At 61.8% G+C, this 53,210-nt stretch carries 48 protein-coding genes and 1 pseudogene; 25 read left to right on the top strand and 24 right to left on the bottom strand.

Annotated elements, in window-relative coordinates:
* Positions 1-154 precede the first annotated feature (154 nt).
* Positions 155-364: a hypothetical protein gene (locus tag GFD18_RS05915; protein WP_163228263.1), complete on the top strand. Its 210-nt coding sequence runs from the start codon at positions 155-157 to the stop codon at positions 362-364.
* A gap of 287 nt (positions 365-651) precedes the next feature.
* Here the strand turns inward: GFD18_RS05915 and GFD18_RS05910 are convergent, their stop codons facing one another.
* Complete coding sequence (locus GFD18_RS05910; protein WP_163200361.1) at positions 652-849, bottom strand: helix-turn-helix transcriptional regulator; 198 nt, start codon at positions 847-849, stop codon at positions 652-654.
* A 104-nt stretch (positions 850-953) separates the two neighbouring features.
* The gene (locus tag GFD18_RS05905) at positions 954-1,481 is read right to left on the bottom strand and encodes a DUF1304 domain-containing protein (protein WP_225432917.1); all 528 of its coding nucleotides are present in this window, start codon (positions 1,479-1,481) and stop codon (positions 954-956) included.
* Positions 1,482-1,573: 92 nt separating this feature from the next.
* On the opposite strand from GFD18_RS05905, the gene nhaA reads away from it, so the two are divergent.
* The 8 genes from nhaA (at position 1,574) to GFD18_RS05865 (ending at position 12,010) form a co-directional block, all read left to right on the top strand.
* Positions 1,574-2,944 carry a Na+/H+ antiporter NhaA gene (gene nhaA, locus GFD18_RS05900; RefSeq protein WP_204314005.1) on the top strand — a complete coding sequence of 457 codons (1,371 nt, stop codon included), beginning with the start codon at positions 1,574-1,576 and terminating at the stop codon, positions 2,942-2,944.
* Between the two features lie 287 nt (positions 2,945-3,231).
* The gene (locus GFD18_RS05895) at positions 3,232-4,686 is read left to right on the top strand and encodes a UTP--glucose-1-phosphate uridylyltransferase (RefSeq protein ID WP_163200364.1); all 1,455 of its coding nucleotides are present in this window, start codon (positions 3,232-3,234) and stop codon (positions 4,684-4,686) included.
* Positions 4,687-4,831: 145 nt separating this feature from the next.
* Positions 4,832-6,742, top strand: a complete 1,911-nt coding sequence (locus GFD18_RS11435; protein WP_163200365.1) for a helix-turn-helix transcriptional regulator — start codon at positions 4,832-4,834, stop codon at positions 6,740-6,742.
* 33 nt (positions 6,743-6,775) lie between these two features.
* A complete protein-coding gene (locus GFD18_RS05885) occupies positions 6,776-7,090 on the top strand; it encodes a hypothetical protein (RefSeq protein WP_163200366.1) in 315 nt (104 codons plus the stop codon).
* Positions 7,083-8,120, top strand: coding sequence for a diacylglycerol/lipid kinase family protein (locus GFD18_RS05880; RefSeq protein ID WP_163200367.1), 1,038 nt, complete (start codon positions 7,083-7,085; stop codon positions 8,118-8,120). The genes GFD18_RS05885 and GFD18_RS05880 overlap by 8 nt, the downstream gene beginning before the upstream one ends.
* A gap of 2 nt (positions 8,121-8,122) precedes the next feature.
* Entirely contained in the window at positions 8,123-10,768 is a 2,646-nt protein-coding gene (locus GFD18_RS05875; protein WP_163200368.1) for a DEAD/DEAH box helicase, read from the top strand.
* Positions 10,769-10,857: 89 nt separating this feature from the next.
* Positions 10,858-11,205, top strand: a complete 348-nt coding sequence (locus GFD18_RS05870; protein WP_163200369.1) for an RNA polymerase-binding protein RbpA — start codon at positions 10,858-10,860, stop codon at positions 11,203-11,205.
* A gap of 88 nt (positions 11,206-11,293) precedes the next feature.
* Entirely contained in the window at positions 11,294-12,010 is a 717-nt protein-coding gene (locus GFD18_RS05865) for an HAD hydrolase-like protein (RefSeq protein WP_163200370.1), read from the top strand.
* A gap of 317 nt (positions 12,011-12,327) precedes the next feature.
* Here GFD18_RS05865 and GFD18_RS05860 read toward each other — a convergent pair whose 3' ends face one another.
* From GFD18_RS05860 to hrcA, 4 genes are all read right to left on the bottom strand, one after another.
* Positions 12,328-12,990, bottom strand: coding sequence for a MerR family transcriptional regulator (locus GFD18_RS05860; protein ID WP_163200371.1), 663 nt, complete (start codon positions 12,988-12,990; stop codon positions 12,328-12,330).
* Between the two features lie 64 nt (positions 12,991-13,054).
* Positions 13,055-13,495 carry an FHA domain-containing protein gene (locus GFD18_RS05855; RefSeq protein ID WP_163200372.1) on the bottom strand — a complete coding sequence of 147 codons (441 nt, stop codon included), beginning with the start codon at positions 13,493-13,495 and terminating at the stop codon, positions 13,055-13,057.
* Positions 13,496-13,668: 173 nt separating this feature from the next.
* A complete protein-coding gene (gene dnaJ / locus GFD18_RS05850) occupies positions 13,669-14,820 on the bottom strand; it encodes a molecular chaperone DnaJ (protein ID WP_163200373.1) in 1,152 nt (383 codons plus the stop codon).
* A 56-nt stretch (positions 14,821-14,876) separates the two neighbouring features.
* Positions 14,877-15,980, bottom strand: a complete 1,104-nt coding sequence (hrcA, locus tag GFD18_RS05845) for a heat-inducible transcriptional repressor HrcA (protein ID WP_163200374.1) — start codon at positions 15,978-15,980, stop codon at positions 14,877-14,879.
* Positions 15,981-16,289: 309 nt separating this feature from the next.
* On the opposite strand from hrcA, the gene tkt reads away from it, so the two are divergent.
* Positions 16,290-18,395 (top strand): transketolase, encoded by a 2,106-nt coding sequence (tkt, locus tag GFD18_RS05840; RefSeq protein WP_163200375.1) that lies wholly within the window; start codon positions 16,290-16,292, stop codon positions 18,393-18,395.
* A 172-nt stretch (positions 18,396-18,567) separates the two neighbouring features.
* Positions 18,568-19,671, top strand: a complete 1,104-nt coding sequence (gene tal, locus GFD18_RS05835; RefSeq protein WP_100510986.1) for a transaldolase — start codon at positions 18,568-18,570, stop codon at positions 19,669-19,671.
* 141 nt (positions 19,672-19,812) lie between these two features.
* Here the strand turns inward: tal and GFD18_RS05830 are convergent, their stop codons facing one another.
* The 11 genes from GFD18_RS05830 to uvrA all read right to left on the bottom strand — a co-directional run bounded on the left by GFD18_RS05830 (position 19,813) and on the right by uvrA (position 34,772).
* Positions 19,813-20,976: a pyridoxal phosphate-dependent aminotransferase gene (locus tag GFD18_RS05830; protein WP_163200376.1), complete on the bottom strand. Its 1,164-nt coding sequence runs from the start codon at positions 20,974-20,976 to the stop codon at positions 19,813-19,815.
* Positions 20,977-21,129: 153 nt separating this feature from the next.
* Positions 21,130-22,647, bottom strand: a complete 1,518-nt coding sequence (locus GFD18_RS05825) for an aminotransferase class I/II-fold pyridoxal phosphate-dependent enzyme (protein WP_404801615.1) — start codon at positions 22,645-22,647, stop codon at positions 21,130-21,132.
* A 275-nt stretch (positions 22,648-22,922) separates the two neighbouring features.
* Entirely contained in the window at positions 22,923-23,762 is an 840-nt protein-coding gene (locus GFD18_RS05820; RefSeq protein WP_163200378.1) for an HAD family hydrolase, read from the bottom strand.
* 89 nt (positions 23,763-23,851) lie between these two features.
* Positions 23,852-24,100, bottom strand: coding sequence for a preprotein translocase subunit SecG (secG, locus tag GFD18_RS05815; protein WP_100510990.1), 249 nt, complete (start codon positions 24,098-24,100; stop codon positions 23,852-23,854).
* Positions 24,101-24,196: 96 nt separating this feature from the next.
* Positions 24,197-24,997 (bottom strand): triose-phosphate isomerase, encoded by an 801-nt coding sequence (gene tpiA, locus GFD18_RS05810; RefSeq protein ID WP_163200379.1) that lies wholly within the window; start codon positions 24,995-24,997, stop codon positions 24,197-24,199.
* Between the two features lie 77 nt (positions 24,998-25,074).
* Positions 25,075-26,283, bottom strand: coding sequence for a phosphoglycerate kinase (locus GFD18_RS05805; protein ID WP_163200380.1), 1,209 nt, complete (start codon positions 26,281-26,283; stop codon positions 25,075-25,077).
* A 144-nt stretch (positions 26,284-26,427) separates the two neighbouring features.
* Positions 26,428-27,384: a DNA-binding protein WhiA gene (whiA, locus tag GFD18_RS05800; protein WP_163200381.1), complete on the bottom strand. Its 957-nt coding sequence runs from the start codon at positions 27,382-27,384 to the stop codon at positions 26,428-26,430.
* A 198-nt stretch (positions 27,385-27,582) separates the two neighbouring features.
* A complete protein-coding gene (rapZ, locus tag GFD18_RS05795) occupies positions 27,583-28,506 on the bottom strand; it encodes an RNase adapter RapZ (RefSeq protein ID WP_163200382.1) in 924 nt (307 codons plus the stop codon).
* Positions 28,506-29,399: a shikimate dehydrogenase family protein gene (locus GFD18_RS05790; RefSeq protein WP_318644323.1), complete on the bottom strand. Its 894-nt coding sequence runs from the start codon at positions 29,397-29,399 to the stop codon at positions 28,506-28,508. Before GFD18_RS05790 ends, rapZ begins: the two co-directional genes overlap by 1 nt.
* 76 nt (positions 29,400-29,475) lie before the next feature.
* A complete protein-coding gene (gene uvrC / locus GFD18_RS05785) occupies positions 29,476-31,815 on the bottom strand; it encodes an excinuclease ABC subunit UvrC (protein WP_225432916.1) in 2,340 nt (779 codons plus the stop codon).
* 8 nt (positions 31,816-31,823) lie between these two features.
* A complete protein-coding gene (uvrA, locus tag GFD18_RS05780) occupies positions 31,824-34,772 on the bottom strand; it encodes an excinuclease ABC subunit UvrA (RefSeq protein WP_163200384.1) in 2,949 nt (982 codons plus the stop codon).
* A 239-nt stretch (positions 34,773-35,011) separates the two neighbouring features.
* On the opposite strand from uvrA, the gene GFD18_RS05775 reads away from it, so the two are divergent.
* Both GFD18_RS05775 and GFD18_RS05770 read left to right on the top strand, forming a co-directional pair.
* Positions 35,012-37,417: a carbon starvation CstA family protein gene (locus GFD18_RS05775; RefSeq protein WP_163200385.1), complete on the top strand. Its 2,406-nt coding sequence runs from the start codon at positions 35,012-35,014 to the stop codon at positions 37,415-37,417.
* A gap of 118 nt (positions 37,418-37,535) precedes the next feature.
* Positions 37,536-37,739, top strand: coding sequence for a YbdD/YjiX family protein (locus GFD18_RS05770; protein ID WP_163200386.1), 204 nt, complete (start codon positions 37,536-37,538; stop codon positions 37,737-37,739).
* Between the two features lie 25 nt (positions 37,740-37,764).
* On the opposite strand, the gene GFD18_RS05765 is transcribed toward GFD18_RS05770, so the two are convergent.
* Together GFD18_RS05765 and GFD18_RS05760 are read right to left on the bottom strand one after the other, a co-directional pair.
* On the bottom strand, positions 37,765-38,052 hold the full coding sequence (locus GFD18_RS05765; protein ID WP_163200387.1) for an acylphosphatase: 288 nt from the start codon (positions 38,050-38,052) through the stop codon (positions 37,765-37,767).
* 37 nt (positions 38,053-38,089) lie between these two features.
* A complete protein-coding gene (locus tag GFD18_RS05760; protein ID WP_163200388.1) occupies positions 38,090-38,458 on the bottom strand; it encodes a metallopeptidase family protein in 369 nt (122 codons plus the stop codon).
* Between the two features lie 187 nt (positions 38,459-38,645).
* On the opposite strand from GFD18_RS05760, the gene GFD18_RS05755 reads away from it, so the two are divergent.
* The 5 genes from GFD18_RS05755 to GFD18_RS05735 all read left to right on the top strand — a co-directional run bounded on the left by GFD18_RS05755 (position 38,646) and on the right by GFD18_RS05735 (position 43,458).
* Positions 38,646-40,127, top strand: a complete 1,482-nt coding sequence (locus GFD18_RS05755) for an MATE family efflux transporter (RefSeq protein WP_163200389.1) — start codon at positions 38,646-38,648, stop codon at positions 40,125-40,127.
* Positions 40,124-40,600 (top strand): KdsC family phosphatase, encoded by a 477-nt coding sequence (locus GFD18_RS05750; RefSeq protein ID WP_163200390.1) that lies wholly within the window; start codon positions 40,124-40,126, stop codon positions 40,598-40,600. Before GFD18_RS05755 ends, GFD18_RS05750 begins: the two co-directional genes overlap by 4 nt.
* Before the next feature lie 94 nt (positions 40,601-40,694).
* On the top strand, positions 40,695-41,375 hold the full coding sequence (locus GFD18_RS05745) for a DNA-binding response regulator (RefSeq protein WP_225432922.1): 681 nt from the start codon (positions 40,695-40,697) through the stop codon (positions 41,373-41,375).
* A complete protein-coding gene (locus GFD18_RS05740) occupies positions 41,372-42,814 on the top strand; it encodes a sensor histidine kinase (RefSeq protein ID WP_163200392.1) in 1,443 nt (480 codons plus the stop codon). Before GFD18_RS05745 ends, GFD18_RS05740 begins: the two co-directional genes overlap by 4 nt.
* Before the next feature lie 101 nt (positions 42,815-42,915).
* The gene (locus GFD18_RS05735) at positions 42,916-43,458 is read left to right on the top strand and encodes an NAD(P)H-dependent oxidoreductase (RefSeq protein ID WP_163200393.1); all 543 of its coding nucleotides are present in this window, start codon (positions 42,916-42,918) and stop codon (positions 43,456-43,458) included.
* A 283-nt stretch (positions 43,459-43,741) separates the two neighbouring features.
* On the opposite strand, the gene GFD18_RS05730 is transcribed toward GFD18_RS05735, so the two are convergent.
* The 3 genes from GFD18_RS05730 to GFD18_RS05720 all read right to left on the bottom strand — a co-directional run bounded on the left by GFD18_RS05730 (position 43,742) and on the right by GFD18_RS05720 (position 44,871).
* On the bottom strand, positions 43,742-43,915 hold the full coding sequence (locus GFD18_RS05730; RefSeq protein WP_163200394.1) for a hypothetical protein: 174 nt from the start codon (positions 43,913-43,915) through the stop codon (positions 43,742-43,744).
* 161 nt (positions 43,916-44,076) lie between these two features.
* Positions 44,077-44,475 carry a cupin domain-containing protein gene (locus GFD18_RS05725; protein WP_163200395.1) on the bottom strand — a complete coding sequence of 133 codons (399 nt, stop codon included), beginning with the start codon at positions 44,473-44,475 and terminating at the stop codon, positions 44,077-44,079.
* A gap of 237 nt (positions 44,476-44,712) precedes the next feature.
* Complete coding sequence (locus tag GFD18_RS05720) at positions 44,713-44,871, bottom strand: hypothetical protein (protein ID WP_163200396.1); 159 nt, start codon at positions 44,869-44,871, stop codon at positions 44,713-44,715.
* A 324-nt stretch (positions 44,872-45,195) separates the two neighbouring features.
* Here GFD18_RS05720 and GFD18_RS05715 point away from each other — a divergent pair.
* The 3 genes and pseudogenes from GFD18_RS05715 to GFD18_RS05705 form a co-directional block, all read left to right on the top strand.
* Positions 45,196-45,624: pseudogene (locus GFD18_RS05715) on the top strand (FAD:protein FMN transferase); the annotation flags it as partial.
* Between the two features lie 143 nt (positions 45,625-45,767).
* Positions 45,768-46,235 carry a GNAT family N-acetyltransferase gene (locus GFD18_RS05710; protein WP_204314006.1) on the top strand — a complete coding sequence of 156 codons (468 nt, stop codon included), beginning with the start codon at positions 45,768-45,770 and terminating at the stop codon, positions 46,233-46,235.
* 152 nt (positions 46,236-46,387) lie between these two features.
* Positions 46,388-47,464: an aldo/keto reductase gene (locus GFD18_RS05705; RefSeq protein WP_204314007.1), complete on the top strand. Its 1,077-nt coding sequence runs from the start codon at positions 46,388-46,390 to the stop codon at positions 47,462-47,464.
* Between the two features lie 117 nt (positions 47,465-47,581).
* On the opposite strand, the gene GFD18_RS05700 is transcribed toward GFD18_RS05705, so the two are convergent.
* On the bottom strand, positions 47,582-48,061 hold the full coding sequence (locus GFD18_RS05700) for a flavodoxin (RefSeq protein WP_163200398.1): 480 nt from the start codon (positions 48,059-48,061) through the stop codon (positions 47,582-47,584).
* Positions 48,062-48,194: 133 nt separating this feature from the next.
* On the opposite strand from GFD18_RS05700, the gene GFD18_RS05695 reads away from it, so the two are divergent.
* From GFD18_RS05695 to GFD18_RS05685, 3 genes are all read left to right on the top strand, one after another.
* Positions 48,195-49,058: a LysR family transcriptional regulator gene (locus tag GFD18_RS05695; protein ID WP_163200399.1), complete on the top strand. Its 864-nt coding sequence runs from the start codon at positions 48,195-48,197 to the stop codon at positions 49,056-49,058.
* Between the two features lie 163 nt (positions 49,059-49,221).
* Positions 49,222-49,848: a sugar O-acetyltransferase gene (locus GFD18_RS05690; RefSeq protein WP_163200400.1), complete on the top strand. Its 627-nt coding sequence runs from the start codon at positions 49,222-49,224 to the stop codon at positions 49,846-49,848.
* A gap of 14 nt (positions 49,849-49,862) precedes the next feature.
* On the top strand, positions 49,863-50,729 hold the full coding sequence (locus GFD18_RS05685; RefSeq protein WP_163200468.1) for a DUF3737 family protein: 867 nt from the start codon (positions 49,863-49,865) through the stop codon (positions 50,727-50,729).
* Positions 50,730-50,751: 22 nt separating this feature from the next.
* Here GFD18_RS05685 and mscL read toward each other — a convergent pair whose 3' ends face one another.
* Complete coding sequence (gene mscL / locus GFD18_RS05680; RefSeq protein WP_163228262.1) at positions 50,752-51,309, bottom strand: large conductance mechanosensitive channel protein MscL; 558 nt, start codon at positions 51,307-51,309, stop codon at positions 50,752-50,754.
* 164 nt (positions 51,310-51,473) lie between these two features.
* Here mscL and GFD18_RS05675 point away from each other — a divergent pair, with 164 nt between their 5' ends.
* Positions 51,474-53,075, top strand: coding sequence for an ABC-F family ATP-binding cassette domain-containing protein (locus GFD18_RS05675; RefSeq protein WP_163200402.1), 1,602 nt, complete (start codon positions 51,474-51,476; stop codon positions 53,073-53,075).
* The last annotated feature ends 135 nt before the right edge of the window (positions 53,076-53,210 follow it).

Below are 53,210 nucleotides of genomic sequence, written 5' to 3'. Positions count from 1 at the left end.
TCTTGGATGGCCGCTCCGACCACTGAGGCGAATTCGCTGAACGTCATGGCCTGATCGAGATCGATGCCGGCCGCGGCATACGTGCGGATCATCTCAGGATCGACTCCCGACTCGAACATTCTCTTGGCGACGCTCATGGATACCCCTCTCATCGGTGGATGTGGCCGCGGCCGGCATCGATCTCGATCAGGCCATGACGTTCAGCGAATTCGCCTCAGTGGTCGGAGCGGCCATCCAAGAGGAGCTGGAACGGTATGATGACGGCTCCGACGGCGAGGCGTACGTGCTGCGTGGGGTCCACGTCGGCCATTTCAAGGACGCCGTGAAGAACAACGTCATGCATCGTGTGCTAGAACGCTGGTAGGTCCGGTTGGCTGATGCTATCAGCGCCTGTTCGTCGCTGAGTTTGGAGCAGTCTCCCGATTGCGGTTTCCCCATGGGGTGATGTCAGAATCCCCCAATGCCTGATAGGCAATTCATTCATGATGGGGCTACATAGATGCGGGTTTTCCATTACTGGTCCGCTACGTTGCTGTGGATAGGCCTACGGGCGCAACAAACACATAGCGCAGTATTGTGGACTGGAGGGCGACATGTAATGACAGACGGCAGAGAGCACATCCAGTAACGCCATACGACACGAGCAAACCGTTAATCGCGATCCTTGCGAGGACGGCCTCCTCCGACGCCTTGGCCCGGGCGGTTCGCTAGCCATGCGTCGATGGTCTCTGGCTTCCAGCCCTTCGTTCTGCCGACAAGCACATCGGGTTCGGGCAGACCAGCTGATGCGGCGTTTTTCAGGCCAAGCCGTTCCCCGACCTCCTTGGTACTGAGATAACGTTCAGTCATCGCACATCCTTTGCGAAATAAGACGAATTATCGTGCATTGCGATTGTATGCACCTCCATGCGCAAAAACTGGCCGTTCACATCCCGCACCAAGCAGGCGGAAAATCAGAAAACGGCAAAAGCCAACAACAGTAGTAGTGAGACATTGGGGAACAACGCCTGCTTGACGGCAGCGCCACGCTTATCGGGACTGCCGGTGAACAACACCAGGGCGGCGAGCGCCATGGACGCGGTGCCCGCAACCATCAACGTCACGCCGACAACACGCCATCCGGCGAAAACAAGCACCACACCCGCCAAGGCCATGACGCCAAGAAACAGATTATAGAAGCCCTGATTATAAGCCATCTCCCTTGTCGCCTCAGCCTCCCGCAACGACGCAACGGAGAACGTCCTCATCGTCCTCGGATCAGTCCAACGAAACGACTCCAAAACAAAAATCAGGACATGAAGCAAACCGGCAAGAACCGCGAACACACACGACGCCACCAACATCAAATACTCCTTTCCCATACGGAATAAAAACGCCAATAGGCTAGCAGGCGCCGCATAGGAAACCACCGATGACATCGAAAGGCGCACGTTGCCGAACTCCTTTTTCACGCACGGCGATAGGGGAGCAGACACCATCATGTAACCTAGAAAGGTTGAATCCTCGCGGTCGCAAACCAAACAACACACAACGACCGACTCCATTCACACAAGCAGTTGTTAGGAGCAAACACATGACATCAAGCCCCCAGATCCACGAGGGCATACTCGAACCCGGCGTCATCAACATCCACAAAGGCAAACGACGCCTCATCGAATTCACCCACTCATCCACCAAAGCCACCATACTCATGGTGTTCGCCGCGCTCGCCGCCTTCGCCATCGAAAACACGCCGGCACTGCCATACTTCAACGAATTCTGGCAATCCGTGCACCTGACGTTCTCCATCGGTGCATTCCACGCGAACATCAGCCTCGAACACTTCATCAACGACTTCCTCATGGCCCTGTTCTTCCTCATGGTCGGCCTCGAAATCAAACATGAGATACGCGCCGGAGAACTCACCGAACCACGCAAGGCCATACTGCCCATCATCGCCGCCGCAGGAGGCGCCATACTCCCCGCCATCATCTACCTGATCGTGAACGTCGGCGGTCAATACGCGGGCGGATGGGGAGTGCCCATGGCCAACGACATCGCCTTCTGCCTCGGCCTGCTCGCCCTACTCGGCCGACGCATACCATCGGGACTGCGCGCCTATCTATCCACACTCACCATCGCCGACGACATGATCGCCATCGCCGTCATCGCGCTCTTCTACACCACCAAACTCAGCCTGCCCTGGCTCATCGCCGCACTCGCCGCATACGCCCTGCTCATCGCATTCAACCGCTGCCACATCTACGACCTGCCACCATACCTCATCATCGGATTCATCCTATGGGTGTGCATGCTCTTCTCCGGAATCCACGCCACCCTCGCCGGCGTCATGCTGGCGCTCGCGATTCCGGCCCGTTCCGAGATCAGGCTCGACCGGGTGGGCGGCTGGTTCGCGCATCGTGTGCGCAAGGCCGAGGACCGTTACGATCCCGACGAGCCGGATGTGGCGCAGCGGGAATACCTGCGTGAGGTGTATTCGATCCGCCGCGTATCGCACGCCACGATTCCGCCGACGATTCGTCTGGAGAAGCGCCTGCACACGTTCGTGTACTTCTTCGTGCTGCCGTTGTTCGCGTTCTCGAACGCCGGCGTGATACTCGCCGGCATGTCGTTCACTCAGGTCGTGACCAGTCCGGTGGCGATAGGCGTGTTCCTGGGGCTGCTTGTCGGCAAACCGCTCGGCATCTTCATCGCCACATGGGCCACGGTGAAACTGGGCGTCTCACAGCTACCCAAAGGCGTGAAATGGGGTCATATCGCCGGCGTATCGGCACTCGGCGGCGTGGGATTCACCATGGCGATCTTCGTGACGAACCTGTCGTTCACGGATCCGCAGGTCGCGGCGGTCGCCAAGACCGCCATCCTCGCCGCATCCATCATTGCCGGCGCCCTCGGCTTCCTGATTCTGCGTCATGAGGCGTTGAACGCCGAACGGGAATCCTGACTCGGTGCGGTGGGTCGGGCGGCCGGCAAGTTGGGCAATCCGGCCCACCGCATATGCGTATGAATGCGCAAGAACGGTGGCTGCTTGGGGACCGGCCATCACCTCGATGGTGGTTCTCGGCGTCATTATCGTCTCCGTTGCCGGCGCATTTCTTGTATGGGCATCCGGCGGTGGCGAAAAATAGATTTGTCGACATCCGACTTTTGGAGGCCACCTCCCATGTTTCTCCCCGAAACTTGCCCAAAAGCATCAGGAAGAGGCAAGCCGTCATCCTATACAATGTGGTGATGTGTCCAAAGAAAGGGAAACCTGTGTCCAACGATCCGTTTGAACTGTCCGCGGCGAAGATGCGCGAACATGGCATGAGTGAAATCGCTATTTCTCAATTCGAACGCCTGTACCGCACCTGGCAGCAGGACGACCATTCCGAATGGATTCGCGAATCCGATGTCGAGCCGCTCACCGATATTCCCGCCGTCCGCGATATCCATCACACCATCGACCATGACAAGGCGTTGGAGGCGTTCAAGAAGACGGCCTTCCTCAAGCTCAACGGCGGTCTCGGCACGTCGATGGGACTGGCCGGCCCCAAGTCGCTGCTGCCCGTGCGCCGTCATAAGGCGAAGCGCATGCGCTTCCTTGATATCATCCTCGGTCAGGTCGTCACGGCTCGCACCCGTGAAGACGTGCAGTTGCCGCTCACGCTGATGAACTCCTTCCGCACGTCGAAGGAGTCGATGTCCGTGCTGCATCACAACCGTCGTTTCCACCAGACGGACATCCCCATGGAGATCATCCAGCATGTGGAGCCGAAAATCGATCTCGCCACCGGCGCCCCCGTTGATTTCCCCGAGAACCCCGAGCTGGAATGGTGCCCTCCGGGCCATGGCGACGTATTCGCCACGCTCTGGGAGTCCGGACTTCTCGACAATCTTCTTGAGCACGGCATCGAATACCTGTTCATCTCAAATTCCGACAATCTCGGCGCGCGTCCTTCCACCACGCTCGCCGGTGCCTTCGCGCAGTCCGATGCGCCGTTCATGGTTGAAGTCGCGCACAAGACCGCAGCCGACCGCAAGGGAGGCCACATCGTTCGCGACCGCAAGACCGGGCGTCTCTCGCTGCGTGAGATGAGCCAGGTGCATCCGGACGACAAGGCCGCCGCCACCGACATCGCCAAGCATCCGTATTTCAACACGAACAACATCTGGGTGCGCGTGCGCGATCTGCGCGACAAGCTGGCGCAGACCGGGGGAGTGCTGGACCTTCCGGTGATCCGCAACCGCAAGACTGTCGATCCGACCGATTCCTCCACCACCAAGGTGCTGCAGCTGGAAACGGCCATGGGAGCCGCCATCTCGCTGTTCGACGGCGCGGCGTGCATCGAGGTCGACCGGCCGAGGTTCCTCCCGGTGAAGACCACGAACGACCTGTTCATCATGCGTTCCGACAGGTTCCATCTGACGGACACCTATGAGATGGAGGACGGCAACTACATCTTCCCCGTGGTGGACCTTGACCCACGTTATTACAAGAACATCGCCGACTTCGACGAACGCTTCCCCTATGGCGTGCCTTCGTTGGCCGCGGCGAACTCCTTCACCGTCAAAGGTGACTGGACGTTCGGCCAGAATGTGAAATGCTTCGCCGATGCCAGGCTCGAGGACAACGGAGATCCCTCATATGTGCCGAACGGGGAATTCGTTGGTCCGCAGGGCATCGAACCGGATGATTGGCTGTAATCGATTGTTATCCTTATGGGCAAAAATCGTCCATAAGGATAATTTTTGATGAAAAAGCGGGTTTTACGGAAAATTACCCGTAAAATGTCTAAAGGCGCGAAAACGCCAACAATCAAATAACAACGTTAACGAGACGTGAGGACAGATGGCTGAGGGAGCTTCGAACGGAAGGCGCCGTTTTTCCGACAAATGGGGCAAGCACGAACTGGATGTGTTGGCGGTGCTTTCGTCGGCGTTCCCCCAATGGCTTACGTCCCGCCAGATCGCGCAGCGGGTGAAGGCATACGCCGACTCCTATGGCGAGCTTGCGGATCAGGCCGCCAAGGCGGCGTTTGCCAAGCAGTTCCAACGTGATCGCGCCAAGCTGGCGGCCATGGGCATCGCCATCGAGTCGCGACAGCCCGAATACTCGTCGAAATCCGAGGGGCAGGACTTCGCGTCCTATCGTCTGCAGCTGGGCGACGAGCCGCGTATCCGCATGCGATTCGAGCAGGAGGATCTCCCGGTCCTGGCTGCGGCGAATTATCTTGCCCAGTCGATTTCCCTTTCCTCGGCTTCGCAGCGTATGGAATCGCGGGAGAGCACCAAGCTGTCGCGCACCGCACCGCGTGTACCGCAAATGCCCGTCCCCGGTCTGGGGCTGGATTCGATCGCCCCGGGTCTTGGCACGCAGACCATCCCCGATGTGCTGGTCAAAGTCGTCGATTCGCGTCGTTTCGCGGCGACGGTGGATGTGGACGGCGAACACATCAATGTCGCCTACACCGATTCCGACGACCTGGCCATGTTCGTACTTGAACACCCCGGCTCCTCGATCATCAGTCCGCAGGAGGCCGTGGACGCGTTCAACCGCCGTCTTAACGCCGCAACGCAGTTCGGTTCCGCAGACCGTCCCGAAGAGGCGTTCGCGGCGCGCCGCGATGTCTCCACCCCGGCGGACCATGCCTCCGATGTGGAGGACGGCAAGGGCAAGTCGAAGGGACGCAAGTCGCTGAGCGCATCCTTCCAGACGGGCTCCGAAGTGGATCGTCGTCTGCGCCTCATGCTGTTCCTCTCCGCGCATATCGGTGAGGAGTTCCCGATGACCGACTTGGCGGAGCGCTTCATCGGACACGCCCGCAGCGAGGACGAACTGAAAAAGTCGGTGGCGGTCATCCGCAAGGATATCGGCACGCTTACCACCGTCTCCGACGATGGCGAGATGGCCGGCAGCCAGTTCTTCGACATCGACTGGTCCCTGCTGGAGGCGGAGGGCATCATCAGCGCCACCAACTCCCTGGGCCTCGAACGTCTGGCCGGCATCTCTCCGCAGTATCTCAGCATGCTGTCCGCATCGGTGAGCTATCTGGCGCATTCGCCGTTGCTGCCTGCCGAGTCGCGCAGGCAGGCCGCATCGCTGTATACGCGACTGCGCGAGCATACCGAACCGGGGGAGACCCCATGGCTGAGTCTTACCGGATACGAGCTTGAGCCTCCGTGCTTCCAGGCCGTGGACAGCGCCATCCATTCGCGTTCGCTGTTGCGCATCGAATACACCGACGGTGCAGGACGTACGCGCGAGAAGCTGGTGGCTCCCGCCAAGATTTTCGTGGACGAGGGCGTGTACTATGCCGCGTTCTGGAACGGCATCGACAAGTCCCCCAGTGACTCGAAGCACAGGCACAGTGATTGGCAGGTGCTACGCCTCGCTCGCATCGGTCGGGCCGAAATCGTGGCCCCGCAGGACTCGATAACGATTCCGGACGTGCCCGTTTCGGAACTTCGTCAGTGGAGCCTTGACAACGGCACGCCGTCCTCCTTCGTCACCGACAAGCCGGGGCTGCCGTTCATCGACTCGCTTCAGGACGCCAAGGTGGAACCGTGCGGTACCGGCGAGCTGGTGCATCTGACCGTCTCCTCGGATTCCTGGTTCGTCGCCTTCTGCATCGCCCATGCGCGGCACATCGTCGCGGTTTCGCCTGGTACCCTGCGTACCATGATTGTGGCCCGTGCGAAGCGGGAGCTCAGCGTCGGGGACGAATCGCATAAGGCGTCCGCCGCATCCGCCGAAAGGTGAGAATCGGGCACATCGTTTACCTGAGGAGGTTCCATGCCGGCCTGGATATGGATCGTGTTGGTACTGTTCTTCATCGTCATGGTGGTCGCCGGACTGGTGTATGCGGGCAAACGGGCCATCGCTGCAATGCATGTCATAGGGGAGACCTCGGCTAAGACTTTCGGGGTATTGGACCGGCTGGGGCAGCAGGCGGCCCCCCGCCGCCCCGAACCGCCGTCGTACACGCAGCCGTTGCATGTAGCAGCCGATCGATACGCCGAAGCCCATGCCGAGGTCATTCGGCATCAGGACGCCGTAAGAGACCGACACGTCGCCATATGGCGTCGTTGGAAAGAGTTCAATGCCTAAACGCACCGACCTGACGCCGACGGGGCGTCCCATCATCGCCGTACTGACGAACCCAGCATCGGATAAGGGACGCGGTCGATTCGCCGGACGCACCGCATTCGACCTTATGCAGCGGCGTGGCGGCGAACTGGGATACGACGTCATTGACATTACCGGCGGAACGCGATCCGAGTCATTGCGCAATGCAAGCCGTCCCATCCCTGATCTGGCGGCACTGGTCGTGGTCGGCGGGGACGGCATGGTGTCTCTCGGCATCAATGCAGTGGCCGACAGGGACATACCGTTGGGCATCATCCCGTGTGGGTCGGGCAACGACTTCGCAAGAGGCCTCGGCATGCCCATCGGCCATATCGCCGCCGCCGTGGAAGTCATCATGGCGGCCTTATACCAGCATTCGGCGATCAACATCGATCTCGGCCATGTTCGTTCGGCCGAAGACGGGGGCCGCCGCGTCAACACGTTCTTCGCCGGCATGCTGAACTGCTCGATTGATGCCGCAATCAACAGTCGGGCCAACCACTCCAGGTTGCCATTCGGCGGCCTGCGGTATATGGAGGCCGGAATATGGGAGGCATCGCATGTCACCGACTACGGATTCCATGTGGCGGTGACGTTCGAGGAGGGATTCCGTAGCGAATACGAGCTGTCCACCCCGCTGATCGCCATCGCCAACGGCCGGTACATCGGCAGCGGCATCGAGGCCTCTCCGGATTCAGATCTCACCGACGGCGTGCTGGAAATGCTGTGGGTCAAGTGGATGCCGTCCGTACCCCAGGCGTTGCGTATTCTCGCCAAGGCCTATCGAGGAGTCCATACCGGGGACCCGCTCATCGGATATCGGCGCATCCGTGAGATAACGCTCGACTATGGCCTGCAGGGAGGAAAGCCTCCCACGCTTATGGCCGACGGCGAGATCGTCGGTACGCTTCCGGTGCAAGTGGAAGCCCATCGCAAGGCATTGAAGCTGCTGGTTCCCGACGCGGTGCGTCGTCAGTGGCGGTCATCATCGGACGACAAATCGGGGGAGTAGATATGGTTCGTCGACACCATCATCGTGGCAAGCGAAACAACGTACAACAGCCTGTTGAGCAATTGATGCAGGAGGATTCGTCAAGCCCCGCGGCCCGATACCGTGCGTTCCAGGAACGTCGGCAGCGAAGGGCGAGCGTGGCGCAGCGTTTTGCGGATACGCTCGACTTCCCTCTTGACGAGTTTCAGCGTCAGGCCATCGACGCGCTGGAGAACGGGGAGAACGTCATCGTCGCCGCGCCTACGGGAGCAGGCAAGACCGTGATCGCGGACTTCGCGGTGTTCCTTGCCCAGGACCGTAATGTCAAGGCGTTCTATACAACACCCATCAAGGCGTTGAGTAATCAGAAGTACCATGATCTCGTCGCCATATACGGTTCGGACAGGGTCGGTCTGTTGACGGGGGACACATCCATCAATTCCGAGGCGGACATCGTCGTCATGACTACTGAAGTACTGCGCAACATGTTGTATGAGCATTCGACGACGCTCACGGCATTGCGCTACGTCGTCCTCGACGAGGTGCATTATCTGGCCGATCGTTTTCGCGGGCCGGTGTGGGAAGAGGTCATCATTCATCTTCCCGAGCAGGTGCGTGTCGTCGGGCTTTCGGCGACGGTGTCGAACGTGGAGGATTTCTCCGCATGGATAGAGTCGGCGCGAGGAGACGCCGCGCTGGTGGTTTCCGAGCGTCGTCCGGTCCCGCTGAGGCAGCATGTCATGGTGCAGTCCGACGAGCGTCACGAGCCGGAGATCTATGACCTGTATCGTTCCGAAACCAGCACCCAGCTGAATCCCAGCCTGGTGAGCCGCATCGCAGAACTCGACCGCAAGGCCGAACGCAGGGGCGGGCGTCCCGAGGACCGCAAACGCCGTCATCGCGGCCGAGGGAGCTCGGGATCCGCCGTGCAGCGCTATACGCCGAAACGATGGGCCGTGGTCGACGAGCTGAACTATCTCGACCTGCTGCCGGGCATCTACTTCATCTTCTCCCGTACGGGATGCGACATGGCGGTGCAGCAGTGCATCAACGCAGGACTTGAGCTCACCACGGTCGACGAGGCGCGCCGCATCCGCAGCATCGTCGATGAGATGGTCGACGGCCGGCTGACCCGCGATGAGATGAAGACGCTGCGGTTCTCGCGCTTCCGGTTCGCGTTGGAGGAGGGATTCGCGCCCCATCATGCCGGAATGATCGCCCTGTTCCGCGAAATCGTGGAGAAGCTGTTCGAGGAAAGCCTGGTCAAGATGGTCTTCGCCACGGAGACCCTGGCATTGGGCATCAACATGCCCGCGCGCTGTGTGGTGGTGGAGAAGCTCGAGAAGTTCAACGGCATCGGGCACGTTCCGCTCACTCCCGGAGAGTTCACGCAGCTCACCGGGCGAGCGGGGCGACGAGGCATCGATTCCATCGGGCACGCCGTTGTCGTCGATCATCGTGGCTTCCAGCCCCAGACGGCGGCTGCCCTGTCGTCGAAGCGTGTGTATCCGCTGCATTCAAGCTTCCGCCCGACGTTCAACATGGCGGTGAATCTGCTTAATTCCAGTGACTATCACACTGCCCGCGCAACGCTCGACCATTCGTTCGCCCAATGGGAGGCCAACGAATCCGCAGAGGCCCTGGAAGAGCGGATCACAACACTGAACAACGCGTTGAACGGTTATGAACGGGCCTTCGAATGCAGTCAGGGCGACTTCAGGGAATTCCTCACCATACGTATGCGCCTGACCGATTTGGAACGCAACGAAAGGCGCGAGCTCAAGCATCGTGATTTCCATTCGGACGCCGCACGCAAACAGGCATTCCATGATCTCGACGAGCGTATAGCGCAACTGCGCAGACTCGACAAGGAGCATCCCTGCCGCCAATGCGGCGACCTGGCGCAGCACATGCGTTGGGGTCACCGATGGATGAGGGAGACGCGCGAGCTCGAACGTGTCAAGGGCCGTTACGATTCCCGTACCGGATCGGTCGCCCGCAGGTTCGATACGATATGCGCCATCCTGCAGAACATGGGATACCTCGATGCCCGGTACGCCGACGGCCGTGGGGGTGAACGACGGCCCGAGGACTATACGCTCACCCAGAGGGGACAGTTGCTTCGCCGGCTCTACAGCGAACAGGACCTGGTGCTTGCCCAATGCCTCGCCGAAGGCGTGTTCGACGGCGTCAAGCCGGCCGATTTCGCGGCGTTGATGAGCGCCTTCGTCTATGAGCCGCGACGTGGAGAATCGGGGGAGCCCCGACAGTACCCGCATGGTCCTTCGGGACCAGTCGCCAAGGCGGCGGACCAGATACGACGGATATGGTATTCCATCAGCGTCCTGTGCGAGGACATGGGACTCGAACCGTTGAACCAGCTCAACTTCGGCATGGTCGACATCACCTACGTGTGGGCCAGGGGAGGGGAACTCTCCGAAGTGCTGGATGGTACCGATATGACGGGTGGAGACTTCGTCCGCACCTGCAAGCGGCTGACGGACATCCTTGGCCAGATCGGCTCCACGGGACCGTATATGCCGATCGACGGCGAGGACACCGCCGCCACTGCGAGAACGGCGGCCGACCTCATCAACCGTGGCCTCGTATCGTATTCCGGAATCGACGAACAGGTCCGGGACGCTCGGGAATCCGAGGCCGACGAGTGAGGGAAACATACGAAGCCGTTGGAATAAAACGAAGGTCTTTGCTGTTTTGTAGCGTGGATACGGTTATTCGATAATGAGGAGGGCAACTAATGGCTGAACGCTCGCTCCGTGGTATGAGCATCGGCGCAAAATCACTGGAATCGGACGACAACGTCGATTTCGCCGCTCGTAACGATGTGGCCTACGTGTGCCCCAAGGGCCACCGCACCATTCTTCCGCTTGCCGAAGGCGCGGAGATTCCGGAGGAATGGGAATGCCGTTGCGGACAGACCGCCCACAGGGAGGGCACCAAGGACGACGAGGCCAACGAGATTGCCAAGCCGACCCGAACCCACTGGGACATGCTGCTTGAGCGACGCACCGAGGAAGAGCTCAGCGAACTGCTCGACAAGCGATTGAAGATGCATCGCGAAGGCTGGATTCCGGACTACGAATAAACGTTGATGATGCCCGGCTTACGCCAGATACGTAGGCCGGGCATCATTGTTCATTCGGAATATGAAACACGACACAGGGGAGAGGAACATGATCGATCATCCGAAGAACGTCGTCCTGCTGGATCTCGACGGCACGCTGACCCAGTCTCATCCCGGCATCTTCGCCGCCGTGGCCAAGGCCTTCGAGGCGGTGGGCCGTCCCGTGCCGGACGACGAGGAGCTGCACCGCTTCATCGGTCCCGCCATCGTGGAGTCGCTTGAACGAAACGGCATCCATGGCGAGGACCTCGACAAGGCCGTTGAGGTATATCGTTATTATTATTCGACCGCCGAGGTCTTTGACGATCCCAACGAACCCGGCAAAAAGGTTCCCGGACGTCTGTACAACTCCGTGTATCCGGGAATTCCCGAGCAGATGGAGCGTCTGCGCGAGAAGGGGTATTATCTGGCCGTCGCCACCTGCAAGCCCGAACCTCAGGCGATCGCCGTCTGCGACCATTTCCACATCACCGGCATGGTCGACGGCGTATACGGAGCCAGCATGGATTCCTCGCGTCTGGACAAGGACCAGGTCATCCGATATTGCTTCGAGCGCATCGGATACGACGAGTCCGCCGGCGACAAGGCCGTAATGGTCGGCGATCGCTGGACCGACATGGACGGCGCCGCGGCGACGGGCATCGGCAGCATCGGATGCCGATGGGGCTACGCCGAACCGAACGAACTGGAAGACCATGGTGCGTCGATGATCATCGACACCGTGGACCAGCTGGCCGACGCCGTCGACACGTTCTTCGCCGAATAGTTCGAACGGGAATCCTTCGCCGAATTCCGGCCTTTGGCCAGACGCAACGTGCGAATCGGACGAATGCCGTCCATGAAGCAAGTTGCGTCTGGTTTTTTTATTGTCTGATACGTTCTGTGCGATGAACAGCGTATGCAGATGACGCTGGTATGCAAATGATAATGATGTTGATGAACGTTGGGCATGTTTTCCACGTATATATAATTGTCCGATAATGTACGTTATGTCAGATTTGTAGTAGGAGACAAATACGACATACACGGGATGGAATATTTCCGGTCTCGATGTCATTGTGCGCATCCCCGACATCGTGATGATTACTGAGCGATTCGGGCCTTGCCCTCGTTCCGGTTTGCACGCCTGGTCTTCTGCATGCGTCGACGGGTAATGTCATCAAGCTTTTGACTATGCCGGACATCATGTTGCTGGGTTCCCAGGCTCAGATCCACGAATTCTTCGATATCCAGGGCTTCTTTGGTGTGATGCCACAATGCGCCGACGGATACGCCGAATACGGCGGCTCCCCCGCGTACCAATGCGATGACCTCCTCGTCGGTCGTGCATTCGTGCACGGTCTGTCCGTCGCACATGATGGTGATGTTTTCCAGTTCCGTGGCTGTATGGTCCTGCAGGCAGTCGATGGCCGCAGTTACGTTTTGCAGATTGACTCCAGCGTCAAGCAGCTTCTTCGATACCGCCAGTATGACGACGTCCTTGAATGAATACAATCGTCGGGAACCCGAACCATGTGAAGGATTGATCGAGGGCACAACGATTTGCTTGCGGGCCCAGTAATCCAATTGCCGATACGTGATGCCGGCGACACGCGAGGCCACGGTCCCGCGGTATCCCCGGCGTTCATGACGGGCATCCCCGCCTTCGAACAACTGTCCCTGAACGGCGTCTGCAGCGCCCAGGCTGGTACGCTCCCGCAAGGGCACATGCAGACTCAACCGAACTTCGTTGTTTGCTCCGTCCATCACCGTTACCCTCCCGTACGGCTGAAACTGTCTGCTGTTCACAGTCTAGCCGCAGGGAGACGGTTTATGCGGCTACGACGGCTGATTTCGTGAAGAAGACCAGACGGAACTTGCCGATCATGATTTCGTCACCGTTGTTGAGCACGGCCTCGTCGACACGCTGGCGGTTGACATACGTGCCGTTGAGCGAGCCGGCGTCCTGCACAGTGAAGCGTCCGTTGACGCGGCGGAACACGGCATGGGCCCTGGAGACCGTGGAATCGTCGAGAAGGATGTCTGAATGGGGATCGCGGCCCACGTTCACGACGTCCTCATCCAGAAGATAGCGGGAGCCGGAAACCGCTCCGCGGGTGGAGATCAGCAGTGCGGAATTGTCGTTCAGACGGGCGATGGTGTCCAGGTCCTGCTGGGTGAGGGGCCTGTCCCCCGCGGTGGTAATCGGAATATGAATGGCCGGAATGCCAATGATGGTGGTTTCGCCGGCGGTTGGAATCGGATCAGTCATAGTATGCATTCTACATAGGCGGTGATATAAGCGTTGCGACGGATTTCATTTCGGTCCCGGTTTTCGGCGTCGCTACGCTTTCATCCGCAGGGATTGGGGACTGTCGGGACCTGGCCCGGTCTCCCCCGTCGGCATGGACGGGAAAGACCGGGCGGTGCTCGGGTGCGCTGCCTCTAGCTCAGGGCGTCACGGAGCTTGGAGAAGAATCCCTTCGGCTTTGATGTCGGACGGGGCTGGGAATTGCGCGGGATGCGCTTCGAATCGGTGTCGCCATCATGCGATTGCGCGAACTGCTCGATGAGCTTGCGCTCGTCATCGTCGAGCTTCGTGGGGATGACGACGATGACGTGGGCGATGAGGTCACCGCGCTCCCCCTTGGAACGCAGGCGGGTGACGCCGAGACCGTCGAGCGTGATGACATCCTCCTGCTGGGACCCGGCGGGGATGTCGATGGTGCGTTCCCCGTCGAAGGTGTCGATGCTGAGGGAATGACCCAGCACGGCCCAGCTCATGGGTACCTCGATCCAGCAGTGAAGATCGTCGCCCTCACGCACGAAGTTCTTGTCGGGCGCCACGTGGACGTCGATGTAGAGGTCGCCGGCGGTGCCGCCGCACTCGCCCACCTCGCCCTGAGAGGCCAGTCGCAGACGGGTGTCGTCGGTGATTCCGGCGGGAACGGACACGCCTACGCTGCGCTTGGATCGGATCCTGCCGTGGCCCATGCACGACGGGCAGGGATTGTCGATCACCGTGCCATGGCCTTCGCATCGGTCGCAGGGTGCCGAGGTCATCATCTGGCCCAGCATGGTGCGCACGACCTTCTGGGCGAAGCCACGTCCCTGGCAGTCCGGGCATGTGGTGGGCGTCGAGCCGCCGGCGGTGCCGCTGCCCTTGCAGTCGGGGCACAGCGCCATGGTGCGGATGTCGACGTGGGCGGTGCCGCCGAACACGGCGGTCTTGAGGTCGATGGTCACGTTCGCGAGGGAATCCCGTCCGGGCTGCGTGCGCGGGATCGGTCCCTGCGCTCCCCCGCCGAAGCTCTGCCCGAAGAACTGGCCGAAGATGTCGCCCATATCGAATCCTGCGGCACCGGCGCCGAATCCGCCGGCATTCGGGTCGTTGGGGTCGACGCCCTGGTCGTACATGCGGCGCTTGTCGGGGTCGGAAAGCACCTCGTAGGCGGAATTGACCTCCTTGAACTTGTCTTCGAATTCGGGGCCTGCGATATCCGGATGATACTTGCGGCTCATCTTGCGATACGCCTTCTTGATCTCATCCTCGCTGGCGTTCTGGTTCACGCCCAATATCTTGTAGTAGTCAGCCAATGTGGGTCTTTCCTGTGGTTGTCGTTGTGATATCCGTCGATAATTGTGCCATAAGACTAGTCTGTGGAGTCGTCATCGGGGGAATTCTCCTCGTTGGCCATGAACTCCGTAAGGTATTTGGCCACCGCGCGCACGGCGGAGATGGTGGTCGCATAGTCCATGTGCGTCGGTCCTATGGAGCCGATGAAGGCAACCGGCTCCGCCGTGCCGGAGGGTTGTCCCGAACCCCCGTCGTCGTCCGCGGTGGACTGGCCATAGCCGCTGGTCACCACCGAGGCGTTCATGAGCCCGGGGGTATGGGTTTCGGAGCCGATGGCTATGCCCACGCCATGGGACTGCGTGACCTCGCTGAGCGCGGTCATCAGCCGCATGATCACAGCCTGCTCCTCCAATGCATCGAACAGCGGCGCGATGACGTTCATGTCGACCACCTGACGGTGGGTGAGCTGCGACGTTCCGGCCATGTACAGGTTGCTGGACTGCTCCTGCGTGGCGAGCTCGTCGCAGACCCGTGCCAGCGCCTCGAGCAGCGAGCGGTTGATCGGGGACGATTCGTCGCCGGCGAACATGCGGATGTCGTTTCCGGCGCGACGTAGCGAACGTCCGGTGCATGCCGTGTTGATCTTCGCGCTTATGCGGGAGAGCGTATCGTCTCCGGGCCGTTCCGCCGCGATGATCGTGCGTTGCTCGACCCGTCCGGTGTCGGTGATGACGACGACGAGTATCGTGGCCGAGGAGACGGGCACCATCTCAAGATGGCGCAGCGCCGAACGGGCCAACGACGGGGATGCGACCACGGCCACCTGTCCGGTGATCTGGGCGAGCAGTCGCGCGGAGCGGCGCAGGGTGTCGTCGAGGTTCACCGATCCGGAGAGGAAGCTGCGTATGCCGCGTTTCTGCGCCTTCGACAACGGCACGACGGTGGCGAGCTTGTCCACGAAGTAGCGGTACCCCTTTTCGGTGGGTATGCGGCCTGCGGAGGTATGCGGCTGGATGAGATAGCCCTCGTCCTCCAAGGCGGCCATGTCGTTGCGTACGGTGGCGGAGCTTACGCCGAGGTCATGGCCGCGTGTGAGTGCCGCCGACCCCACCGGTTCATGCGTCCGTATATAGTCCTCGATGACGGCTCGGAGTACCGACATGCGTCGCTCGTTCGTCATGCAAGCCTCCTTAGAATCGTTGTCCTGGCATACGGTATCCAGGCCGGGCCTGGTTGTATGCCTCCCCCTATTTTTAGCACTCGGCGGTTTCGAGTGCTAGCTGAAGGCGTAAACGAACTTAAATGAACAACCATGAACATTTTTCTAACATGCTGCGATAGGAAATGTGTCGTGAAGTCTTCGCGCTGGGATACCATAAAAGGGCAAATGAAGCCAATATGCACGTTCTAGTTGAAATACGTACGATGTGTACGCTCACAAATTTGAACGTGCGCGTTGGTTCCATCCGATTGGAAGGAAAGTTGATCCATGACCGAATTCAAGGAGACCGAACTGGACGAGCGCGCCATCAAGATGGCCAAGGTTCTTTCGGCTGATGCGGTCGAGAACGCCGGAAGCGGCCACCCCGGTTCCCCCGTCTCGCTGGCGCCTATCGCCTACACCCTTTATCAGCACTTCATCAAGCATGACCCGAACGATCCCAAGTGGGAGGGTCGAGATCGCTTCATCCTTTCCGGCGGCCACGCCTCCCTCACCCAGTACGTGCAGCTGTACCTCTCCGGCTATGGTCTGACGCTGGACGACCTCAAGCACTTCCGCGGCGGCGCCGACACCCGTACCCCGGGCCATCCCGAGTACGGCCTGACCCCGGGCATCGAGATGACCACCGGCCCGCTGGGCCAGGGCTTCGCCTCCGCCATCGGCTTCGCCTACGGTGAACGCTTCCAGCGCGGCCTGCTCGATCCGGAGACCCCGAAGGAAGACTCCCCCTTCTACCACAAGATCTGGGCCATCTGCGGCGAAGGCGACATCGAGGAGGGCATCTCCGGTGAGGCCGCCGCTCTTGCCGCCAACCAGAAGCTCGGCAACCTGACCGTGATCTTCGATGCCAACCGCATCCAGATCGAAGGCGACACCAACCTCGTGCTCGCCGAGGATGTGCTCAAGCGCTTCCAGTCCTACGGTTGGTACACCGACGAATTCAGCTTCATCCAGCCCGACGGCTCCTACAAGGAGGATGTCGAGGGCCTGGCCGACGTCATCGCCAAGGCCGAGGCCGCCGCTCCCGACCAGCCGAAGCTCATCAAGGTCCACTCCCTGATCGCCTGGCCGACCCCGGGCAAGACCAACGATCCGTCCTCCCACGGCTCCAAGCTGGGCGCCGAGGCCGTCGCCGGCCTCAAGAAGCTGCTCGGCTACGACCCGGAGCAGAGCTTCCAGGTCGACGAGGACGCCCTCGCCCACGCCCGCAAGGTCGCCGAGCGCGGTCTGGCCGCACATGCCGCCTGGGATGAGAAGTTCGAAGCCTGGCGCAAGGCCAACCCGGACAAGGCCGCCCTGTACGACCGTCTGAAGGCCGGCGAGCTGCCGGAAGGCTTCGACAAGGCCATCGACGATCTCGAGGCCACGTTCGAGGTCGGCAAGGGCGTCGCCACCCGTGGCGCCTCCGGCTCCGTCCTCAACGCCATCGCGGCCGTCATGCCCGAGCTGTGGGGCGGCTCCGCCGACCTCGGCGGTTCCAACAAGACCGACCTCAAGGGCGCTGCCACCTTCGCCCCCGAGGAATGCGCCACCAAGCAGTGGCCGGTCTGCAACGAGTTCGGCCGCCAGCTGCACTTCGGCGTGCGCGAGTTCGCCATGGGCTGCATCACCAACGGCATCCTGCTGGGCTCCTACACCCGTCCGTTCGGCGGCACCTTCTTCATGTTCTCCGACTACGAGCGCTCCGCCGTCCGTCTGGCCGCGCTGATGGAGATCCCGAACCTGTACGTGTGGACCCACGATTCCGTCGCCGTCGGCGAGGATGGCCCGACCCACCAGCCGATCGAGCACCTTGCCTCCTTCCGCGCCATGCCGCAGCTCGAGGTCGTCCGCCCGGCCGACGCCTTCGAGACCGCCGAGGCCTACCGCTACTTCTTCGAGAAGAAGAACACCCTGCCGACCGCCATGGTGCTGTCCCGCCAGGGCATCCCGGTCCTCGCCGAAACCGCCGCCAAGGCCAAGGACGGCGTGAAGAAGGGCGCCTACGTGCTCGTCGACACCGAGGGCACCCCGGACGTCATCCTCATGGGTACGGGCTCCGAGGTCCAGCTGGCCGTCAAGGCCGCCAAGACCCTCGCCGAGGAGGGCATCAAGGCCCGCGTGGTCTCCGTGCCGTCCCTCGAGTGGTTCGAGGAGCAGGACGCCGAGTACAAGGAGGCCGTGCTTCCGGCCGGTGTCAAGGCCCGCGTGTCCGTCGAGGCCGGCGTGGCGATGCCGTGGTACAAGTACCTCGGCTCCTACGGCAAGCCCGTCTCCATCGAGCAGTTCGGTCTGCAGGGCGACGGCGCTCAGAACCTCATCGACCTCGGCATCACCGCCGAGCACGTGGTCGAGGCCGCCAAGGCCTCCATCGCCGAGGTTCAGGCCGCCTGATTCCATAACCGAATCACTATGAAAACGTGGTTTCCTCTTCCGGGGAACCGTCAGATGCGATCTGGCCGAGGGGAGCAATCTCAGCCCACTCCCCTCGGCTCGTCTCCGACGGACGGCTTCCCCGCTCCAAGGAAAAGGAAATCCGGGCGAGATTTCATCAAGGAGAAATGAAATGACTGAAGCAACCCAGCGTACGTCCGATTCCGGCGTTTCCATCTGGCTGGACGACCTGTCCCGCACCCGCATCGAGTCGGGCAACCTGCAGGAGCTCATCGCCGACAAGAACGTCGTCGGCGTGACCACCAACCCCTCCATCTTCCAGAAGGCCCTGAGCCAGGTCGGCCCGTACGACGCCCAGCTCAAGGAGCTCGGCAAGGTCGACGTCGAGACCGCCATCCGCGAGCTCACCACCACCGACGTGCGCAACGCCACCGACATCTTCCGCGAGATCGCCGAGAAGACCGACTTCGTCGACGGCCGCGTCTCCATCGAGGTGGACCCCCGTCTCGCCCACGAGACCGAAGCCACCGAGAAGCAGGCCGTGGAGCTGTGGGAGAAGGTCAACCGTCCGAACGCGATGATCAAGATCCCCGCCACCCTGGAAGGCCTGCCGGCCATCACCGCCACCCTGGCCAAGGGCATCTCCGTGAACGTCACCCTGATCTTCTCGCTCGAGCGCTACGAGCAGGTCATCGACGCCTTCATCGAGGGCATCGCCCAGGCCGACGCCAACGGCCACGACCTCAAGCACATCGGCTCCGTCGCCTCCTTCTTCGTCTCCCGTGTGGACACCGCCGTGGACAAGAAGCTCGAGGAGATCGGCACCGATGAGGCCAAGGCCCTCGAAGGCAAGGCCGCCATCGCCAACGCCCGTCTCGCCTACGAGCTGTTCGAGAAGAAGTTCGCCGAGGATCCGCGCTGGGCCGCCCTCGAAGCCAAGGGCGCCAAGAAGCAGCGTCCGCTGTGGGCCTCCACCGGCACCAAGAACCCGGCCTACTCCGATTGCGTGTACGTGGACGAGCTCGTCGCCCCGCACATCGTGAACACCATGCCGGAGAAGACCCTGAACGCCCTCGCCGACCACGGCAACGGCGCCCCGACCATCCCGGGCACCTACGAGGAGAGCCACGCCGTCATGGCCAAGCTCGCCGACCTGGGCATCGACTTCAAGGCCGTCACCGACAAGCTCGAGGCCGACGGTGTCGCCGCCTTCATCAAGTCCTGGGACTCCGTGCTCGCCGACGTGCAGGCCGGTATCGACCGCGTCAACGGCTGAGACTCCCGAAAAGTCATATGACCGGTTCTCCGGCATCATATGATTGATGGATTATCAGGGGCTCTGGTTTCTTATGTAGAAACCAGAGCCCCTATCGTTATTAGGGTTATTTCATATATATAACGACATCATATTAAAGTCTTACAGTGATTCCAGCCATGTGCGCATACGGCGCAGTCCCTCGGCGGTGGCCTGAGCCGTACCGACATATGACATCCGTACGAATCCCCTGCCGCGTGAACCGAATCCCGACGCCGGTGTGACCACGACCTTGCCCTCATGCAGCAGCCGTACGGCGAACTCATGGTCGTCCATGCCCGTGGCGGAGACATCCACCAGTACATAGAACGCGCCGTCCGGTATGTTGCAGCTCACCAACGGCATGTCGGCGATGGCGGACACGACCATGTCCCTATTGGCTCGGTACGCCGTCTTCATCGTGGGAAGAATATCCGAACCGTTGTCCAAGGCGGCCGCGGCACCGGTCTGCAATGCGCCGGGGACACAGGATACGACGTTCTCCTGCATGATCGTCATCTGGTCGATGATCGGCTTTGGGCCGAATGCGCAACCGATGCGCCATCCGGTCATGGCGAACGTCTTCGAGAACGAATCCACGACGATGGTTCGTTCCTTCATCTCCGGCATCGACGCGATGGACAGGCAGCGGACGTCATCGTCGTATACGAACGCCCGATACACCTCATCACTGATCACCCACAGGTCATGTTTCACCGCCACTTCGGCGATGGCGGCGAGTTCATCGGGATCGATGATCGCGCCGGTGGGATTCGACGGGGAGTTCAGCAACAGAGCCTTGGTCCGTGGCGTGATGGCCTCTTCGACCTCCGACGCACGCATGCGGAATCCATTGCCGGCGTGCAGCGGCACCGGTACGACGTTCGCGTGGACCATACGCACCTGACCGAAATAATTCGCATAGCCGGGATCCGGGATGAGAATATCGTCCCCGATGTCCAGCGTGGCAATCAACGCCAGATAAATTGCCTCCATGCCGCCGGCGGTGATGATTATCTCGTCGTTCGGATCATAGTCGGGGCCGTCATGCTCACGCCGGTATCGACACCATGCCTTGCGCAGGTCCGCCGCGCCGCGATTGGGCGTGTAATGGGTATCGCCGCGCGAGGCTGCCGCATACGCCGCGTCGATGATCGGATGGGGCGTATCGAACCCCGGCTCCCCTATCGCGAATGAAATGGCAGTCGGTTCCGTCGCCGCCAGCTCGAACATCTCCCGTACGCTGGGATACAGCGCCTCCTGGGCACGCTGGGACAATGCCGGCATGTCGCCCCCTTTACGGTCTATTCATACGACAATCGCAGGGGCATTGTATACACGACGATATTGCCGCCGCTCGTATCGTTTCCGTATGCGGTATCGATACGAGCGCCTATGCAAACGATAGGGGGTTGCGGATGGCTTTTGCAGGGGTCGGCCTTACTGCCGATAGTAGCTGAGGAATTCGGTGAGCTTGGTGGTGGCGTCCTTGAGCACTTCGATGCGTGGCAGATAGACGATGCGGAAGTGGTCCGGCTCGTGCCAGTTGAATCCGCCGCCGCGAGTGATGAGGATGCGTTCGTCGTGCAGCAGGTCGAGGGCGAACTGCTCGTCGTCGGAGATATTGAACTTCTTCACGTCGAGCTTGGGGAAGATGTAGAACGCGGCCTTCGGCTTGACCGCCGTCACGCCGGGGATGGAGTTCAATGCGTTGTAGATGTAGTCGCGCTGCTCGTAGATTCGCCCTCCGGGAACGATGTAGTCATTGACGCTTTGGTGGCCGCCGAGTGCGGTCTGCACGATGGACTGCGCCGGCACGTTCGAGCAGATGCGCATGTTCGTGAGCATGTTGATGCCTTCGATGTAGTCCTTGGCCACGTTCTTGTTGCCGCTGAGCACCATCCAGCCCACGCGGTATCCGGCGATCATGTGGGACTTCGACAAACCGGAGAATGTTACGCAGAACAGGTCCGGAGCAAGCGATGCGATGGAGATGTGCTGCAGACCATCCATGACCAGACGGTCGTAGATCTCGTCGGAGAAGATCATGAGCTGGTGCTCGCGCGCGAGGTCGACGATCTGCTGGAGCACTTCCTTCGGATAGAGCGCACCCGTGGGGTTGTTCGGGTTGATGACGACGATCGCCTTGGTTTTGTCGGTGATCTTGGAACGCATGTCGTCGATGTCCGGATACCATTCGGACTGCTCGTCGCACAGGTAGTGCACCGCGGTGCCGCCGGCCAGGTTCACGCAGGCGGTCCACAGCGGGTAGTCGGGGCTGGGGATGAGCACCTCGTCGCCGTTGTCGAGCAGGGCGGACATCGACAGGTTGATGAGCTCGCTCACGCCGTTGCCGGTGTAGATGTCGTCGATGGAGACGTTGGGCAGGTTCTTCAGCTGCGCGTACTGCATGATGGCCTTGCGTGCGGAGAACAGGCCCTTGGAGGCGGAGTAGCCCTCGCATTCGGGCAGCTGGTGCGCCATATCGTAGATGACCTCGTCGGGTGTGCGGAATCCGAACGGGGCCGGGTTGCCGATGTTCAATTTGAGCACGTGCGTGCCGGTGGCCTCCATGCGGGCCGCCTCGTCGACCACCGGGCCGCGGACGTCATAGAGCACATTGTCGAGTTTGGTGGACTTATTGAAGCGGCGCATGGGATGTCCTTTCGAAGAGGATGTGGATTCGGGAGCGGAAGCATGAAGGTTCAAGGAGGGGTCGACGGCAGGATGCCGCGGAGGTTCCGAATCCGGTTCAACGGGTTCGTGCTCCATGGGGACGTCCTTGCCGGCGAGCCAATCCTCACGCACGTTCAATGTCTCGGCGAGAAAACGCATGATGTCGGGCCGTGGCGTGGTTTTTCCGCTGACATACTGGCTGATGTGGCTTTTCCCGAGTCGTACCCCGCTGCCATCGGCGGCTCGGACGAAATCCACTTGCTTCATATGCCGCAACGACATGGCGGAGTTCAATCTGGAAGCGAAGGTTGCCTCACCCATGGTTCTCCTTGGTTCAAAGTTAAGTTCAAAACCACAACTGAGGTACACAGTAACACGAGGCGCCATAAGTTCAAAAATGACGGTTCAAAGAACGGAAACCAGCTTGCTTCCAAGAAGTTCAATATTGAACTTGACGTAGGTCAGAGTCGATAGACCGTATTTCAATCCCCCAATAAAGAAACTACGTAGATTTTCATATTTGTTTTCGCAAGTGCGAAAGCTTGCGAAAACAGATATCACATAGCGAGATTGAACTTCTGCTGGAGCCACCGAGCTACGCCGTCCTCATTATTGGGACGGCATATTTCGTCTGCGATGGTCAGGACCTCTGGATTGGCGTTGGCCACAGCGACTCCTGTACCCGACTGTTTGAGCATGTCGATATCGATGAGGTCGTCGCCGAAGGAGGCTGTTGCGGTCAGCGGAATGTTCAATCGTTCGCAGAGCAGGTTCAATGCATGTTCCTTGTTTGCCTGTGGGTTCATAAGCATCCACATCACGCCTTCGCTGATGCTTACCGAGAAATCAGGAGGAATCAGGGAACGAAGTTCATGCCACTGCTCGGGCTCTGGCAGGATGATGATCTTGTCGGCGATGCCTTCGGGGACATCGGTGAAATCCGTGTACCGGAACGTTTGGGTCTTCCATAGTTCCCGCACATCGAAGTTCGTGTACCGGATGTCGTTCATGACGATGCCGATGCGAATGCCGGGGAATCGTTTCAGAATGAACCGGCAGACCTCGCATGCTCGTTTCGAGGAAAACCCGACTTTGATGAGGTGCCCGTCCTCGGGAATTACTCCGCTGGTCAGCAACGACGGACTGGAATTCTCGGGGTCGAGATCCAACAGCGCTCCGTTCAGGTATACGCATGCGTCGACGGGAAGTCGTTCGACGAAATACGTCGCGGTGCTGACCGGCCGTGCGGTGGCGATGGCGAACTTCACTCCCCTATCATGCAGTCGCATTATGGTGTCGATGGTGTTCTGGGTGATGAACCTGCCTTCGAAGGTATCGGCGTCATGCAACAGCGTGCCGTCAAGATCGGCGACGATCATCCGCGGATTATCGGTCATGGTGTTTCCTTACGCGATTGGTGGATTGAAAAAGAAAAACCCGCGGATGAATGAATCCGCGGGATGGATATAATCCGATGATATATGAATCAGGCGAGGCCGTACTTGGCCATCAGACCCAAGGCGATGATGATGGCCACCCAAATCAGGGCGACGATGACGGTAAGACGGTTCAGATTCTTTTCCGCGACACCGGAGGTGCCGGCATTGGCGGTGAGGCCGCCGCCGAACATATCGGAAAGGCCGCCGCCCTTGCCCTTGTGCATAAGAATAAGCAGCGTCAGCAAGATGCTTGCGATGACGACGATGATTTCAAGAACAATCTTGAGAATGGCCACGATTACCTCCGGGAAATATTACTGTGACTAACCATACCGTACAGTCGGGATAATATGTTGGATATTCGCCGCATTCGCCCATGCGATATACGTATGTCAGCGACGGGCCGCGGCGGCCTTGGACGTCAATCGCGCAATGGTCGCGAACTCCTCGGCATCGAGCGAAGCGCCTCCGACAAGGAAGCCGTCGATGTCCTTGCCCTCCATCATGAGCTGCGTGGCGTTCGAGGAATTGACCGACCCGCCGTACAGAATGCGAACGCGCTGCGCCACCGAATCGCCATATACATCGGTGAGATGGGACCGGATTGCGGCGGCCGCCTGCTGGGCGGATTGTGGTGTGGCCACCATGCCGGTGCCGATTGCCCAGACCGGTTCGTAGGCGATGAGCATCTGCTCCGCCTCTTTATCGGAAAGATCTCGGATGACATCCTGCACCTGACCGACGGCGAATTCCAGTTCGATGCCCTGCCGACGTTCCTCGAAGCTTTCACCGACGCATAGGATGGGCTTCATTCCTGCCGCCAGCACGGCGCGGACCTGATCGACGATGTTGGCATCGTCTTCGGGATGATACTTCCGTCGTTCCGAATGGCCGACGAGCACATAGGTGCAGCCAAGCTTGGCAAGCATATCCGCAGACACGTCACCGGTGAACGCACCCTGATTCGTGACCGAAACCGCCTGTGCTCCATAGGTCAGTTTCAGACGGTCGGCTTCGATGAGCACCTGCACGCTTCGGATCGAAGTGAACGGAGGCATGAGCGTCACTTCGCAGTGGCGGAAGCCGAAATGGGCATCTCGCAGTGTCCAAGCCAGTTTCTGCACGAAATACGTGGCTTCGAGATGATCGAAGTTCATCTTCCAATTGCCGGCTACCACGGGAATGCGAGTCATGAAGGTCCTTTGGTAAAGATTCGACTCCCATCGTGGCGGGATTGACCCGACGATGGGAGTCGAATAACAGGAAAATATTAGTCGAGAACGCTCAGGCCAGGCAGGGTCTTGCCCTCGAGGAACTCGAGGGAGGCGCCGCCACCGGTGGAGATGTGCGAGAAGCCATCCTCCGGGAAGCCGAGGTTACGCACGGCGGCAGCGGAGTCGCCGCCACCGACGATGGTGAACGCACCGGCATGCGTGGCGTCGACCAGGGCTTCGGCCACGGCCTTGGTGCCTTCGGCGAAGGTCGGAACCTCGAACACGCCCATCGGGCCGTTCCACACGACGGTCTTGGAGTCGACGATCTTGTCGTGGAACAGCTTACGGGTCTCCGGACCGATGTCCAGAGCCTCTTCGTCGGACGGGATGGCATCGGCGGCCACGACCTTCGGGTCGATGACCGCGTCGTCGCCGGCCGGGAAGCCGGGGTTGACGACCACATCGACGGGGAGCAGCAGCTCGACGCCGTTCTTCTTGGCGGTCTCCATGTAGCCCTTGACGGTCTCGATGTTGCTCTCGTCAAGCAGGGAGTTGCCGACCTCGTGGCCGAGGGCCTTGAGGAAGGTGTAGGCCATGCCGCCGCCGATGATGAGGCGGTCGACCTTGCCGAGCAGGTTGGAGATGACGCCGAGCTTGTCGGCGACCTTGGCGCCGCCGAGCACTGCGGTCAGCGGGCGCTCCGGGTTCTCGGTGGCCTTGGAAAGCGCGGTGACTTCCTTCTCCACCAGCAGACCGGCGGCGGCCGGCAGATCGGCGGCCACGTCGTAGTTGGAACCCTGGGCGCGGTGCACCACGCCGAAGCCATCGGAGACGAAGACGTCGCCAAGGGCGGCGATCTTCTTGGCGTACGGGGCGCGGACCTCCGGATCCTTGCTGGTCTCTTCGGGGTTGAAGCGGACGTTCTCCAGCAGCACCACGTCGCCGTCGTTCATTGCGGCGACCTTGGCCTGGGCATCCTCACCGTAGGTGTCCTTGGCCAGCGGAACGTCGACGCCCAGCAGTTCACCCAGGCGCTTGGCGACCGGGGCGAGGCTCAGCTCGGGAACGACCTTGCCCTTCGGGCGACCGAGGTGGGCCATCAGAATGACCTTGGCACCCTGCTCGCGCAGAGTCTTGATCGTGGGCAGGGCGGCCTTGATACGGCCATCATCGGTGATGGTGGTGCCGTCCAGCGGGACGTTGAAGTCCGCGCGGACCAGCACGCGCTTACCCTGCAGATTTCCGAGATCCTTAAGAGTTTTCATTGATATCCTTTCCTGCTGCGGCGCATGACCGCATTCCTGCTTCACCTGCGCCACTTGGAATATTACCTTGCCAAAGGGATAAACCGAAACATTCGGGACTTGGTTTTTCGTGATGTCGCGAAAAACCAAGTCCCGAATGGGATGTCATTGGTTCTGCTCGGCCTCGGCCCGTTGCTTCTCCACCTTCGTGGCAAGCTGCAGCAGACGACGGATACGGCCTGCGATGGCGTCCTTGGTGACGGGCGGGTCGGCGAGACGTCCGAGCTCCTCGAGGCTGGCGTCGCGGTGGTCGAGACGCAACTGTCCGGCCGCGCGCAGATTCTCCGGGATGTCATCCCCCAGAATCTTGAACGCCTTCTGCACTTTCTCGCTCGCCTCCACGGCGGCCTTGGCGCTGCGGCGCATGTTGGCGTCGTCGAAGTTCGCCAGACGGTTGGCCTTGCCGCGGTATTCACCGTCGTTGCGCTTGCCGCTCCATTCGCGGGCGGTACGGGCGGCTCCCATGAGCGTGAGCATGCGCTCGATGACATCGGGGTCACGCAGGGTCACGCGTTCGGAGCTGCGCACCTGACGGGCCTTGGCCGTGATTCCCAGACGTCGGGCGGCTCCGACCAGCGCCAAGGCGGCTTCGGAGCCGGGGCATACGATTTCCAGATAACTGGCCTTGCCGGGATCGGAGAGCTCGCCATGGGCAAGGAACGCACCGCGCCATGCCGCCTTGACCTGGGCGATGTTGCCCGAGACGATTTCGGCGGGGAGGCCTCGGACCGGACGCTTGCGACGGTCCAGCAGACCGGACTGCAGGGCCAGTGCGCCGCCGGCCTTGAGCACGCGTACCGAATAGCGTTCAACGGTTCCGGTCGGCGTCTTGCGTGCGACCTTGATGAGATCGGCCTCGTGGCCGTATACCTCCTGGATGGTGCGCTGGAGCCATTGAGCTGCCGCCAGTGAATCAAACTGGCTTTTCACCACGATATGACGTTGGATAAGGTGCAGGCCACCGCCGAATCGAATCATCGCGGCCGCCTGGGCCTTCTTGGCGGCAGGCAGTTCGTCGTCGATCGCGGCCAGTTCGCTTTTGACTTCATCTACCAGAGCCAAGAGCCAACCTCCTTTAAGTTGTACAGCTTCAATGTTGGTTCGCATTCCTTTCCCCAGAAGGGAAAAACGTTTGTGTACCGGCTATCTGTGTTACCTAACTCGGTGGACAAAGATAGGGGGTAATTTCAGCTGAAGCGGGAACATTTCAGGATGTGAGACTGACATGATCGCGCAGCTGTGATGCCTGTTTTCCAATGCTCATTGGTGCCGTTTTTTCAGCTCTCTGGCCGAAACGGTGACATTGAGCTGATGTGAGCGCAAACGTGCGGCCAGTGCGTTGCTCATGGCGACCGAGCGGTGCTGACCGCCGGTGCATCCGATGGCAATGGTGACGAAATGCTTGTCCTCGCGCGAATACCCGCGTATCGCCGTGAGGATCGCGTCGGTGTAGGAGTCGAGGAATTCCCCGGCGCCTTCGCTCGACAGCACGTAGTCGCTCACCGGCTTGTCGTTGCCGTTGAGCTCACGCAGCTGCGGAACCCAGAACGGGTTGGGAAGGAACCGCACATCGGCCACGAAATCGGCGTCGAGCGGCACTCCGTATTTGAATCCAAAGCTGAAGATATGCACGGCGACGGTCGTCGGGCCGGTGCCGAGCAGCGCATCGTACAACTTGGTGGACAGCTCGTGGATGCTCAGCGACGAGGTGTCGATGACCACGTCCGCACGTTCCTTGAGGTTCGCCAGAAGCGTGCGCTCCTCCTCGATGCCGTCGATGAGACATCGTCCATGCTGCAGAGGGTGGGGACGACGGACGGACTCGTAGCGTTGGATGAGCACATCGTCGGCCGCATCGAGGAACAGGATGCGGTACTTGACGCCCAGATCGTCAAGATGGCTGAAAACTTGGGCGAGATCGTCGAAATACGCCCGGGAACGCACGTCGATGACCGCGGCGAGCTTATGCACCTTCGAACCAGACGAGGTCATCATGTCGACAAGCGGCACCAGCAGGTTCGGAGGAAGATTGTCGACCACATACCATCCCATATCCTCGATGCTGTCCGCGGCACGCGAACGGCCCGCACCGGACATGCCGGTAATCAGCAGCACCTCGAACTCATCTGCCGGTTGGGGCCTCTCCTCTTCATTGCCGATACCGGCGAAGGTCGTTCCGGTCATTACAGCACCTCCTCCAGAGCCGCCCTGATGGTGGAGTCCAGATGAGGCGGCAGCTTGTCGAAATCCGTACCCGTCATGTAGGCGATCTGCGGTATGGCCTGATAGAGCAGCATCTCCTCCCCGCCCACTGCGGCGGCGCCCAGCTGGCGCCAGACACGAATCAGTTCAGACGGCCTGGGACTGTATACCACGTCGAGCAGGACGCCGGGAAGGGAACCCTTCTGCAACCGTTCGAGCTGCACGGCGGTGGAGTCGGCCGCCCGGGACGGCAGGGTGCTGATGACGATGCCGATGTTCGGCACGGCTTCGGGGATCTGCCCCATGGCGATGACATCCACGCTCATTCCGAAGCTCTGGGCGAGCGGAGCCAAGGCGTGGGCCTTTTCGGGATGGCGTGCGGCGATGGTCACGTGCTGGACCTGCATGGTGGAGAGGGCGGCGATCGCCGATGTGGCCGTGGACCCGCTGCCGATGATCAGTCCGTTGGAACGAACCTCGTCGGGCACGGATACGTGGTGCCGCTTCATCGCATTGGTCAGCGCGAGATTGATGCCGGCGACATCGGTGTTATATAGACGGATGCGCGGGTTGGGCGCGCCCGTCGACCAGTCGAACACGGCCGTGTTGGCCACGCCGAGCTTTTCCGCCCAGCGGTTGGCCGGTTCGCCCATGGGCATGATGGTCTTCTTCAACGGCATGGTGAGACTCAGACCGTGCCAGCTCGAATCAAGCTCGCCGACGAAATCCGCGAGCGACCGTTCGTCGATTTCATGGCTGTCGTAGAACCAGTCAGCCAGTCCCATGGCCTTGTACGCCGTGTTGTGAATCAACGGGGAAAGGGAATGGGAGATGGGCTTGCCCAATACGGCGGCGCGATGTCTGATCTCTGTCACTGGTGTGCTCCTTGCTTCTCTGCTCTCATGCTAGCTCATGGACGTACCATCACGTATCAGGGTTCCATCTTCGCGTCTATCGGCCGTCGTCACGCTCACCATGCAGCGAATCGTAGATCGCCTGGGCTTTCTTCCACCCGATGCCCGGGACCTCCATCAGCTCCTCGACCCCGGCCTCACGCATGGCCTTGACCGAGCCGAAGCGGGCGAGCAGCTTCTTCTGATATGACAGACCGATGCCGGGTATGGCGTCAAGGGCCGACCGCAATCCGCCTTTGCTACGCGTCTCACGATGATAGGTGATGGCGAAACGGTGGGATTCGTCACGCACCCGCTGGAGCAGATACATGCCCTCGGACTGCCGCTTGAGAATGACGGGATAGTCGTCGTCCGGAACCCAGACCTCCTCAAGGCGCTTCGCCAGACCGCACAACGCGACGTCGTCCACTCCGCAGTCGGCCATCGCCCGAGCTGCGGCCGCGACCTGAGGCTGGCCGCCGTCGACGACAACGAGATTCGGCTTGTATGCGAAATGCCGATGATTCGTGTTCTGCTGCACGATCTGCGAGGCATCCGTCATACGGTCTCCGGATTCCGTCACGGAATCGCCGGCCTTGTCGATACGACGCTCGTTGTCGATGCTCTCCCCCGTATCTCCCGCGATGTTGCCATGGCGGAACCTGCGGGTCAGGGTCTCATACAGCGCCGTCGTGTCGTCCACCGCGCCCTTGCCGTCCTTGCCGCGGATGGCGAAACGCCGGTATTCGGATTTCTTGGCGATGCCGTCCTCGAACACCACCATGGACGCCACCTGATAGATGCCGCCCACGGTGTTGGAGATGTCGTAGCATTCGATGCGCAGCGGAGCCTGCTTGAGGCCGAGTGCTCGGGCCACGTCGTTCATGGCTTCGGTTCGCATGCCGACATCCTTGATGCGGCTCATCTTGCTGCGCTGCAGCGACTGCCTGGCATTGGCCATGGCGCGGTCCATGAGATCCTTCTTCTCGCCGCGTGAAACCGTGCGTATGGTGACCGTGGCCCCCCGCATGCCTCTCAGCCATTGCTCGAGTTCGGTTCGGCGCGCCGGCTCGACGGGGACGATGATCTCCCTCGGCACCGGGGCTATGGGCGCCAGCAGATCATCCCTGCCCGTCTGCTCCTGCCTGGCATTGCGCGATCTGGTCGCCTGGGCGCGGGCCATGGAGTCGATGGCCGTCACGCGCTGGGTCGAACCGATGGCGCTGCGGCGTTCCGAAACCGTCACCGCGGATTCCGTACGGCCGGAATCGGTCTCCGATGACAGGACGGCAAGCTCCCCCGTCACGTCCGAATACACCTGGGTGATGAGATCGGCCATCAGCTCGTCGTCGCTCACATCCTCCACGCGTTCGACGCTCCAGCTCTTCTCGCCGCGAATGGTCCCCGCCCGCACGAAGAACGCGTGCACGCTCGCCTCCAGCTCGTCGGAATCGAAGCCGAACACGTCCGCGTCCACATCGGTGCCGAAGACCACGGCATTCTGCTGCAGCACGGTGCCGAGCATGGCGATCTGGTCGCGGATGCGGGCCGCCTTCTCGAATTCGAGCTCGGCGCTCGCCGCTTTCATGTCGGCGGTGAGCTGCGCGATATACGATTTGCCGAGCCTGCCGGTCATCACACCGACGAGCTGTTCGCACATCGTGCGATGCTCATCGGCGGAGATCCGTCCGACGCACGGCGCCGAGCACTTGCCTATCGAGGCGAGCAGGCAGGGACGTCCGGTCAGCTGCGCCTTGCGGAAGGCGCTGGCGGTGCAGGTGCGCACCGGGAAGCTTTTCAGGAGTTTGTCGAGCGACTGCCGCACATCCCATACCTTCGCGTATGGGCCGAAGTACCGGGTCCCGCGATGCTTGCGGCTGCGTGTGATCCATACGCGCGGATATTCCTCGCCGATGGACAGGGCGAGGTAAGGGTATGTCTTGTCGTCGCGGAACACCACGTTGAATCGTGGATCGAACTCCTTGATCCACGTATATTCCAGCGTCAGAGCCTCCAGCTCGGTGCCGACCACCGTCCATTCGAGGCTGCGGGCGGTGAGCACCATCGTCTGGGTGCGCGGATGCAGCTGGTACAGCGGCTGGAAGTAGTTGGGAAGCCGGTTGCGCAGGTTCTTCGCCTTGCCGACGTAGATTACACGCCCTTCGCCATCGCGCCACTTGTACACGCCTGGTTCGGCGGGGATGTCTCCGGTCTTCGGGCGGAACAGGTCGCGCGAGTCGCCGAGCAGGGGCGCCCCGTTGGCGTTCGTCCTTCGCTCCGCGTTCGCGGAGCGCCCGTCGTTGTCCGCGAGATGATGACGCGACTGCTCGCGGCGGATGTCGTCGGCGGCCTTCTGCCATACGTCGGACGAGTGCCGTTCCAGCATTCCCGAAGCCATGCGCCCTCCTACTTCAACATGGGCTTGAGGAACCGGCCGGTCCAGGATTCCTCGCATTCGGCGACCTGTTCCGGGGTGCCCTCGGCCACGATGGTGCCGCCGCCGTCACCGCCCTCGGGACCGAGGTCGATGATCCAGTCGGCCGATTTGACCACGTCGAGGTTGTGCTCGATCACGATGACCGTGTTGCCTTTGTCGACAAGGCTCTGCAGCACGCCGAGCAGCTTGCGCACGTCTTCGAAATGCAGGCCGGTGGTGGGTTCGTCGAGGATGTACACGGTCTTGCCGTCGGAGCGCTTCTGCAGTTCGGTGGCAAGCTTCACGCGCTGGGATTCGCCGCCGGAAAGCGTCGGGGCGGGCTGCCCGAGACGGATGTAGCCGAGGCCCACGTCAACAAGCGTGTTGAGATAACGGGCGATTGAAGGATACGCCTTGAAGAAGTCCGCGGCCTCCTCGATGGGCATGTTGAGCACATCGGCGACGGTCTTGCCGTTGTATTTCACCTCGAGCGTCTCGCGGTTGTATCGCCGGCCGTGACAGACCTCACAGTCCACATACACGTCGGGCAGGAAGTTCATCTCGATCTTCAGCGTACCGTCGCCGTGGCAGGCTTCGCATCGTCCGCCCTTTACGTTGAACGAGAAACGCCCCGGACCATATCCGCGCACCTGCGCCTCGGGAGTCTTGGCGAACAGCTGACGGATCTTATCCCATACGCCGGTGTAGGTGGCGGGATTGGAACGCGGGGTGCGTCCGATGGGGTTCTGGTCCACATGGATTACCTTGCGCAGCTGGTCGACGCCTTCCACGCGGGTGTGCTTGCCCGGCACGATGCGGGCCCCGTTGAGCTTATCGGCGAGCACCGGGTAGAGGATGGTGTTCACCAGCGTGGACTTGCCGGAGCCGGAGACACCGGTCACGCATGTGAACACGCCAAGGGGGAAGTTCACCCTGAGGTTCTTGAGGTTGTTCTCACGGGCTCCCACCACGGTGAGCGTCTTCGTCCTGCGCACCTTGCGGCGACGCTCGGGCACCTCGATGGCGCGTCTGCCGGCGATGTAGTCGCCGGTGATGGATCGCTTCGCATCGACAAGATGGTTCGCGGGCCCCGAATAGACCACCTCTCCGCCATGCTCCCCGGCGCCGGGGCCGATGTCCACCAGCCAGTCGGCCTCCTCGATGGTCTCCTGGTCGTGTTCGACCACGATAAGCGTATTGCCGAGATCGCGAAGATGGTGCAGCGTCTCGATGAGGCGTTCGTTATCGCGCTGGTGAAGGCCGATGGACGGCTCGTCGAGCACGTACATGACGCCCACCAGGCCCGAGCCGATCTGCGTGGCCAGACGAATGCGCTGCGCCTCGCCGCCGGACAACGTGGCGGCGGCGCGCGAAAGCGTCAGGTAGTCGAGACCGACGTCGTTGAGGAATCCCAGACGCGCGCGGATCTCCTTGAGCACCTCGCCGGCGATGGTGGCGGCCGAGCCGGTGAGCTTCAGGCCGTTCACCCATGCCAGCGCCTTGCGCACGGGCATGTCGCACACGTCGAAGATGGACTTGCCGCCCACGGTCACGGCCAGCACCTCGGGCTTGAGTCGTTTGCCGCCGCATTCCTGACAGGGTACTTCGCGCATGTACGACTCGTAGTACTGTTTCATCGAATCCGAGTCGGTCTCGTCATGGCGGCGCATGAGCGTGCGCACCACGCCCTCGAAGCCGGTGGAGTATTCGCGCAGGCGTCCCCAGCGGTTTCGGTACGAGACCCGCACCTTGAAGTCGTGGCCGTACATGATGGATTGGCGCACGTCCTCGGGCAGGTCCTTCCATGGGGTGTCCATGGAGAATCCCATCTCGTCGGCGAGGCCTTCGAGCACGTGTCCGTAGTACTGCGATGTCGTCTTCGTGTTCGACCATGGCTCGATGACGCCCTCGGCGAGCGACTTCTCCGGATCGGAGATGACCAGCTCGGGGTCGATTTCCAGCTTGAATCCCAGGCCGGTGCACACCGGGCACGCGCCATACGGCGCATTGAACGAAAACGTGCGGGGCTCGATCTCGTCAAGCTCCAGCTGATGGCCGTTCGGGCAGCTGCGCCTCTCCGAGAACGGCTGGCGTCGTGAGGGGTCCTTCTCGTCCACATCCACGAAATCGGCGACCACCACGCCGTTGGCGAGCTTCAATGCGGTTTCGATGGAATCGGTGAGACGCTGGCGGATGCCGTCCTTGATGACGAGACGGTCCACGACCACCTCGATGGTGTGCTTCTTCTGTTTGACAAGTTTGATGTCGTCGGAGAGCTGCGTCATCTTTCCGTCGATGAGCGCGCGGGCGTAGCCGTCGGACCGCAGCAGGTCCAGCATCTCCACGAATTCACCCTTGCGGCCACGCACCACGGGGGCGAGGATCTGGAATCGCGTCCGCTCCGGCCGGGCCATCAGCGTATCCACGATCTGCTGCGGCGTCTGCGCCGTGACCAGTTCGCCGCATTCGGGGCAATGGGGCACGCCCGTCCTGGCGAACAGCAGGCGCAGATAGTCATACACCTCGGTGATGGTGCCGACCGTCGAACGCGGATTGCGGTTCGTGGTCTTTTGGTCAATGGAGACGGCGGGACTCAGGCCCTCGATGAAATCGACGTCAGGCTTGTCCATCTGACCAAGGAACTGCCGTGCATAGGCGGACAGCGATTCCACGTATCGACGCTGTCCTTCGGCGAACAGGGTGTCGAACGCCATAGACGACTTTCCCGAGCCGGACAGGCCGGTGAACACGACCATCCTGTTGCGGGGAAACGCAAGGTCGACGTTTTTGAGATTATGTTCGCGTGCGCCCTGCACCACGATCTTGCGGTCGTTGGGAACGGCGGACAGGTCCGCGACCAACGCGCCGTCCTGCTCCCTGCCGTCGTGAAGCCATACGACGGAGCCGTCGTCGGTAACGCTGCTGGTTTCGCTTGCCATCGTCTCCCCCTGTCTGCATCGTCCGCTCACCGCGTTTTTACCGCATTCCAGAATACCCCATCGCGGCGGCATTTTCGAACAGCTGTTCGATGAGGGTGAAAGCGTTTCGATGTCGTCTTCATATCGACCGGGAAACGCGTAGATTAACTCCCTAAAAACACCCTTGACAGGATGTTTTTCTTCAAACTATCCTTACAAACCAGAAACGCAGAGTCGCGTTTCTGTAAGGAGAAGGGGCCATGTCAACAACAGTGGCTGAAAACAAGGAGATCCCTTCCTACACCGAGGAAGAGGAATCCCGCATCATCAGGAACAAGCAGGGTGTCCCCGTAGGTGTGGAGCCCGATTACAAATGGACGCCGAAGAAGGTCATCATATGGGTGATCATCACGGCTCTCGGCGTGCTTGCATGGACGATGATCGCCATCGTCCGCGGCGAGCAGGTCGACACCATTTGGTTCGTCATCGCGGCCGTGTGTACGTATGCGATTGCCTACCGCTTCTACGCGCTGTATATCCAGCAGAAGATCATGAAGCCCGATGACCGCAACGCCACACCCGCCGAGCGAATCAACAACGGCAAGGACTTCGATCCCACCAACCGCGTGGTGCTCTACGGCCACCACTTCGCCGCCATCGCCGGCGCCGGTCCTCTGGTCGGCCCGATTCTGGCAGCGCAGATGGGCTATCTGCCCGGCACCATCTGGATCATCGTGGGCGTGTGCCTTGCCGGCGCCGTGCAGGATATGCTCGTCCTGTTCTTCTCGATGCGTCGTGGAGGCCGCTCCCTCGGCCAGATGGCCAAGGACGAGATCGGCAGGATCGGCGGTTCCGTCGCCACCATCATCGTGTTCGTCATGCTGATGATCGTGCTCGCCGTGCTCGCCATGATCTGCGTGAACGCTCTGGCCGCATCCCCGTGGGGCGTGTTCTCCGTGGGCTGCACCATCCCGATCGCCATCTGCATGGGCCTGTGGCTGCGCTATGTCCAGCCCGGCAAGATCACCGAGGTCTCCATCGTCGGCTTCGCCGTGCTGATCTTCGTCATCATCGCGGGCCGCTGGGTGTCCGAGTCCTCCTTCGGCCAGCAGTACCTGCACCTGTCCCCCACCGCACTGGTGTGGTGCATGGTCATCTACGGCTTCTTCGCCGCCATCCTGCCGGTCTGGCTGCTGCTGACCCCGCGTGACTACCTCTCCACCTTCATGAAGGTCGGCACCATCTGCATCCTCGCCCTCGGCATCATCATCGTGCGCCCGATTGTCGAGATGCCCGCCGTCACCGCCTTCGCCACCAACACGGACGGCCCGGTATTCGCCGGCGCCATCTTCCCGTTCCTGTTCATCACCATCGCCTGCGGCGCCCTCTCCGGCATGCACGCCATGGTCTCCTCCGGCACCACGCCGAAGATGATCCAGAAGGAAAGCCAGGCCCGCATGATCGGCTACGCCGGCATGCTCATGGAGTCCTTCGTGGCCGTCATGGCCATCGTCGCCGCCATCTCCCTCAACCAGGGCATTTACTTCGGCATGAACACATCCGAGGCCACCAGTGAGAAGCTCGCCGGCACGGCCGTCGTGCAGGTCGCCAAGGACAAGGAGGACATCATGGCCGCGGCCGTGAAGAACCTCGGCGTCACCGACGTGCACGGCAACAAGATCCACGCCGAATGGGATTCCTGGGACGCCAACGGCAACGACAAGGTCTACACCGACGCCGACGCGTACCGTCAGCTCGCCAAGGACGTGGGCGAACCCTCCGTCGTCTCCCGTACCGGCGGCGCGCCTACGCTGGCCGTCGGCATGGCGCACATCCTGCATCAGATAGGTGGCGGACGGGCGATGATGGGCTTCTGGTACCACTTCGCCATCATGTTCGAGGCCCTGTTCATCCTCTCCGCAGTCGACGCGGTGACACGAGTCGCACGATTCCAGCTGTCCGACGCATTGGGCAACATCTGGCCCAAGTTCAAGGACCCGTCATGGCGCATCGGCGCATGGCTATGCACCGGCGTCGTGGTCGCGGCCTGGGGTTCGCTGCTGCTCATGGGCGTCACCGATCCTCGAGGCGGCATCCAGACACTGTATCCGCTATTCGGTATAGCCAACCAGCTTATAGCCGCCGTGGCACTGCTTGTGGTCACCGTGATGGTGGTGCGCAAGGGCTTCGTCAAGTACGTGTGGATTCCGCTCATCCCGCTCGTGTTCGACACGGCGGTGACCTTCGTGGCATCGTGGCAGAAGATCTTCTCCACCGATCCCGCCGTCGGCTACTGGCAGCAGTGGCGTGACGCGAACGCGAAGCTCGCCACGCTGACCGACCCGGCCGAAATCGAGGTCGAAAAGGCCATCGTGCGCAACACGTTCATCCAGGGCACGCTGTCGGCGGTGTTCCTCATCACCGTGGCGTTCGTCATGGTGTGCGGCATCGTCCGCATCGTCCAGACCGTCCGCACCAAGGACACCGCCACCAGCGAGGACCCGTTCGTCGAGTCCAACTTCTTCGCCCCGGTGACGATGATTCCGTCCAAGCTCGACCGCAAGCTCGTCAAGGAGTACGCGATCGTCGGCGACCCGGAGCTCATCCCCGGTCTCAGCCGCGAGCAGCGCGACGAGCTGGAGGGCAAGGTCAAGCAGCCGGCGTGACATACGCCCGCCGCTAGGCCGATGACATGACATTATGGCCACCGAACCGGAGTTCCTCCGTTCGGTGGCCATAATGGATTTATGGACCGTACGTGTACGGTCCGAGGAGATGAAGACAATGAACGTGAACATGACGACCATCCGCGACACCTGGCACGAGTTCCGTGCGTTTTGGCGAGACCTGACCGGCGAGAATGCCTACGACCGCTACGTGGAGCGTCACCGCCGCAACCATCCCGACCATGAGCCGATGAGCGAACGAGAGTTCTGGCATGCCCGCGACGATTTCCATGAGACGCATCAGTCGACGGGCTGCTGCTAGGCGGACGGCCTGTCTGCCGATCGCCTTACTTCACGATGAAGGCTCGCTCGTTGGCGAGCGCTGGTATTTCGGTGGTGGTGATGTGTTCCACGTTGCTCCAACGTGGACCTTTGCGGAGTTGTTTGGTGAATTGTTCGAGTTGGTCGGTTGGTCCTTGTGCTTCGATTTCGACGGTTCCGTCGTGTCTGTTGTGTGTCCAGCCGGTGATTCCGTATTGTCGGGCTTGGGTTGTGGTGTAGTAGCGGAATCCTACTCCTTGGACGAGTCCGGTGATGATGGCGTGTATGCGGGTTGTTGTGATGTTGTGGGTCATGGTGCGGTGTGGTTGTGTTGGTTAGTGGTGTTTGGCTTTAGTATCCGTGGGCGTGCAGGTAGTCGTCGTCGAATCCGAAGTAGTGGCCGATCTCGTGCATGACGGTTTTGCGTATTTGTGTGACGAGTTCCTCGTGGGTGTTGCAGATGCGTTCGTGGGGGCCTTTGAAGATGGTGATGATGTCCGGCATCACTCCCCCGTAGCTGTTGGTTCGTTGTGGTAGTGGTATGCCTTCGTAGAGTCCGAGGAGTTCGCCGTGCGGGTCTTCCATGGTGGCGAGTTCGCGTTCGTTGGGTTCGTCGTCCATGGCGATGCCGATGTTGGCGAGCGCTCGGTGGAATCGTTCGGGTAGGAGGCTGAGTGCTTCTTCTATTGCGTTTTCGAAGTCCTGGTCGCTGATGTGCATCGGTGTGTCTTTTCCGTCGGCGTTGATGGTTGTTCTTTTCTCACTGTTCTATATCCCGCCGACTTTTTCTTTTGCTGATTGGTGGATTGTCCATGCCTGTGCGGTTTACTACGCTGTGGGTCGTATGGTCAATCGTTTTGCGGCCTGTGTTGGAAGAAGTGGCTGATTGTAGTTTTTGAGGCTGTTGATGGATAACGAACTGTTTGAGAGGGCGCCTATTCCGAAGGCGTATTTCAGTCTGGCGATGCCTGTGGTGATGAGTATGCTCGTCACGCTGGTCTATAACATGGTGGACACGTATTTCATCGCGCATACGGGTGATTCGAATATGGTGGCGGGTGTTTCGCTGTCGGCGCCGGTGTTCATGGTGATGATCGCCATCGGTGACATCTTCGGTCTGGGTGGCAGTTCGGTGATCTCCCGTCTGTTCGGCCAGCACCGGTATGCGGATGGCAAACGTCTTAGTGTGTTCAGCTTCTATGGGTCGTTGCTGATCGGCGTTGTGATTCTTGTCGTCGGTCTGGTGTTCCGCGGTCCGATTCTGTCGATGCTGGGTGCGAATGAGGCGACGTGGGTTCATGCTTCCGCGTACTATACGTGGATCATCATCGGTTCGCCGCTGATTATCGTGTCGATGACTCCGGTCAACCAGTTGCGTACCGAGGGGCATGCCGTGCCGTCGATGATCGGTCAGATCGCGGGCACGGTGCTGAACATCATTCTCAATCCTCTGTTCATTCACGTGTTCGGCTGGGGTGCGGCGGGTTCCGCGTTCGCCACCGTGCTGGCGAACGTGTGCACCGACGCGTATCTTGTCTGGTTCCTCATCTTCCGTAGTACGAACCTGTCCGTGGACCCGCGTCTTATGCTCATGCGCTTCTCCGGCACTCCGCGTCGGGCTTCCACGAAGACCTATGGCAAGGAGTTCGTCGAACATCCCGTGCCGGTGCGACGTCGTCGTCTGAACATCACGGGGCTGGAGGTCAAGGACATTCTCGTCATCGGCATTCCCGCCGCAATCACGAATCTTACGCAGAGCTTCGGCATCGTCATGGTGAACCTGTATCTGCTGCGATACGGCAACGATCCGGTGGCGGCCATGGGCATCGCGCTGAAGGTGGTGATGATCGCCGTGTCCGTGTTCGTGGGCTTCGCGTTCGGCGCGCAGGCGCTCATCGGCTACAACTATGGCGCCCGCAACATGAAACGTCTGGCCGGCATCCTCAGGTTCTCCTATATCTTCCTCAGCTGCTTCGCCATCGTCATGACCGTTCTGCTGAGCGTATTCGACCGTGAGCTCATGGGCTTCTTCATCAACGACCCGCATATCATCGACCTCGGTGCGGGGATGCTTCGCGTGCAGTTGCTGAGTCTCGTGTGCGTGGGCGTCGTCATGGTGACCACGTGCACGTTCCAGTCGATGGGCAAGGCCATGGGCGCGTTCATCCTGTCCATCAGCCGTCAGGGCGTGGTATTGGTCATCGTATTGGCTGTCGCATCCCGCATCGGCGGTTATCAGGGCGTCATCGCCGCTCAGGCGATCGCCGACCTGATCACCGCCATCATGGCGGGCGTACTGTTCTACATCATGCTGCCCGAACTGCGTGGAGGCTCGCGTAGGAGCGGTGCGATCAAGGCCGGCAATGTCAAGGAGGATACGGAATCATGACAATCAGACTGTTGGTGATGGACGTCGACGGCACCCTGACCGACGGCAGTATCCTCATCGGCCCCGACGGCGAGATGATGAAGACGTTCAACGCGAAGGACGGCTACGGCGTCAAGCACCTGCTGCCGGCCGCCGGCATCGAACCGATGATCATCACCGGACGCAATTCGAGCATTCTCGCCTACCGCGCGAACGAACTGGGCATCACGGCCTTGTATCAGGGCGTGCACGACAAGCTGCCGCTGCTGAAACGGCTCATGGACGAGCGTGGGCTGGACGTCTCCGAGGTCGCATACATCGGCGACGACCTCAACGACCTGGAGGCCATGCGGTTCGTCGGCGTCTGCGGATGCCCGGCCGACTCCTCGCAGGGCATCATCGACGTCGTGGATTACGTATGCCGTCGCGACGGCGGACGCGGCGCCGTGCGCGAGTTCATCGAACACCTCATCCGTCTCAACGAGGGCCGATAGGCCGTCCGCCCATCCATCACACCGCCCGGTGCCACGGTCAACGAATGACTACGACATCGGGCGTCTTCATTCCAAGGCGGTTACTGTGGCAGCCATGACAGAACACGAAAGCAACGGCGGCAATGGGCGCATCAGTCTGGCCGCCGTCGACAACGACGCCATGACATTGATGGCATTGCAGGCCATAGCGCCGAAGCTCCTGCCCGGCGGCACGTTCATCTGGACGACCGATTCGCCGAACACGGCGGTGCGGCGGTCCCTGAATCCGGCGACACGGCCGGACATGCTGCTCATGGACATGTCCCTCGGCCGAGACAGCGGTGCGGCGGTCTGCCGGCGCATACGCGCACGCACCCCGCACATGCCGGTGCTCGCCGTCACCTCGTTCCCCCTGCACATCTACGCGAAGGCCGCAGCCGAAGCCGGCGCCCAGGGCATCGCCTCGAAATCCGACATGCCCGCGCTCGCCCGCGCCATGCGCATCGTCGCCGACGGCGGCACCGTCCCATGTGACGATCCGATATCATTCGAGACCGCCGAGCAGGCGCACCGGCGTCTCGCCACCGACCTGTCGCAGGACCTTCCCCTATTGACCGACAAGGAAGTGGAGACGTTGGAGATGATGTCGCGCGGCTACACCTTCGAACGACTGGCGAAGGAATGGGGCGTCGGCTCCAGCACCATCCGCACGCACGCCCACCGGGCGGAGAAAAAACTGGGGGCCGCCACGCTGGCGCAGGCCATCGCGATCTGGATGAGCGAGGAACGAGCATGAGCACGGACATGGACACGAACGTCGATACAGAACTCAAAGGCAATACGATTACGGATGAGACAAGCGAGCACGCCGAACGATTGGACGAGGGGTCGCCGGCAACGCTGTGGCAGCATATGCGCCAATGGTGGCATGAGCCGCACTTCATCGGCAAGACCACTCTTGCCATGCTGATACTGCTGGCCTTCGGCAACATCTACGCCATGACGGACGGCTCGATCTCCCCCGCCGGCGTGCAGGCTTGCTATCTCATCGCATACGCGGCCCTGGCATTGTGGCAGCGCTGGCCACGCATCATGGGACCTATTCTGCTCGTCATCATGCCCATCGCATGCGTGATCACGCGCGTCTACACGGTAGCCGACGTATGGCCGCTGTATCTCGCCGCACTGCTCGGCATCGGATACCTCATGCCGAAATGGCTGGGCGCCGTGGCGCCGGTAATCGGCGTGGGCGTCGAGATCGGTTCCGCCATGGCAATTGACGGGGGTGTCATCCATCCGGCCATGTTCGGTGCGCTCAACCCGGTCGCCGGCATCGTCGCGGGATACGTCAATGCGATGCTCACGGCCGACGGTACGGCCGGCGCATCCCCGAACACCATGGACTGGAGCACAACGCCAGACTCCCCCATCACCACGCTGCTGGCCGTGACGTCCATGCTGTTCATGTACGCGTTCGTCTCCTACGGCATGTATGCGAAAGGCCGCGACAGGCTCCGCATCGGCGAACGCGAACGGCGTCGCATGACGCGGCAGATCACCCAGACACGACTCAACCAGCGGCTCGCAGGCATGATCCACGACTCCGTGACCAACGACCTGTCCCAGGTGGTGATGCTCTCCTACCAGGCACGCGCACAATTCGACGCCTCATCGAACCCGCAGCTGACGGCGACCATGGATGCCATCGACCAGCGGACCCATGCGGCGCTCGACGGCATCCACAAGGTGATCGACCTGCTGCTGGACGGCGAACGGGACGACAATTCCCACGCGGAAGAGCAAGCGGGCGCCGGCACGCGCGACGGGTCCATGGCCGACGGCATCGCGGCGTTGAAGCGGATGGTCGACGTCGAGGAGACCAAACTGCATGAGCTGGGATACCATGGCGCCACCCATTGGAAGGGGTCGGCACCCGCATCGGACCCCAGCCACCTCGACCTCGTCGGGAACCTGCTGAAGGAAATCTATGCGAACATCCTGCGACACTGCACGCCGGGGGACGACACATACGACGTATTCGTCACGGTCGACGACGCCACGATGCGCATCACCGAAGTGAACCCCGTGCATGAGACGCCGGAGGCGATGCAGGGACTCCGTTCGGGCCGTGGCCTGGGCCTGCACTGTGCGGCCGTCGAAGCCGTTGGCGGCGAATTCAACACTGGCATCCAGGACGGCGCGTGGACCATCGACGCGCTGGTCCCGCTGCGCTGACTCCCCGATGCCTGCGGCCACGGACCGGTTCGCCTTCCGATGCCGTGCGCTTCGGCTATCATCGCCAAGTGAAGCATACAATTCCGGCAAAGGAGCGAATCATGACGAACACTGCCGAGAACACCCTGGTTCTGGTGTTCCACCCCCATCTGGAATCCGGGTCCGTGGCCAACCGGCGACTGGCCGAGGCCGCTCGAGGCGTTGACGGCGTGACGGTGCGCGACGTGTACGCGCTCTACCCGGACGAAAACATCGACGCTGCCGCCGAACAGGCCGAACTGCTCAAGGCCGACCGCATCGTTTGGCAGTTCCCCATGTACTGGTATTCCTCGCCCTCGCTGCTCAAAAAATGGGAGGACGAGGTGCTCGCCTACGGCTGGGCATACGGGCCCGGCGGCGACAAACTCGCCGGCAAGAAGATCATGTGCGCCGTGACCGCCGGCAGCACGGAGGATGAATACCAGCGTGACGGCAGGTTCCGTGCCACCATGGACGAGACGCTCAACCCGATGCGCATCACCACCGAATACGTGGGCGCGCAGTGGCTGGAGCCGTTCGCCGTATACGCCTGCACGCCCGACGACCTGAGCGACGAGCGGCTCGCCGACGCCGCCGAACGGTACGCCGAGGTTCTGCGCGGCTAGACGACGCAGCTGGTCGGCCTGTTCGTCTGAAACCGGCCGATTTGACGGGAAAATAACGCGGGCCGTGGAACCTGTCTGGCTTCCCCGCACCGGTTCCACGGCCCGCGTTATTTTCCCGTCAAATCGGCCGGTTTCAGACGAACAGGCCGACCAGCTGCGTCGTCAGCAGAATGAGCAGAACGCAGGAGACGACGAACCATATGCCACCGGCCACGGCCATTGCCACACCGGCATTCTTGCACCACAAGGGCACGGGCCTGCCCTTGTACCGGCGCCACGCCCGTCATGCCAGCAATGCGGCCCCCTCGACGGCAAGCAGGAAGGCGATGCCAAGGCAGATGCCCGCGCCGACGGCCAGGGCGGCTCCCACACCCAGAGCCACCAGCCCCAAGGTCATCACGGCCAGCATGCCGACGTAGAGCACAATCAACAATATGAACAGCCCGGCGATGATCATCGCGTCTCCCGACTCCCCCGATTCATGAATTAAGGGCGAACGCCGTATCTCCGCCGTCTTCCAGCGAACCGAGGAGCGCCCACACCGCCATCATAGGCCCCTACTGCGGAAAACCGCAGCTTCAGGGCCGACGTTCCACGCGTACGGCCGTCGGCTGATGGTCAGGCGAGCTTGCGGTATTCCTCGTCGTCGACCGGTTCGAGCCATTCGTTGCCCGCGCCCTCCTTCCTGGGCATGACGGCGATGTGCGCGAACGCCTCGGTGGGGGCGGCGCCGTGCCAATGCTTGGTCTCCGGCGGGATATAGGCCACGTCGCCGGGCTTGAGCTCCACCGGCTCTTGGCCTTCGATCTGGTAGTAGCCGCGGCCTCCCACGGCGATCAGAATCTGGCATACGCCGTGGTGGATGTGCCAGTGGTTCGTGCATCCCGGTTCGAACGTCACGTTCGCGACATTGACCTGATCGTCGCCGGCGAGTGGCGCAAGCCAGCTCTGGCCTTCGAAATACTGGGCGTAGGCGTCATTCGGCTTCCCCATCGGGAATGCGCTCGGATTCTCCATGATTTCTTGTCCTTTCGTGTATCGTTCGGTTCCATTACACGGCATCCGCCGCCGTATCGCCAATAGTGTCGTCTCATGGGATGCCATGCCCCGCGTGCATGGAAGCATGGGACCTTCCTCCATTCCTCGGGCGAGATGGGCGTTGATGTAACGGGTCATGCGGTCGATGGCGAGAGCTTCGTCGTCGCCGGCGAATCCGTGCGAGCCGATGATGGCCGGCCTGCGGTCGCCTGCGCCTTACGGCACATACAATTCGCCCCATATGCGTTGGCCGTCGCCGCGCATCACGGTCAGCCTGTTCGTTTCGTAGCCGTATGCGGCGGTGTCCGTGACATGGTTCGTCGTCGGTGCCGTCGACGCGTTGCCGGCGCATCCGGCGAATGGGGCGATCAGCATCATGGCTCCTGCCGCCGCGGCAAGCAGTCTGGTTCGGTTTTCGACATGACGCATCCGGCTTTCCCCGCATAGGCGTGCGTCGTCATGGCCAATCGTCGGATTACAGACACCAGCGCGCGAGCGCGATCGTGCGCGCACGGTAACCGCCGTTCAGTGGGCGTCCGTCAAGCGGCGGGCATGCGTCGAAGACCTCGGTCCTGAAGTCGGATACGCTCATGCGCAGGCTGCGGGTCAGCGTGCGGTCAACGAGCAGCTCAAGCCATTCGGGACTGGAGCCCGCGCAGGTGAGGATGACGCCGAGCTTCTTCTTCGGCCCGTGGCTGGACGGTGGCCGTCCCCGACCCCGTCGACCGGAATCGTACTGTCGCGACGCTCCTGCCGCTCGCCGTGACGGATCACGGCGGAGATTCGATGGCTCCGGCCTCCGTCTCCGTCGCCACCAGCGGCGTCGGCGAACGCCGGTTCGAGTCCGATGGCGTCGTCTATCATCACATCCTCGATCCGCATACCGGCCGTCCCGCCCGCACCGGCCTCACGGGTGCGACGCTTGTCACGCGGGACTCCATCGACGCCGAAGGCCACTCGACCACCGTGCTCGCGCTCGGCTCGACGCGCGGCGCACGGTTCGTCGAACACCATCCCGAGATTCTCGGCGCGCTGCTTGTCCGCGACGACGGCGCCATGCCTCGCCTCGGCGTCGCCGGATCCGCTTGTTGCGCCCATACGCTACCGTGCCAATCAAGGGGGAACTGATTCATGTCGAAACCATTGCTCAACGACCAGGCCCGACGGGCTTCATCGTGCGGGGCCGGCGTGCGCATGGCCGACATCTGCCATGAGCCGTTCGCGTTCTGACTCTCCGGACGGATGCCATGCGCTTTCGTATACTGGCGTGCATGGCATTGGAATTGACGATCAAACGATTCGAGGAGCTGACCGCGGCCGAACTGTATGAGATCTACCGGGTGCGCGTGGCCGTGTTCGTGGTCGAGCAGGAGTGCGCCTATCAGGAGGTCGATGATGCCGACCGGCGGTGCTGGCATGTGTTCCTGCATGACGACGACGGCATCGCCGCCTACTGCCGGGTGATCGACGCGGGCGTCACGTTCGACGAGACGTCGATCGGGCGCGTGCTGTCACTGCGCCGTGGCCGTGGCCTGGGCACGCGCATCGTCGAGGCCGGATTGGACGTTGCGAGGACGCGCGCGAAGGCGACGGTCGTGCACATCGAGGCGCAGACCCATGCGCGGGGCATGTACGAGCGGCTCGGCTTCGTGCAGGTGTCCGACGAGTTCCTGGAGGACGGCATCCCCCATATCGGCATGATGTGGCATGCCGGCGCGGTTGCGGACCGTCGCGGGTGACGGCCGTCGGACGATTGGATGATGCGGCCTGATACGCGTCGTACCGATATGCGGCCCCATGCTCAACGGGCATGGAGCCGCATCGAACGACACTATTGGCCGGTTCGTTCCCGCGGCGGTTCAATGAAACCGACTTAGGAAAGGAACGCATCATGCCCATCAATGACGAATACGACGACGTTGCGCCGATCGATCTGCCGAAGCGTACGCTCGGCACCGGATCCGCAGCCCTGGAGGTCTCGGCGATAGGCCTCGGCTGCATGGGGTTCACGATGAGCTGGCCGCCGTTCCTGCCGCACGACGAGTCCATCCGCGTGATCCGCACCGCCTACGAGATGGGCGAACGGTTCTTCGACACGGCCGAAGTGTACGGTCCGTTCGCGAACGAGGAGCTGGTGGGCGAGGCGTTGGAGCCGTTCCGTGACGACGTGGTCATCGCCACCAAATTCGGTTTCGCCCTGCATGGGGGATTCGGCGAGGACGAGGGCGAGGCGCAGTTGGATTCCTCGGGGCGTGTGCAGCAGACCGATTCGCGTCCCGAGACGATCCGCAAGGCGGTCGAAGGCTCGTTGAAGCGTTTGCGCACCGACCACATCGACCTCTACTACCAGCATCGCGTCGACACGAAGGTACCGATCGAGGACGTGGCCGGCGTGATGGGCGAGCTCATGGACGAAGGCAAGATCCTGCATTGGGGCCTGTCGGAGGCGGCGCCCGCGACCGTGCGCCGGGCGCATGCGGTCACGCCGGTCACGGCCGTGCAGAATGAGTATTCGATGTGGTGGAGGAAGCCCGAGGAGGAGCTGATTCCCACGCTGGAGGAGCTCGGCATCGGACTGGTGCCGTTCAGTCCGCTCGGCAAGGCGATGCTCGCCGGACGGTTCAACGCGTCCACACGGTTCGCGGACGATGATTACCGCAGCCGTATCCCTCGCTTCTCCCCCGACCATATGGCGCACAACATCGCGATGAGCGACTATGTCGAATCCCTGGCACGGGCGAAGGGCGTGGCGCCCGCGCAGATCGCGCTCGGCTGGCTGCTCGCGCGGAAGCCGTGGATCGCGCCGATTCCCGGCACCAAGCACGTGGACCGTCTGCGCCAGAACCTGGGCGGCGCCGCCGTCACGTTCACGTCCGACGAGCTCGCCGACATCGACCGCGCGCTCGGCGCGATCACCATCGAGGGCGCCCGCTACCAGCCCACGCAGGAGGCCCTGACCAACCACTGATATCGGGACCGTATGAATCCCCTGCACGACGAATATGGCCGGCCACAGGCATCCCTTGTGACCGGCCATATTCGTCGTGCATCAGTCCAAGCTCGGTATAGCCGGCACTCCGTCGAACTACAGGCTCAATCCGTCAACCCAATTAGCGAGTCTGCCCTCGCTTTCGGAGGCGGCGATGCGGCGGCCCGCGACCCAATGGGCGGCGGATGCGGAATCGTGCAGCTGCGTGCCGTCGGCGCCGCGCGTGCTGGAACCGGACGTGGCGAACGTCACGATGGTCCTGCCGGACCATTCGGCGCTTTCGAGGAACGTGCGCACCACGCGCGGCGCGGTCTCCCACCACAGCGGATAGCCGACGGACACCACGTCGTAGGGCTTCACGTCGATCGGTTCGGCCAATGCGGGCCGCATGTCGCGGTGCGCGTGCTCCACACTGGACCGGCTTGCGGCGTCACGCCAATTGATGTCGGCCGCCGTGTAGGGTTGGGCCGGCACGATTTCCTTCAGGTCCGCGCCGATGGCGTGCGCCAGCCGTTCGGCCACGCCGCGCGTGGTTCCGGTGGCGGAGAAATAGGTGACGAGCATTCGCTTGCCCATGATGGTTCCTTTCCATTGTCCTTGATATTGCCTATTGAACGGCGTTCCCTCGTCCATGTCCAATACGTGATGATGATGTTCGGTCATGCCTTTCGGGCATGATGCAATAATGTAGGCTAGGAAGGCGGGAATCATGGAACTGCGAGTGCTCAGGTATTTTCTGGCGGTGGCCGAGGAGGGCAACATCACGTGGGCGGCGCAATTGCTGCGCATCTCCCAGCCGACGCTGTCGCGGCAGTTGAAGCAGTTGGAGGAGGAACTGGGGGTCACGCTGTTCCATCGCGGCCCCCATGCCATCACCCTCACCGACGAGGGGCGTCTGCTGCGTGAGCGGGCGCAGGCCATCGTCTCCCTGGCCGACAAGACCGAGATCGAGCTCAGACAGTCCGAAAGCGGTCTTGGCGGCGAGATCGTGATCGGCTGCGGCGAGGTGAGGGCCATGACCTTCCTGTCCCGCCGTATGTCCGCGTTCCGCAGGCTTCATCCGAACGTGAGGTTCCAGGTGACCAGCACCACCTCCGATATCATCCAGGATCGGATCGAGCAGGGTCTCATGGATTTCGGACTGCTCACCGAACCCATCGACGTCAGCCGATACGAGTATCTCCGTCTGGATGTTCCCGACCATTGGGGTGCGCTCGTGGCCGAGGACCATCCGCTGGCCTCGCATGACGCCGTCACGCCCGAGGACCTGCAGGACGAGCCGCTGATCCTGCCGTCGCGCGAGTCGGTGCGCCGGATAATCTCCCAGTGGTTCGGTACCGAGCGCGCCGAACGGCTCACCATCGCCGGCTACTGCAACCTGCCCAGCAACGGCGCGAACATGGCGGCCAACGGCGTGGGCGCGTTCCTGTGCTACGACCTGGGCAACACCTATCCCGGCTCTCGCATGATCCCGTTGGACCCCGTGCTGACATGCGGCACCGTGCTCGTGTGGAAGAAGCAGGGCGTGCGCTCCCCCGCGGCGGCGGAGTTCGGGCGGTTCCTGAATTCATGAACCGCCCGCAGACGATCGGGCGATTGCGGGACGCGCATCGTCATGCTTTCAGGGCATGAACCGGCATTGACGATGATTATTGGATATTCCTTTCCGGGGGCGGTTCAATAAAACCGACCAACGAACCGCTTTCCTGCGGGAGCGCCGACGGAAAGGAACGACCATGACGAACCCGGATATCCTCGAACGGGACCGCGGCGGCATACCCGTCTCGCCACACGAGCCCGAATACGCCGCCATCAGCGCCATCATCCGCGAGGCCATGCGCCTGTGCGCGGAACTCAACACCGGATATCACACGCCCGAGGAGACGCACGGCATGTTCGAACGGATCGTCGGGCACCCGGTCGATCCGTCGTTCCGCATGAACCCGCCGTTCCACACGGACTTCGGCCGCAACATCACCGTGGGCCGAAACGTATTCGTCAACTGGGGCTGCGTGATGATGGACCGCGGCGGCATCGCCATCGGCGACGGCACGTTCATCGGACCGAACGTGCAGCTCATCACCACCAACCACGACCACGACCCGTACAACCGCCCCACCACCATCTCCCGTCCCATCACCATCGGCGAGCGCGTGTGGATCGGCGCGGGCGCCATCGTGCTGCCGGGCGTAAGCGTGGGCGACAATGCGATCGTCGGCGCGGGGGCCGTCGTCACGCATGACGTGCCGGCGGATGCGGTCGTGGCCGGCAATCCGGCCCGGATCATCGGCAGCGTGCCGGAGGGCGGCAGGCCGGCGACGGACGCCGATACGACCGCGCAGTGCGGGAGGGATGCCCGATGAGCAGGGCCGGAACGATGGACACCAGACGTCAGCGGCTGCTGACCGGCGAGCGCGCCGAGTTCTTCGCCCGCGACCGCCGGTACGAGCAGTGCACGTTCGCGGACGGCGAATCGCCGCTCAAGCATGCGTGGAACATCGAGCTGGAGGGCAGCACGTTCCAGTGGAAGTATCCGCTGTGGTACTGCAAGAACGTGACCGCGCGCGGCTGCACATGGTTCGAGATGGCGCGCGCCGGGGTATGGTACACATGCCGCATCCTGGTGGAGGACTGCACCATCGAGGCGCAGAAGAACTTCCGTCGGTCGAACGAGGTGACGCTGCGCCGCGTGGACCTGACGAACGCGGCCGAAACCCTGTGGAACTGCACGAACGTGATGTTGGACGACGTGGTGGCGCACGGCGACTATCTGGCGATGAACTGCGAGAACGTGACGGCGTCGAACCTGCGGCTGGTGGGCAACTATCCATTCGACGGCGCACGCAACGTGACGATCACCGGGTCGCGTCTGATCTCGAAGGACGCGTTCTGGAATTCGGAGAACGTGACGGTGCGCGACTCGTTCATCTCCGGCGAGTATCTGGGATGGAACTCGCGGAACCTCACGTTTGTCAACTGCACAATCGAAAGCCTGCAGGGCCTGTGCTACGTGGACAATCTGACGCTTCGCGACTGCCGGCTGGTCAACACCACGCTCGCGTTCGAGTATTCGACGGTGGATGCGGGCGTGCATGGCACGATTGACAGCGTGCTCAACCCGTCCGGCGGCATAATCCGCGCGGATGCGATCGGGGACCTGACGATTGATGCGGACAAGGTTGACCCCATGGCGACCATGGTCGTCACGCGTGGTGCGACGCCGTCGACGGAGATGGCGGCATAGCCGACGTATCGCGGCCAGCACGTCATTCGGAACGTGGATTCTCACCGTCCCGGCGCTTGAGCTCGTCGCGGATCTCCTCCAATACGGCGAGCGTCCTCTCCTCCGTTGTCGGACCGGCCTGCTCGTCCGCATCGGCCTCCTCGCGCGCCAGGGCCGCCGCCGTCACGTCGCGCAGCTTGTTGATCGGCAGGATGATGCAGAAATACACGGCCACGCCGATGAGCAGGAAGTTGATGACCTCGTTGAGGATGGATCCGAACGAGATCGTCGCCCCGTTGAACGTGATGTTGAGCATGGCCGACATGTCCGGCTTGCCGCCGATCATCGCGATCAACGGGTTGATGAAGTATTTGACGATCGCGTTGACCACGCCGGTGACGGCGGAACCCATCACCACGCCGACCGCCATGTCGATCATCGAACCACGCGAGATGAACTTCTTGAACCCGCCGAACGGCCCCTTGTCGGTCAGCGAGACGATCCTTTTCGCCGTATCCTCCGTGACGTTCAACGCGCCCTTGGCCAAAGCGGCCGTGGACTGCGTGGCCTGATGCAGCGGCGAATGCGATTCGTTCGACATGATTCCTCCCTGATGCGCGATTCCAAACGGTCGTATCAACGACGACGATTCAACGGTACCGCAGGAACCGCGACGAAACCGTTGTCCCTTCGGCATGGCGTTCGGTATCATGGACGGTTGGACTTTTGAGAAAACGACGAACGATTGTAATCGGCAGGTGAGCAATGGCCATCGAGGCACAGGGACTGGAAATTCGCATCGGCGCACGCACGCTGCTCAACCCCACGGACTTCCACGTGGCGAAGGGCGACCGCATCGGACTGGTCGGCCGCAACGGCGCCGGCAAGACCACGCTCACCCGCGTCATCACCGGCACCATGCTGCCCACCGCAGGCAAGGTGCGTGTCACCGGCAAGCTCGGCTACCTGCCGCAGGACACCCACACCGGCGACCAGGAGCAGACCGCCATCGACCGCATCATGAGCGCACGCGACATCAACAGCATCCTCACCCGCCTGCGCAAGGCCGAAAAGGACATGACCAACCCCGACCCCGACATCATGGAGAAGGCCATGCGCCGCTACGACAAGGCGCAGCAGGACTTCGAGAACGCCGGAGGCTACGGCGTGCAGTCCGAGGCCATCGTCATGGCCGAAAGCCTCGGACTCGACCAGGAAGTGCTCAAACGCGAGCTCGGCACCCTCTCCGGCGGCCAGCGCCGACGCATCGAACTGGCGCGCATCCTCTTCTCCGACGCCGACACCATGATCCTCGACGAGCCCACCAACCACCTCGACGCCGACAGCATCGAATGGCTGCGCGGCTACCTCAAGAAATTCAACGGCGGCTTCCTCGTCATCTCCCACTCCACCGAACTGCTCGACGAGGTCGTCAACAAGGTCTGGCACCTCGACGCCCAGCTCGCCCAGATCGACATGTACTCCCTCGGCTGGAAGGCCTACCTGCATCAGCGCGCCGTCGACGAGGAACGCCGCCGCCGCGAACGCGAGGTCGCCGAAAAGAAGGCCGAACGCCTCATGAAGCAGGGCATCCGCCTGCACGCCAAAGCCACCAAGGCCGTCGCCGCCCAGAACATGATGCGCCGCGCCGAAAAACTCCTCGAAAACACGTCCGAAGCGCAGAAGAAGGAGAAGGTCGCCGACATCCGCTTCCCCGAGCCCGCGCCCTGCGGCCGCACCCCCATCATGGCCAAGGACATCTCCCGCGCCTTCGGCTCCAACATCGTGTTCGCCGGCGTCAACCTCGCCATCGACAAAGGCTCCCGCGTCGTCATCCTCGGCTACAACGGCGCCGGCAAGACCACCACGCTGCGCCTGCTCGCCGGCATCGACAAGCCCGACACCGGCGAGGTCGTCTTCGGCCACGGCGCCAAGATCGGCTACTTCGCCCAGGAGCACGACACGCTCGACAACGACGCCACCGTACTCGAGAACCTCACCCACGTCGCCCCCGACCTCAACGACACCCAGGCGCGCAGCATCCTCGGATCCTTCCTCTTCTCCGGCGACGACGCGTTGAAGCCCACACGCGTGCTCTCCGGCGGCGAAAAGACCCGACTCGCGCTCGCCACGCTCGTCACCTCCCGAGCCAACGTGCTCCTCCTCGACGAGCCCACCAACAACCTCGACCCCGCCTCCCGCGACGAGATCCTCAAGGCCATCGCCAAATACGAGGGCGCCATCGTCCTCGTCACCCACGACGAAGGCGCCGTCAAGGCATTGAACCCCGAACGCGTGCTGCTCATGCCGGACGGGGATGAGGATTTGTGGAGCGACGACTACCTCGACCTGGTTGCGGAAGAGTAATGGAGTGTCCTCGACGTTGCCCCTCGGTCGACGTACCGTCGTACGCCTTCCCTCGGTGCGCCTTGCCGCCGCACGCGTTATTCCACGGCAACCCACTTATGACAGGTTGCATAAAAAGGGGCGCGGGGCCCCCCC

This window comes from Bifidobacterium saimiriisciurei (genome assembly GCF_010667655.1).
In the GTDB taxonomy this organism is placed as follows: Bacteria; Actinomycetota; Actinomycetes; order Actinomycetales; family Bifidobacteriaceae; genus Galliscardovia; species Galliscardovia saimiriisciurei.
Note: the sequence above shows the minus strand (reverse complement) of the source record. Positions and strands in the feature narration are given on the sequence as shown.

Bases quoted from the DNA above. Each gene is read 5' to 3' on its own strand.
- GFD18_RS05910 (WP_163200361.1), bottom strand. From the start codon at position 849: ATGACTGAACGTTATCTCAGTACCAAGGAGGTCGGGGAACGGCTTGGC.
- GFD18_RS05905 (WP_225432917.1), bottom strand. From the start codon at position 1,481: ATGATGGTGTCTGCTCCCCTATCGCCGTGCGTGAAAAAGGAGTTCGGC.
- nhaA (WP_204314005.1), top strand. From the start codon at position 1,574: ATGACATCAAGCCCCCAGATCCACGAGGGCATACTCGAACCCGGCGTC.
- GFD18_RS05895 (WP_163200364.1), top strand. From the start codon at position 3,232: ATGTGTCCAAAGAAAGGGAAACCTGTGTCCAACGATCCGTTTGAACTG.
- GFD18_RS11435 (WP_163200365.1), top strand. From the start codon at position 4,832: ATGGCTGAGGGAGCTTCGAACGGAAGGCGCCGTTTTTCCGACAAATGG.
- GFD18_RS05885 (WP_163200366.1), top strand. From the start codon at position 6,776: ATGCCGGCCTGGATATGGATCGTGTTGGTACTGTTCTTCATCGTCATG.
- GFD18_RS05880 (WP_163200367.1), top strand. From the start codon at position 7,083: ATGCCTAAACGCACCGACCTGACGCCGACGGGGCGTCCCATCATCGCC.
- GFD18_RS05875 (WP_163200368.1), top strand. From the start codon at position 8,123: ATGGTTCGTCGACACCATCATCGTGGCAAGCGAAACAACGTACAACAG.
- GFD18_RS05870 (WP_163200369.1), top strand. From the start codon at position 10,858: ATGGCTGAACGCTCGCTCCGTGGTATGAGCATCGGCGCAAAATCACTG.
- GFD18_RS05865 (WP_163200370.1), top strand. From the start codon at position 11,294: ATGATCGATCATCCGAAGAACGTCGTCCTGCTGGATCTCGACGGCACG.
- GFD18_RS05860 (WP_163200371.1), bottom strand. From the start codon at position 12,990: ATGGACGGAGCAAACAACGAAGTTCGGTTGAGTCTGCATGTGCCCTTG.
- GFD18_RS05855 (WP_163200372.1), bottom strand. From the start codon at position 13,495: ATGACTGATCCGATTCCAACCGCCGGCGAAACCACCATCATTGGCATT.
- hrcA (WP_163200374.1), bottom strand. From the start codon at position 15,980: ATGACGAACGAGCGACGCATGTCGGTACTCCGAGCCGTCATCGAGGAC.
- tkt (WP_163200375.1), top strand. From the start codon at position 16,290: ATGACCGAATTCAAGGAGACCGAACTGGACGAGCGCGCCATCAAGATG.
- tal (WP_100510986.1), top strand. From the start codon at position 18,568: ATGACTGAAGCAACCCAGCGTACGTCCGATTCCGGCGTTTCCATCTGG.
- GFD18_RS05830 (WP_163200376.1), bottom strand. From the start codon at position 20,976: ATGCCGGCATTGTCCCAGCGTGCCCAGGAGGCGCTGTATCCCAGCGTA.
- GFD18_RS05825 (WP_404801615.1), bottom strand. From the start codon at position 22,647: ATGTCGTTGCGGCATATGAAGCAAGTGGATTTCGTCCGAGCCGCCGAT.
- GFD18_RS05820 (WP_163200378.1), bottom strand. From the start codon at position 23,762: ATGACCGATAATCCGCGGATGATCGTCGCCGATCTTGACGGCACGCTG.
- tpiA (WP_163200379.1), bottom strand. From the start codon at position 24,997: ATGACTCGCATTCCCGTGGTAGCCGGCAATTGGAAGATGAACTTCGAT.
- GFD18_RS05805 (WP_163200380.1), bottom strand. From the start codon at position 26,283: ATGAAAACTCTTAAGGATCTCGGAAATCTGCAGGGTAAGCGCGTGCTG.
- rapZ (WP_163200382.1), bottom strand. From the start codon at position 28,506: ATGACCGGAACGACCTTCGCCGGTATCGGCAATGAAGAGGAGAGGCCC.
- uvrC (WP_225432916.1), bottom strand. From the start codon at position 31,815: ATGGCTTCGGGAATGCTGGAACGGCACTCGTCCGACGTATGGCAGAAG.
- uvrA (WP_163200384.1), bottom strand. From the start codon at position 34,772: ATGGCAAGCGAAACCAGCAGCGTTACCGACGACGGCTCCGTCGTATGG.
- GFD18_RS05775 (WP_163200385.1), top strand. From the start codon at position 35,012: ATGTCAACAACAGTGGCTGAAAACAAGGAGATCCCTTCCTACACCGAG.
- GFD18_RS05770 (WP_163200386.1), top strand. From the start codon at position 37,536: ATGAACGTGAACATGACGACCATCCGCGACACCTGGCACGAGTTCCGT.
- GFD18_RS05765 (WP_163200387.1), bottom strand. From the start codon at position 38,052: ATGACCCACAACATCACAACAACCCGCATACACGCCATCATCACCGGA.
- GFD18_RS05760 (WP_163200388.1), bottom strand. From the start codon at position 38,458: ATGCACATCAGCGACCAGGACTTCGAAAACGCAATAGAAGAAGCACTC.
- GFD18_RS05755 (WP_163200389.1), top strand. From the start codon at position 38,646: ATGGATAACGAACTGTTTGAGAGGGCGCCTATTCCGAAGGCGTATTTC.
- GFD18_RS05750 (WP_163200390.1), top strand. From the start codon at position 40,124: ATGACAATCAGACTGTTGGTGATGGACGTCGACGGCACCCTGACCGAC.
- GFD18_RS05745 (WP_225432922.1), top strand. From the start codon at position 40,695: ATGACAGAACACGAAAGCAACGGCGGCAATGGGCGCATCAGTCTGGCC.
- GFD18_RS05740 (WP_163200392.1), top strand. From the start codon at position 41,372: ATGAGCACGGACATGGACACGAACGTCGATACAGAACTCAAAGGCAAT.
- GFD18_RS05735 (WP_163200393.1), top strand. From the start codon at position 42,916: ATGACGAACACTGCCGAGAACACCCTGGTTCTGGTGTTCCACCCCCAT.
- GFD18_RS05730 (WP_163200394.1), bottom strand. From the start codon at position 43,915: ATGATCATCGCCGGGCTGTTCATATTGTTGATTGTGCTCTACGTCGGC.
- GFD18_RS05725 (WP_163200395.1), bottom strand. From the start codon at position 44,475: ATGGAGAATCCGAGCGCATTCCCGATGGGGAAGCCGAATGACGCCTAC.
- GFD18_RS05720 (WP_163200396.1), bottom strand. From the start codon at position 44,871: ATGCTGATCGCCCCATTCGCCGGATGCGCCGGCAACGCGTCGACGGCA.
- GFD18_RS05710 (WP_204314006.1), top strand. From the start codon at position 45,768: ATGGCATTGGAATTGACGATCAAACGATTCGAGGAGCTGACCGCGGCC.
- GFD18_RS05705 (WP_204314007.1), top strand. From the start codon at position 46,388: ATGCCCATCAATGACGAATACGACGACGTTGCGCCGATCGATCTGCCG.
- GFD18_RS05700 (WP_163200398.1), bottom strand. From the start codon at position 48,061: ATGGGCAAGCGAATGCTCGTCACCTATTTCTCCGCCACCGGAACCACG.
- GFD18_RS05695 (WP_163200399.1), top strand. From the start codon at position 48,195: ATGGAACTGCGAGTGCTCAGGTATTTTCTGGCGGTGGCCGAGGAGGGC.
- GFD18_RS05690 (WP_163200400.1), top strand. From the start codon at position 49,222: ATGACGAACCCGGATATCCTCGAACGGGACCGCGGCGGCATACCCGTC.
- GFD18_RS05685 (WP_163200468.1), top strand. From the start codon at position 49,863: ATGGACACCAGACGTCAGCGGCTGCTGACCGGCGAGCGCGCCGAGTTC.
- mscL (WP_163228262.1), bottom strand. From the start codon at position 51,309: ATGTCGAACGAATCGCATTCGCCGCTGCATCAGGCCACGCAGTCCACG.
- GFD18_RS05675 (WP_163200402.1), top strand. From the start codon at position 51,474: ATGGCCATCGAGGCACAGGGACTGGAAATTCGCATCGGCGCACGCACG.